The sequence below is a fragment of the Pseudomonas sp. Kh14 genome (genome assembly GCF_900291005.1).
Taxonomy (GTDB): Bacteria; Pseudomonadota; Gammaproteobacteria; order Pseudomonadales; family Pseudomonadaceae; genus Aquipseudomonas; species Aquipseudomonas alloputida.
The window spans coordinates 446145-502445 of record NZ_OLKJ01000034.1 but is presented as its reverse complement, the minus strand read 5'-3'; the positions used below and the strand labels follow the sequence as shown (position 1 = coordinate 502445).

52 protein-coding genes and 1 tRNA gene (2 of these 53 running past the window's edge) are annotated in these 56301 nt (G+C 62.2%); 22 read left to right on the top strand and 31 right to left on the bottom strand.

Annotation, left to right across the window (positions count from 1 at the left end):
• Positions 1-469, bottom strand: the 5' end (the start) of a protein-coding gene (locus FQ668_RS19640) for a TonB-dependent receptor (protein ID WP_019438100.1). 1604 nt of this gene lie to the left of the window's left edge; the window shows 469 of its 2073 coding nt (coding positions 1-469); the start codon lies at positions 467-469; the stop codon falls past the left edge of the window.
• A gap of 220 nt (positions 470-689) precedes the next feature.
• Here FQ668_RS19640 and FQ668_RS19635 point away from each other — a divergent pair, with 220 nt between their 5' ends.
• From FQ668_RS19635 to FQ668_RS19625, 3 genes are read left to right on the top strand one after another with little or no spacing between them, the layout of a single operon-like run.
• Positions 690-938 (top strand): helix-turn-helix domain-containing protein, encoded by a 249-nt coding sequence (locus FQ668_RS19635; protein ID WP_003251454.1) that lies wholly within the window; start codon positions 690-692, stop codon positions 936-938.
• A gap of 11 nt (positions 939-949) precedes the next feature.
• On the top strand, positions 950-1297 hold the full coding sequence (locus tag FQ668_RS19630; protein ID WP_019438099.1) for a head completion/stabilization protein: 348 nt from the start codon (positions 950-952) through the stop codon (positions 1295-1297).
• Complete coding sequence (locus FQ668_RS19625; protein ID WP_014590308.1) at positions 1290-1652, top strand: hypothetical protein; 363 nt, start codon at positions 1290-1292, stop codon at positions 1650-1652. The genes FQ668_RS19630 and FQ668_RS19625 overlap by 8 nt, the downstream gene beginning before the upstream one ends.
• Here the strand turns inward: FQ668_RS19625 and FQ668_RS19620 are convergent.
• Positions 1649-2029, bottom strand: a complete 381-nt coding sequence (locus FQ668_RS19620) for a helix-turn-helix domain-containing protein (protein ID WP_014590309.1) — start codon at positions 2027-2029, stop codon at positions 1649-1651. The two genes, FQ668_RS19625 and FQ668_RS19620, sit on opposite strands and share 4 nt — an antisense overlap.
• 179 nt (positions 2030-2208) lie before the next feature.
• Here FQ668_RS19620 and FQ668_RS19615 point away from each other — a divergent pair, with 179 nt between their 5' ends.
• Complete coding sequence (locus FQ668_RS19615) at positions 2209-2472, top strand: ogr/Delta-like zinc finger family protein (protein WP_004576942.1); 264 nt, start codon at positions 2209-2211, stop codon at positions 2470-2472.
• Between the two features lie 90 nt (positions 2473-2562).
• On the opposite strand, the gene nuoN is transcribed toward FQ668_RS19615, so the two are convergent.
• From nuoN to FQ668_RS19525, 16 genes are all read right to left on the bottom strand, one after another.
• The gene (gene nuoN, locus FQ668_RS19610; protein ID WP_003251449.1) at positions 2563-4032 is read right to left on the bottom strand and encodes an NADH-quinone oxidoreductase subunit NuoN; all 1470 of its coding nucleotides are present in this window, start codon (positions 4030-4032) and stop codon (positions 2563-2565) included.
• A 7-nt stretch (positions 4033-4039) separates the two neighbouring features.
• Positions 4040-5572 carry an NADH-quinone oxidoreductase subunit M gene (nuoM, locus tag FQ668_RS19605; protein WP_014590310.1) on the bottom strand — a complete coding sequence of 511 codons (1533 nt, stop codon included), beginning with the start codon at positions 5570-5572 and terminating at the stop codon, positions 4040-4042.
• Positions 5573-5612: 40 nt separating this feature from the next.
• On the bottom strand, positions 5613-7466 hold the full coding sequence (gene nuoL, locus FQ668_RS19600; protein ID WP_014590311.1) for an NADH-quinone oxidoreductase subunit L: 1854 nt from the start codon (positions 7464-7466) through the stop codon (positions 5613-5615).
• Positions 7463-7771: an NADH-quinone oxidoreductase subunit NuoK gene (gene nuoK, locus FQ668_RS19595; RefSeq protein WP_003251446.1), complete on the bottom strand. Its 309-nt coding sequence runs from the start codon at positions 7769-7771 to the stop codon at positions 7463-7465. The genes nuoL and nuoK overlap by 4 nt, the downstream gene beginning before the upstream one ends.
• Positions 7772-7774: 3 nt before the next feature.
• Positions 7775-8275 (bottom strand): NADH-quinone oxidoreductase subunit J, encoded by a 501-nt coding sequence (gene nuoJ, locus FQ668_RS19590; RefSeq protein WP_019438098.1) that lies wholly within the window; start codon positions 8273-8275, stop codon positions 7775-7777.
• Between the two features lie 10 nt (positions 8276-8285).
• Positions 8286-8834, bottom strand: a complete 549-nt coding sequence (gene nuoI, locus FQ668_RS19585; protein WP_003251442.1) for an NADH-quinone oxidoreductase subunit NuoI — start codon at positions 8832-8834, stop codon at positions 8286-8288.
• Positions 8835-8845: 11 nt separating this feature from the next.
• Positions 8846-9853 carry an NADH-quinone oxidoreductase subunit NuoH gene (nuoH, locus tag FQ668_RS19580; protein WP_003251440.1) on the bottom strand — a complete coding sequence of 336 codons (1008 nt, stop codon included), beginning with the start codon at positions 9851-9853 and terminating at the stop codon, positions 8846-8848.
• The gene (gene nuoG / locus FQ668_RS19575) at positions 9850-12564 is read right to left on the bottom strand and encodes an NADH-quinone oxidoreductase subunit NuoG (RefSeq protein WP_019438097.1); all 2715 of its coding nucleotides are present in this window, start codon (positions 12562-12564) and stop codon (positions 9850-9852) included. The genes nuoH and nuoG overlap by 4 nt, the downstream gene beginning before the upstream one ends.
• A gap of 132 nt (positions 12565-12696) precedes the next feature.
• Entirely contained in the window at positions 12697-14073 is a 1377-nt protein-coding gene (gene nuoF, locus FQ668_RS19570; protein ID WP_144180592.1) for an NADH-quinone oxidoreductase subunit NuoF, read from the bottom strand.
• On the bottom strand, positions 14070-14567 hold the full coding sequence (nuoE, locus tag FQ668_RS19565) for an NADH-quinone oxidoreductase subunit NuoE (protein ID WP_012313767.1): 498 nt from the start codon (positions 14565-14567) through the stop codon (positions 14070-14072). The genes nuoF and nuoE overlap by 4 nt, the downstream gene beginning before the upstream one ends.
• 2 nt (positions 14568-14569) lie before the next feature.
• Positions 14570-16351, bottom strand: coding sequence for an NADH-quinone oxidoreductase subunit C/D (nuoC, locus tag FQ668_RS19560; protein ID WP_010954900.1), 1782 nt, complete (start codon positions 16349-16351; stop codon positions 14570-14572).
• A 79-nt stretch (positions 16352-16430) separates the two neighbouring features.
• Positions 16431-17108, bottom strand: coding sequence for an NADH-quinone oxidoreductase subunit B family protein (locus FQ668_RS19555; RefSeq protein WP_008096180.1), 678 nt, complete (start codon positions 17106-17108; stop codon positions 16431-16433).
• 9 nt (positions 17109-17117) lie between these two features.
• The gene (locus tag FQ668_RS19550) at positions 17118-17531 is read right to left on the bottom strand and encodes an NADH-quinone oxidoreductase subunit A (protein ID WP_003251427.1); all 414 of its coding nucleotides are present in this window, start codon (positions 17529-17531) and stop codon (positions 17118-17120) included.
• A 384-nt stretch (positions 17532-17915) separates the two neighbouring features.
• Positions 17916-18578 (bottom strand): lysoplasmalogenase, encoded by a 663-nt coding sequence (locus tag FQ668_RS19545; RefSeq protein ID WP_019438095.1) that lies wholly within the window; start codon positions 18576-18578, stop codon positions 17916-17918.
• 290 nt (positions 18579-18868) lie between these two features.
• A complete protein-coding gene (gene aceA / locus FQ668_RS19535; RefSeq protein ID WP_014590317.1) occupies positions 18869-20194 on the bottom strand; it encodes an isocitrate lyase in 1326 nt (441 codons plus the stop codon).
• Between the two features lie 490 nt (positions 20195-20684).
• The gene (locus FQ668_RS19525) at positions 20685-21449 is read right to left on the bottom strand and encodes a secretin N-terminal domain-containing protein (RefSeq protein WP_172833546.1); all 765 of its coding nucleotides are present in this window, start codon (positions 21447-21449) and stop codon (positions 20685-20687) included.
• Between the two features lie 125 nt (positions 21450-21574).
• Between FQ668_RS19525 and FQ668_RS19520 the strand changes: the two genes are divergently transcribed.
• From FQ668_RS19520 to FQ668_RS19510, 3 genes are all read left to right on the top strand, one after another.
• Entirely contained in the window at positions 21575-22750 is a 1176-nt protein-coding gene (locus tag FQ668_RS19520; protein WP_019438094.1) for a hypothetical protein, read from the top strand.
• Positions 22751-22803: 53 nt separating this feature from the next.
• The gene (locus FQ668_RS19515) at positions 22804-24513 is read left to right on the top strand and encodes a S8/S53 family peptidase (protein ID WP_019438093.1); all 1710 of its coding nucleotides are present in this window, start codon (positions 22804-22806) and stop codon (positions 24511-24513) included.
• An 83-nt stretch (positions 24514-24596) separates the two neighbouring features.
• Positions 24597-26039, top strand: a complete 1443-nt coding sequence (locus FQ668_RS19510; RefSeq protein ID WP_014590321.1) for a SulP family inorganic anion transporter — start codon at positions 24597-24599, stop codon at positions 26037-26039.
• A gap of 112 nt (positions 26040-26151) precedes the next feature.
• Here the strand turns inward: FQ668_RS19510 and fusA are convergent, their stop codons facing one another.
• The gene (gene fusA, locus FQ668_RS19500; RefSeq protein ID WP_019438091.1) at positions 26152-28263 is read right to left on the bottom strand and encodes an elongation factor G; all 2112 of its coding nucleotides are present in this window, start codon (positions 28261-28263) and stop codon (positions 26152-26154) included.
• 73 nt (positions 28264-28336) lie between these two features.
• The gene (locus FQ668_RS19495) at positions 28337-28762 is read right to left on the bottom strand and encodes a hypothetical protein (RefSeq protein ID WP_014590323.1); all 426 of its coding nucleotides are present in this window, start codon (positions 28760-28762) and stop codon (positions 28337-28339) included.
• 211 nt (positions 28763-28973) lie between these two features.
• On the opposite strand from FQ668_RS19495, the gene FQ668_RS19490 reads away from it, so the two are divergent.
• Complete coding sequence (locus FQ668_RS19490; RefSeq protein ID WP_014590324.1) at positions 28974-29276, top strand: hypothetical protein; 303 nt, start codon at positions 28974-28976, stop codon at positions 29274-29276.
• Between the two features lie 3 nt (positions 29277-29279).
• Here FQ668_RS19490 and FQ668_RS19485 read toward each other — a convergent pair whose 3' ends face one another.
• Positions 29280-30530 carry an aspartate aminotransferase family protein gene (locus FQ668_RS19485; protein WP_014590325.1) on the bottom strand — a complete coding sequence of 417 codons (1251 nt, stop codon included), beginning with the start codon at positions 30528-30530 and terminating at the stop codon, positions 29280-29282.
• A 180-nt stretch (positions 30531-30710) separates the two neighbouring features.
• The gene (gene gcvA / locus FQ668_RS19480) at positions 30711-31607 is read right to left on the bottom strand and encodes a transcriptional regulator GcvA (RefSeq protein WP_003251398.1); all 897 of its coding nucleotides are present in this window, start codon (positions 31605-31607) and stop codon (positions 30711-30713) included.
• A gap of 255 nt (positions 31608-31862) precedes the next feature.
• Here gcvA and FQ668_RS19475 point away from each other — a divergent pair, with 255 nt between their 5' ends.
• The 3 genes from FQ668_RS19475 to FQ668_RS19465 all read left to right on the top strand — a co-directional run bounded on the left by FQ668_RS19475 (position 31863) and on the right by FQ668_RS19465 (position 34583).
• Entirely contained in the window at positions 31863-33245 is a 1383-nt protein-coding gene (locus FQ668_RS19475; protein WP_010954889.1) for an amino acid permease, read from the top strand.
• A 57-nt stretch (positions 33246-33302) separates the two neighbouring features.
• Positions 33303-33800 (top strand): PaaI family thioesterase, encoded by a 498-nt coding sequence (locus tag FQ668_RS19470; RefSeq protein WP_014590326.1) that lies wholly within the window; start codon positions 33303-33305, stop codon positions 33798-33800.
• Between the two features lie 87 nt (positions 33801-33887).
• The gene (locus FQ668_RS19465) at positions 33888-34583 is read left to right on the top strand and encodes a glutathione S-transferase N-terminal domain-containing protein (protein WP_019438090.1); all 696 of its coding nucleotides are present in this window, start codon (positions 33888-33890) and stop codon (positions 34581-34583) included.
• Positions 34584-34915: 332 nt separating this feature from the next.
• Here the strand turns inward: FQ668_RS19465 and FQ668_RS19455 are convergent, their stop codons facing one another.
• The gene (locus tag FQ668_RS19455) at positions 34916-36532 is read right to left on the bottom strand and encodes an inorganic phosphate transporter (protein WP_014590328.1); all 1617 of its coding nucleotides are present in this window, start codon (positions 36530-36532) and stop codon (positions 34916-34918) included.
• Between the two features lie 128 nt (positions 36533-36660).
• On the opposite strand from FQ668_RS19455, the gene FQ668_RS19450 reads away from it, so the two are divergent.
• The 7 genes from FQ668_RS19450 to FQ668_RS19420 all read left to right on the top strand — a co-directional run bounded on the left by FQ668_RS19450 (position 36661) and on the right by FQ668_RS19420 (position 41263).
• Positions 36661-37047, top strand: a complete 387-nt coding sequence (locus FQ668_RS19450) for a DUF488 domain-containing protein (protein ID WP_019438089.1) — start codon at positions 36661-36663, stop codon at positions 37045-37047.
• A 10-nt stretch (positions 37048-37057) separates the two neighbouring features.
• A complete protein-coding gene (locus FQ668_RS19445) occupies positions 37058-37501 on the top strand; it encodes a GNAT family N-acetyltransferase (protein ID WP_014590330.1) in 444 nt (147 codons plus the stop codon).
• 107 nt (positions 37502-37608) lie between these two features.
• Positions 37609-37998, top strand: coding sequence for a helix-turn-helix domain-containing protein (locus FQ668_RS19440; RefSeq protein ID WP_014590331.1), 390 nt, complete (start codon positions 37609-37611; stop codon positions 37996-37998).
• A gap of 63 nt (positions 37999-38061) precedes the next feature.
• Positions 38062-38700: a UvrY/SirA/GacA family response regulator transcription factor gene (uvrY, locus tag FQ668_RS19435; protein WP_003251380.1), complete on the top strand. Its 639-nt coding sequence runs from the start codon at positions 38062-38064 to the stop codon at positions 38698-38700.
• A 6-nt stretch (positions 38701-38706) separates the two neighbouring features.
• Positions 38707-40530, top strand: coding sequence for an excinuclease ABC subunit UvrC (gene uvrC, locus FQ668_RS19430; RefSeq protein ID WP_019438088.1), 1824 nt, complete (start codon positions 38707-38709; stop codon positions 40528-40530).
• A gap of 33 nt (positions 40531-40563) precedes the next feature.
• A complete protein-coding gene (gene pgsA, locus FQ668_RS19425; RefSeq protein ID WP_003251374.1) occupies positions 40564-41124 on the top strand; it encodes a CDP-diacylglycerol--glycerol-3-phosphate 3-phosphatidyltransferase in 561 nt (186 codons plus the stop codon).
• Between the two features lie 63 nt (positions 41125-41187).
• Positions 41188-41263 (top strand) — tRNA-Gly (locus tag FQ668_RS19420).
• 10 nt (positions 41264-41273) lie between these two features.
• Here the strand turns inward: FQ668_RS19420 and FQ668_RS29190 are convergent.
• The 3 genes from FQ668_RS29190 to FQ668_RS19405 form a co-directional block, all read right to left on the bottom strand.
• Positions 41274-41570: an RHS repeat domain-containing protein gene (locus tag FQ668_RS29190; RefSeq protein ID WP_080557777.1), complete on the bottom strand. Its 297-nt coding sequence runs from the start codon at positions 41568-41570 to the stop codon at positions 41274-41276.
• Positions 41571-41622: 52 nt separating this feature from the next.
• Positions 41623-42138 carry a DUF4880 domain-containing protein gene (locus FQ668_RS19410; protein ID WP_014590334.1) on the bottom strand — a complete coding sequence of 172 codons (516 nt, stop codon included), beginning with the start codon at positions 42136-42138 and terminating at the stop codon, positions 41623-41625.
• A 447-nt stretch (positions 42139-42585) separates the two neighbouring features.
• Positions 42586-42885: a hypothetical protein gene (locus tag FQ668_RS19405; protein ID WP_014590335.1), complete on the bottom strand. Its 300-nt coding sequence runs from the start codon at positions 42883-42885 to the stop codon at positions 42586-42588.
• 87 nt (positions 42886-42972) lie between these two features.
• On the opposite strand from FQ668_RS19405, the gene FQ668_RS19400 reads away from it, so the two are divergent.
• Positions 42973-43677, top strand: coding sequence for a LexA family transcriptional regulator (locus tag FQ668_RS19400; protein ID WP_019438086.1), 705 nt, complete (start codon positions 42973-42975; stop codon positions 43675-43677).
• Positions 43678-43975: 298 nt separating this feature from the next.
• On the opposite strand, the gene FQ668_RS19395 is transcribed toward FQ668_RS19400, so the two are convergent.
• The 4 genes from FQ668_RS19395 to FQ668_RS19380 are packed head-to-tail and all read right to left on the bottom strand — an operon-like array spanning position 43976 to position 49534.
• A complete protein-coding gene (locus FQ668_RS19395) occupies positions 43976-45928 on the bottom strand; it encodes an acetyl/propionyl/methylcrotonyl-CoA carboxylase subunit alpha (RefSeq protein ID WP_019438085.1) in 1953 nt (650 codons plus the stop codon).
• A complete protein-coding gene (locus tag FQ668_RS19390) occupies positions 45925-46740 on the bottom strand; it encodes a gamma-carboxygeranoyl-CoA hydratase (RefSeq protein ID WP_003251320.1) in 816 nt (271 codons plus the stop codon). Before FQ668_RS19390 ends, FQ668_RS19395 begins: the two co-directional genes overlap by 4 nt.
• 3 nt (positions 46741-46743) lie before the next feature.
• Positions 46744-48351, bottom strand: coding sequence for a carboxyl transferase domain-containing protein (locus FQ668_RS19385; protein ID WP_019438084.1), 1608 nt, complete (start codon positions 48349-48351; stop codon positions 46744-46746).
• A gap of 19 nt (positions 48352-48370) precedes the next feature.
• Positions 48371-49534: an isovaleryl-CoA dehydrogenase gene (locus FQ668_RS19380; protein WP_003251317.1), complete on the bottom strand. Its 1164-nt coding sequence runs from the start codon at positions 49532-49534 to the stop codon at positions 48371-48373.
• A 320-nt stretch (positions 49535-49854) separates the two neighbouring features.
• Here FQ668_RS19380 and FQ668_RS19375 point away from each other — a divergent pair, with 320 nt between their 5' ends.
• Positions 49855-51537 (top strand): AMP-binding protein, encoded by a 1683-nt coding sequence (locus FQ668_RS19375; RefSeq protein WP_019438083.1) that lies wholly within the window; start codon positions 49855-49857, stop codon positions 51535-51537.
• A gap of 218 nt (positions 51538-51755) precedes the next feature.
• On the opposite strand, the gene FQ668_RS28610 is transcribed toward FQ668_RS19375, so the two are convergent.
• A complete protein-coding gene (locus FQ668_RS28610; protein ID WP_003251307.1) occupies positions 51756-51917 on the bottom strand; it encodes a hypothetical protein in 162 nt (53 codons plus the stop codon).
• Positions 51918-52056: 139 nt separating this feature from the next.
• Here FQ668_RS28610 and FQ668_RS19370 point away from each other — a divergent pair, with 139 nt between their 5' ends.
• Both FQ668_RS19370 and treS read left to right on the top strand, forming a co-directional pair.
• A complete protein-coding gene (locus FQ668_RS19370; RefSeq protein WP_019438082.1) occupies positions 52057-54075 on the top strand; it encodes an alpha-1,4-glucan--maltose-1-phosphate maltosyltransferase in 2019 nt (672 codons plus the stop codon).
• Positions 54076-54240: 165 nt separating this feature from the next.
• Positions 54241-56301, top strand: the 5' portion of a protein-coding gene (gene treS / locus FQ668_RS19365) for a maltose alpha-D-glucosyltransferase (RefSeq protein ID WP_019438081.1). 1269 nt of this gene lie beyond the right edge of the window; 2061 of the gene's 3330 nt are visible here — the first part of the coding sequence; it begins with the start codon at positions 54241-54243; its stop codon lies beyond the right edge, outside the window.

Genomic DNA, 56301 nt, shown 5'->3' with positions numbered 1-56301 from the left:
CCAGGGAGCCTTGGTCAAAGCCATTGGCGCCACGCAGCACTTCGGCACGGCTCAGCCACAGGGGTTCGAACAATTCGTAAGGCGTGCCGCCCGGGCCTGTCAGCGGCAGGCCGTCGAACATCGTGTAAACGCCGGAACCGTGCGCCCCTGGCGCACGGTTGAGGCCCGAGCCGCGTATCGACAGCTTGATGCCGTCGTTGCCTGCCGATTGGGCGAATACCCCAGGCTGGTAGGCCAGCACGTCCTGGTTGCTGGCCACTCGGCCTTGCCCTACGCGCTGCATGTCCACCAGGTTGCTGGCTCCCGGTATTTCACGCAGGCGCTCGCTGGCTGCCGTCAGCTCGTTCTGCTCCTCATCGGTGATCAGCACTCGGCCCAATTCGACCGAGGATGCCCCCAGGGCGGGCTGAGTGGCAGCCAAGGCCGCCAGCAGACCGAGGCAGGACGAGAGGGGTAAATCGGAACGCATTGTACGACTCCAGGCGAAAGGCGAATGGACAACGGCGTTGAGACGAGCGAAATGCGGCTTGGAGCACGCAGAAAGTCAGCAAATCGTGCGTAACCTTCGTCATGCGGTCTTGTACGAAAGTTCTTTACAAACCACGGCGGTGGAGGTGGGTGGCCTGTGCTTCGTAAGGTGACTGCAAGTAGGCAGCAATGCCTCGCTCAATCACCCGTGGAGTTCAAACATGACTGACAACGCTCGACACTCGCAGCAACCCTTGGCGGACGCCCCGGTTCGCCTGACGCCACGTGAACAGCAAGTGCTGTTGTGGTGTGCTTATGGCAAGAGCTCGTGGGAGATCGGCCAGATCCTTGAATGCAAGGAGTCGACGGTGAACTTTCACGTGTCCAACATCCTGCGCAAATTCGAAGTGCCTACCCGGGTGGCTGCTGTGATAAAGGCCATTCGCTACGGCATGCTGGCCGAGCAGTAAGGGGGTAGCGCATGAGCAACGATCCTCGGCTACCGCGCTTTGCCGATTGCCACGACCCGTTCTGGCCGCGGGTGGATCTGGGCAGGTTGCGTGAGCACCTGCAACTGCCGCGGTCTGTCAGTGACGCTGCTTTGGAAGTGGCCGCGCGCTGCGCAGCCATCGAAGCAGCACGGGAATTCGCCCGCTGGCGGTCAGTGCTGCGAGCGCGGGGCTACAAGCGGCTCGAGGATGTGGCCGGGCATGATCATGGGCGTGCCTTGCGGGTGTGCTACGTCCGTTTTGTCGAAGCGGCGGTCATGTATAGCCTGGGTTCAACCGCCTGCCTGCCTGTTCCGCGCGGAGGGCAAGTGCATGCCTGAGCGATCTGTTTTCGACCACCTGGCTCCGGCATTGGTGACGTTCCTGGGGGTGGATGGCGATGTGCTGTTCGCCGCGCTGCTGGGAGCATTGTTGGTGAGCGCGGCACGCGATCGATTGATTACCAGTGAGGCCAGGCGCCTGACGCTGGCCAAGAAACTCCTGCTGCTATTCGTGACCGTGGGTGTGGGCCATTTGTTCGAGCCACTGGTTTCGTCATTGGTGCCATTGCTGACCCGGGGCATGGCGGCATTCGTGGCCGCTGTAGTGGTGATCCCCATCAGCCTCAAGGTCATGGTCTGGCTGGATACACTTGACCCGCGCGAGCTTATCCAGCGCTGGCGCCGTCGGGGTTAGCCATTGGTTGCGCCGCCGAGCTCACTCAGTTGCTGTTCCAACTGCTGGATGCGCTGCTTGTCCTTGATGAACAGCAGGATGGCCTGGCGGTCGCTGTGCGAGAGCGTGCGCAGCCGTTCGAGCATCTCGCACTCCCAGCCCGCATCATCTGGGCCGGCGGGGTTGTGCTCGGCTTGGCCCAGCAATAGCCAGTCCAGTGAGCATGCATGCTTTTTGGCGATGTCTATGCAAAGTGAGTAAGGGATGCTTTCGCGAACCTTCCAGCTACTCAGCGTTTGCGGGCTGACCGACAGTGCACGTGACAGCTCGGCATCAGTGTTTGCGCCAGTGAGAAGCTTAAGGCGCGTGAGCACCTCAGCAAGTATGTGAGTACTCATAACAAATATCCATGACTGGTTTAATGATATTCCATGGGCTTAAACTACTCGTTATGAATACAGCCCTGCGTTTTAAGGAGCACTTCTGCAATGAGAACCATCAAATTGAAGAATACACCCACAGTTGCAGCCAATACTGATACACAGGCTAGCCTGGGCAATGCTAGCAGGTACTTGCCGTGAGTACTTACAAGCTGGTTTGCCCGCATTGCCACAGCCGGATGCGCATACGTACTAGCGAAGGGCGCCATATTTTCCTGCGAATCGCTTATTTGCAATGCACCACCGAGGCGTGTGGCTGGTCAGTGCGCGCCGAATTCGAAATGACCCATGAACTCTCCCCCAGCGGCATGCCCAACCCGGAAGTGTACCTGCCTTCGGCCAATGGTGATTTGCGCAAGGCCGCGTTGCCGGGCGCAGGCCAGGGCTGCCCGAGTGAGTGAGGCACCATTGGGCGCAGGTAGAAAAACGTGTAGATAAAAAAACACCCCGCCTAGGCGGGGTGTTTTCTGTTACCGGGGCTGCCGGGGTGATCAACCGATCAGTTGCAGGCCCGCTTGCTGAACCAGTTCCAGCAGGGGCTGCGGGTACACACCCAGTACGAAAGCGAGAATGGCGATAGCCAGCAGCATGACACCGCCGGTGCGCTGTTCCCACTTGAGCGGGGCGTCGTGACGACGCAGGTTCGGCTCGACCAGGTACAGGGTAACCATGACGCGCAGGTAATAGTACACGCCGATGGCGCTACCGATCACCAGCGCACCGACCAACCACCACAGGTGCGATTCGACGCCGGTAGCGATGATGTAGAACTTGCCGATGAAGCCGGCGGTCAGCGGGATACCCGCCAGCGACAGCATCATCACGGTCAGTACCGCTGTCAGGTACGGGCGGCGCCAGAACAGGCCGCGGTACTCGTACAGGGCATCGGCGTCACGGCCGCCGTATGGCGAGGACATCAGGGTGATGACGCCGAAGGCGCCCAGGCTGGTGATCACGTAGGTGACCAGGTAAACGCCCATGGCTTCCAGGGCCAGGCCCTTGCTGGCGACCAACGCGATGACCAGGTAACCGAAGTGGGCGATGGACGAGTAACCCAGCAGACGCTTGAGGTTGCTCTGGGTCAGCGCCAGCAGGTTACCAATCAGGATCGAGGCTACGGCAATCACCGCCAGTACGGTGCTGAGCACGCCGCTGCTGGCAGCAGGGGAGAGCATGAACAGGCGTACGACAACGGCGAATACTGCTACCTTGCTGGCGGTTGCCAGGAACGCGGCGACCGGCGCCGGAGCGCCTTCGTACACGTCCGGGGTCCACAGATGGAACGGTACCAGCGACAGCTTGAAGGCCAGGCCGACCAGCATCATGCCCAGGCCCAGCTGGGCCACCAGGCTTGGCATGCTGGTGGTAGCCAGGGCCTTGCCGATCTGGTCGAAGCTCAGGCTGCCGGCGTCGGCGTACAGCAGGGCCATGCCGAACAGCAGGAAAGCCGAGCCTGCGGCCGACAGCACCATGTACTTGATGCCGGCTTCCAGTGATCGCTTGTTGAAGAAGGCATACGCCACCAGGCCGTAGACCGGTACCGACAGCAGCTCCAGGCCGATGAACAGGCCGGCCAGGTGGTTGGCGCTGACCAGCACCAGGCCACCGAGGGCCGACATCAGCAGCAACAGGTACAGTTCTTCACGGTTGCCCGGGAAACCCTTGGAGCCCTCGCCGAGGTAAGCGTGGGCGAGGGTGACGCAGGCCAGCGTTGCTATGAGGATGATCGCCATGTACAGGCAGGCGAACTTGTCGATGGTGATCAGCGAGGTGACCGCCAGCGGCGCGACCTTCAGCGCCGGCAGGAGCGACAGCAGGGCCAGGTTCAGGCCCACGGTGGACAGCAGGAAGGTCTGCGAGTGGTTGCGCTTCCAGGCGATCGCCAGCATCACCACCACCGTGGTGATGGTGGTGATCAGCATCGGCGCCAATGCGATGAAGTGTTGAGTGGTGAATTCCATAGCGCTCTTACCGGGCCGAAGCGAGTTGAGTGAAAGCGGATCCGAGCCACTGCTGCACACCACTCATGGTGGCGGCAGAGGTGTCGAGGAACGGCTGCGGATACACGCCCAGCAGGATCAGCAATACCGCCAGACCCAGAACCATGATCAGTTCGCGACCGTCCATGCCGGCCAGCACGGTGTCGGTCTTGGCCGGGCCGAAGTAGGCGCGGTGGATCATGATCAGCGAGTACACCGAACCGAACACCAGGCCGGTGGTGGCAATCACGGTGATCCACGGTACATGCACGAAGCTGCCGATCAGGATCAGGAACTCGCCGACGAAGTTGCCGGTGCCGGGCAGGCCCAGCGATGCCGCTGCGAAGAACAGGCTGATGGCCGGCAGGTAGGCGATGCGGTGCCACAGGCCACCCATCTGGCGCATGTCACGGGTGTGCAGGCGCTCGTACAGCTGGCCGGACAGGATGAACAGTGCCGCAGCCGACAGGCCGTGGGCCAGCATCTGGATCACCGCACCTTGCAGGGCCTGCTGGCTGCCGGAGTAGATGCCGATCAGCACGAAGCCCATGTGCGAGACGCTGGAGAAGGCGATCAGGCGCTTGATGTCGGTTTGGGCGAAGGCCAGGAAGGCACCGTAGAAGATACCGATCAGGCCCAGGGTCATGGCGATCGGCGCGAACTCGGCCGAGGCGTTCGGGAACAGCGGCAGGGCGAAGCGCAGCAGGCCGTAGGCCGCGGTCTTCAGCAAGATACCCGCCAGGTCCACCGAACCTGCGGTCGGTGCCTGGGCGTGAGCGTCAGGCAGCCAGGAGTGGAACGGCACCACCGGCAGCTTCACCGCGAAGGCGATGAAGAAGCCCAGCATCAGCACGTACTCGACACCGGCTGGCAACTCGGCCTTGAGCAGGTCGCTGTAGTTGAAGGTGAGCACGCCAGTGGTGTTGTAGTTGACCAGCACCAGGCCCAGGATCGCCACCAGCATGATCAGGCCGCTGGCCTGGGTGAAGATGAAGAACTTGGTCGCCGCGTAGATCCGGGTCTTCTTGCCGTCTGCCGAGCTATGACCCCAGAGCGCGATGAGGAAGTACATCGGCACCAGCATCATTTCCCAGAAGAAGAAGAACAGGAACAGGTCCAGGGCCAGGAACACACCGACCACGCCGCCGAGGATCCACATCAGGTTGAGGTGGAAGAAGCCGACGTGGCGCTGGATCTCTTTCCAGGAACACAGTACCGACAGCACACCGAGCAGGCCGGTGAGCAGGATCATCAGCAGCGACAGGCCGTCCAGGGCCAGGTGGATGCTGATGCCGAAACGCTTGATCCACTCGACTTTGTATTCGAGTGCCCAGGCCGGTTCGGCACCCGGTGCGGGAGCAAGGGTGTAGTCGCCGGTACCCCACAGCCACAGGCCGATGCCAAGCAGCAGGGACATGGTAAGCAGCGCGATCCAGCGCGGCAGGGTGGCGCCGAAGCGCTCACCCAGCCAGCACAGGAAGCCGCCGATGAAGGGGATCAGGATCAGCCAAGGCAAAATCATGACGGGTTGGTTTCCTTTGGCAAAGTCGCAAGATTCATAGTCATACCGCAGCCACTACCACGGCACCGAGCACCAGCACGGCACCCACGGCGATAGAGGCGGTGTACCAGCGCAGTTGGCCAGTCTCGGTCTTGCTCATGGCAACGTGGCCGCCACGCGCCATCCGAGGAATCAGGCCGATGGTGCGGTCAACCGGGTCCTTGCGCAGGATGTGGCTGATCAGCAGGTACGGTTTGACGAAAAGCTTGTCGTAGATCCAGTCGAAGCCCCAGGCAGCGAACCACCAGGCCGACAGGACGCGACCGATGCCACTGTTGGCGACGGCGCTGACGAAGCGGCGCTTGCCCAGGAACAGCAGGGCGGCCAGCAGGATACCGGCGATGGCGATGGCACCCGAGGTGATCTCCAGTGCGTGCTTGGCTTCGCCACCGGCATGGCCGGCGCTTTCCGGCAGCACACCGGCCAGCGGCGGGGTGATCCAGGCGCCGACGAAGGTCGACAGCACGATCAGCACGCCCAGCGGCAGCCAGTGGCTGATGCCGTGGCCCGCATGGGCTTCGGTCTTGGCTTCGCCGTGGAAGGCGATGAAGATCAGGCGGAAGGTGTACAGCGAGGTCATGAACGCGCCTACCAGGCCGGCATACAGCAGGCCGGTGTTGCCGCTGGCGAAGGCTTCCCAGAGGATCTCGTCCTTGGAGTAGAAGCCTACGGTCACGATCGGCAGGGCCGCCAGTGCCGCGCCACCGACCACGAAGCTGGCGTAGGCCAGCGGCAGTTTCTTCCACAGGCCGCCCATCTTGAAGATGTTCTGCTCGTGGTGGCAGGCAACGATCACCGCACCGGAGGCAAGGAACAGCAGGGCCTTGAAGAAGGCGTGGGTCATCAGGTGGAAGATCGCCGCGTCCCAGGCACCCACGCCCAGGGCCAGGAACATGTAGCCGATCTGGCTCATGGTCGAGTAGGCGAGGATACGCTTGATATCGGTCTGTACCAGCGCAGCGAAGCCTGCCAGTACCAGGGTCACGCCACCGACCACACCTACAAGGTGCAGGATGTCCGGCGCCAGCAGGAACAGGCCGTTGGTACGGGCGATCAGGTACACGCCCGCGGTCACCATGGTTGCGGCGTGGATCAGTGCCGAAACCGGAGTCGGGCCCGCCATGGCGTCGGCCAGCCAGGTCTGCAGTGGCAGCTGTGCCGATTTACCGACCGCACCACCCAGCAGCATCAGCGTGGCCAGCACCATCCAGGTGTCGCCAGCCTGGAACTTCTGCGGTGCCAGCACCAGCAGTTCCTGCACGTTCAGGGTGCCCAGCTGGGCGAACAGGATGAACAGGCCGATGGCCATGAACACGTCGCCGATACGGGTGACGATGAATGCCTTGAGTGCCGCGTTACCGTTGTTGCGGTTGCTGTAGTAGAAACCGATCAACAGGTACGAGCACAGGCCCACGCCTTCCCAGCCGAAGTAGATGAACAGCAGGTTGTCGCCGAGGACCAGGAACAGCATGCTGGCGATGAACAGGTTGGTGTACGAGAAGAAGCGCGAGTAGCCGGCTTCGCCACGCATGTACCAGGATGCGAACAGGTGGATCAGGAAGCCGACACCGGTCACCACGCCGAGCATGGTGACCGACAGGCCGTCCAGGTACAGGGTGAAGTTCGGCGCGAAGCCGTCCACCGACATCCACTGCCACAGCAGCTGGCTGTACGCGCCGCCCTCAGGCGGGGCGACGTTGAACTGCCAGATGACGTAAGCGGCCGTGGCGGCCGACAGGCCTACCGAGCCGACGCCGATCAGGGCGGACAGGTTCTCCGAGAACCGTCCACGCGAGAACGACAGCAGCAGGAAGCCGACGAGGGGAAAGACGAAAGTCAGGAAGAGAAGGTTCATCCGCGCATCTCACTGGCAGCATCGATGTCGAGAGTGTGGAAGCGGCGATACAGCTGCAGCAGGATGGCCAGGCCAATGCTGGCCTCGGCGGCTGCCAGGCTGATCACCAGAATGAACATCACCTGGCCGTCGGGCTGGACCCAACGGGCACCGGCGACGACGAACGCCAGGGCAGAGGCGTTCATCATGACTTCCAGGCTCATGAGCACGAAGAGGATGTTGCGGCGGACCATCAGGCCAACCAGACCTAAGCAGAACAGGATGCCGGCGACCGCCAGACCATGCTCGAGAGGGATAGCACCCATGATTTACTCCTTCGCCTCGTTGCGGCCCAGGTGGAAGGCGGTGACGGCTGCAGCCAGCAGCAGCATCGACGCCAGTTCGACCACCAGCAGGTAAGGGCCGAACAGGCTGATGCCCACGGCTTTCGGGCCCACGGTGGTACCGCTGATGCCGGCCCCACTCGGGGTGACGAACAGCACGTACAGCAGCTCCGCCAGCAGCAGGGCGCCGAGGATCACCGGCCCGGCCCAGATGCCGGGCTTGAGCCAGCCCCGTTCCTGGGCGACCGAAGCCGGCCCGAGGTTGAGCATCATCACCACGAACACGAACAGCACCATGATGGCGCCGGCGTAGGCGATCACTTCCAGGGCGCCGGCAAACGGCGCACCCAGGGCGAAGAAGATCATGGCCACGGAAATCAGCGAAATGATCAGGTAAAGCAAGGCGTGCACGGGGTTGGTGCCGGTTACCACCCGAAGGGTGGAGACCACGGCGATCCCGGATGCGAAGTAGAAAGCGAATTCCATCTTTCTGTCCTTATGGGAGCAAGCTCTTCACGTTGATCGGCTCGGCTTCGTTCTGTGCAGAGCCCTTCGGCTTGCCAGCGATTGCCATACCCGCAACACGGTAGAAGTTGTAGTCAGGGTTCTTGCCGGGGCCGGAGATCAGCAGATCTTCTTTCTCGTACACCAGGTCCTGACGCTTGAACTCGGCCATTTCGAAATCCGGAGTCAGCTGGATCGCGGTGGTCGGGCACGCTTCTTCACACAGGCCGCAGAAAATGCAACGCGAGAAGTTGATGCGGAAGAACTCCGGGTACCAGCGGCCGTCCTCTGTCTCGGCCTTCTGCAGCGAAATGCAGCCAACCGGGCAGGCCACCGCGCAGAGGTTGCACGCTACGCAGCGCTCCTCGCCATCGGGGTCGCGGGTGAGGACGATGCGGCCGCGGTAGCGCGGCGGCAGGTACACGGGTTCTTCGGGGTACTGCAGGGTGTCGCGCTTGCGGAACCCGTGGGAGAACACCATTGCCAGGCTGCGCAGCTGGGTGCCGGTGCCCTTAACGATGTCGCCGATATACTTGAACATGGGTCAAATCCTCACTGGGCCGCGACGGCTGGCGTGTTGTAGAGCACGATCGCAGCGGTCACCAGCAAATTGATCAGGGTCAGCGGCAGGCAGAACTTCCAGCTGAAGTCCATCACCTGGTCATAGCGTGGGCGCGGGATCGAGGCGCGCAGCAGGATGAACAGCATGATGAAGAACGCGGTCTTCAGGGCGAACCACAGGAACGACAGTTGCGGCAGGATGCCGAACGGGCCGTGCCAGCCACCGAAGAACAGGGTTACCAGCAGCGCCGAGATGAGGATGATGCCGATGTACTCACCGACGAAGAACATGCCCCACTTCATGCCGGCATACTCGATGTGGTAGCCGTCGGCCAGTTCCTGTTCTGCTTCCGGCTGGTCGAACGGGTGACGGTGAGTCACGGCGACGCCAGCGATGAAGAAGGTGCAGAAGCCGAAGAACTGCGGAATGATGAACCACAGGTTCTGCGCCTGGTACTCAACGATGTCGCGCATGTTGAACGAGCCCACCTGCACCACCACGCCCATCAGCGCCAGGCCCAGGAACACTTCGTACGACACGGTCTGTGCCGAAGCACGCAAGCTGCCCAGCAGGGCGTACTTGTTGTTCGACGACCAGCCGGCGAACAGCACCGCGTAGACCGACAGACCGGCCATGGCGAAGAAGAACAGCAGGCCGATGTTCAGGTCGGCAACGCCCCAGGTCGGGGTGATCGGGATGACCACGAAGGCGATCAGCAGGGCGCTCATGGCCACTACCGGTGCCAGGGTGAAGATCACGCGGTCGACGAAGGGCGGGTTCCAGTCTTCCTTGAAGAACATCTTCAGCATGTCGGCAGCGATCTGGAACATGCCGAACGGGCCGACGCGGTTAGGGCCGTAACGGTCCTGCCACCAGCCCAGCAGGCGGCGCTCGACGAAGCTGAGCAGGGCGCCGCAGACCACCACCGCCAGCAGGACCACGATGGCCCGCAGCACGGTGAGGATCACATCGATCACTTCGGGGGTGAACCAGCTCATTGTGCTGCCTCCTGCAGACCTTCGACGGATGCACCGAAGATGGCAGGCGGAATGCCAGCCAGGCCTTTCGGCAACGCGACCAGGCCAGCGCCCAGCTCTTCATTGATACGCAGCGGCAGGCGCAGGGCCACACCGGCGACGTTCAGGCTCAGCAGGGCGCCCTCGTTGACGCCCAGGCGGTCGGCTTCGGACTTGGCCAGGGCCACGTAGGCAGCCGGGATGCGTTCTTGGACCGGGGCGGCGCGCGAGGAGCTTTCTTCGCTGCCAAACAGGTGGAAGAACGGCACGGCAGTCCAGGTGCCACGGGCCGGGTTGAAGGCCCCCGGAATGGCATTGAACCAGTTCAGGCGGTCGCCTTGCGACTCGATCAGGCGTACGCCTGGGTCACCGGCACGCAGGTGGCCACCGACCTCGTCCTGAAACTTGTTCCAGGCCTGTGGGGAGTTCCAGCCCGGCGACCAGGCGAACGGCACCTGCTGGCGGGGTTCGGCCGAACCCGAGTAGCCTTCCATGGAGAAGGCGAACGCGGTGTCCTTGTCTTGCGGGGTGCGCGGCTCGTGCACACTGATGTTGGCGCGCATGGCGGTACGGCCGGAGTAGCGCAGCGGCTCACGGGCCAGCTTCATGCCCTTGATGCGGAACGCGGCGCTTGGCGCGGCGTTGACGATGCCGGCCAGTTGCGGGGCGGCTTCGGCACAGGCGCTGGTGACGTGGTCCAGCTGGGTCCAGTCGACCGGCTTGTTCAGCAGGGTGGCACGCAGGGCGTGCATCCAGCGCCAGCCTTCATGGACCAGGATGCTGCTGTCCAGATATTGCGGGTCGAACACCTGGAAGAAGCGCTGGGCACGGCCTTCCTGGCTGACCAGGGTACCGTCACCCTCGGCGAACGAGGCGGCCGGCAGCACCAGGTGGGCGCGGTCGACGGTGGCGGTTTTGGAGTGGTCGGCAACGATCACCACCTTGGCCGCAGCCAGGGCTGCGTCGACCTTGGCGGCCGGTACGCGGGCGTACAGGTCGTTTTCCAGCACCACGATGGCATCGGCCTTGCCGCTGATGACCGCATCCAGCGCGGCATCGACCGACTCGCCACCGAGCATGGCCAGGCCAAGGCTGTTGGCCTCAGGTACCACCAGGCTCAGCGAGCCGTTTTTCTCGCGCAGCTTCAGGGCCTTGGCGATGTTAGCGGCGGCTTCGATCAGCGCTGGGTCGGCCAGCGACGTACCGGCAACGACCAGTGGGCGCTTGGCGGCGACCAGGGCGTCGGCGATGCGCTGGGCCAGGGCCTTGGCTTCGTCGTCCAGGCCGGCGACGGCAGGGGCGCTCGGGTCGATGGCGTGGGCCACGGCGAAACCGATGCGGGCCAGGTCGGCCGGCGCGGCGTGTACGCATTCTTCGGCGACGTCGTCCAGCTTGGTTTCAGCCAGGGACGCGATGAACAGTGGGTACAGCGCGTGCTGGCCAATGTTCTTCACAGCAGCGTCGAGCCAAGGCTGCACTTTCATCGCTTCGGCCATGGCCTCGGCCTTGCCTTTGGTGGCCTGGCGCACGGCCAGGGCAACGCGGGCAGCGGTCTGGGTCAGGTCTTCACCGAGCACGAACACGGCGTCGTGGTCTTCGATGTCGCGCAGGGTCGGTACTGGCAGCGGGCTGTTGTTCAGTATGTTCAGGGCCAGGCGTACGCGGGCCAGTTCGCCCGCTTCCATGCCCGAGTAGAAGTAGTCGGCACCGACCAGCTCACGCAGGCCGTAGTTACTTTCGAGGCTGGCGCGTGGCGAGCCGATACCGACGATGGTACGGCCGCGCAGCAGGTCGGCGGCCTTGTCCAGGGCGGCGTCCAGACCCAGCTTGGTGCCGTCGGCCAGTTGTGGCTGACGTGGGCGGTCCTTGCGGTTGACGTAGCCGTAGCCGAAGCGGCCGCGGTCGCACAGGAAGTACTGGTTGACCGAACCGTTGAAGCGGTTTTCGATACGGCGCAGTTCGCCGTAGCGCTCACCCGGGCTGATGTTGCAGCCGCTGGAGCAGCCATGGCAGATGCTTGGGGCGAACTGCATGTCCCACTTGCGGTTGTAGCGCTCGGAGTGGGTCTTGTCGGTGAACACGCCGGTCGGGCAGACCTCGGTCAGGTTGCCGGAGAACTCGCTTTCCAGCACACCGTCTTCGACGCGGCCGAAGTACACGTTGTCGTGGGCGCCGTATACGCCCAGGTCGGTACCACCTGCGTAGTCCTTGTAATAGCGCACGCAGCGGTAGCAGGCGATGCAGCGGTTCATCTCATGGGCGATGAACGGGCCGAGGTCCTGGTTCTGGTGGGTACGCTTGGTGAAACGGTAGCGGCGCTCGTTGTGGCCGGTCATTACCGTCATGTCCTGCAGGTGGCAGTGACCGCCTTCCTCGCACACCGGGCAGTCGTGCGGGTGGTTGGTCATCAGCCATTCGACGACGCTGGCGCGGAACGCCTTCGACTCTTCGTCGTCAATGGAGATCCAGGTGCCGTCGGAAGCAGGGGTCATGCAGGACATGACGATACGACCACGGGTGTCGTTCTCGTCGGTGTACTGCTTGACTGCGCACTGCCGGCAGGCGCCAACGCTACCAAGCGCCGGGTGCCAGCAGAAATAAGGGATGTCGAGGCCGAGCGACAGACAGGCCTGTAACAGGTTGTCTGCACCGTTGACTTCGAGCGCTTTGCCGTCTACGTGGATAGTGGCCATTGTTCAAAGTTCTTCGTTGGCCCGCGTGAGCGGGCGTGGCTAATGGAAATCGGTGAGCTTGCGACACGCCTCGATTGCTCGGGCCTGCCGGTAAGCTGGCGAGTGGCACGGACCACCCGCCTAATCATCTTGTTATGCGCCGACCACGATCGGCCCGGCCTGGATGGGCTTCGCCAGGTCGGGGCGCAGGGTTGCAGCGCTTTCTGGCGCCACACCGGCCTCGAACTCCGAGCGGAAGTATTTGATGGCACTGCCCAGCGGCTCGACGGCACCCGGTGCGTGAGCACAGAAGGTACGGCCTGGGCCGAGGAAGTTGACCAGCCCCAGCAGCGTCTCGATGTCTTCGGCACGGCCCTGGCCTCTTTCCAGTGCGCGCAGCATCTTCACGCTCCACGGCAGGCCATCACGGCATGGTGTGCACCAGCCGCACGATTCGCGGGCGAAGAACTCTTCCATGTTGCGCAGCAGCGACACCATGTTGATGCTGTCGTCGACCGCCATGGCCAGGCCAGTACCCATACGGGTGCCGACCTTGGCGATGCCACCGGCGTACATTTGCGCATCGAGGTGCTCAGGCAGCAGGAAGCCGGTACCGGCGCCGCCTGGCTGCCAGCACTTGAGCTTGAAGCCATCGCGCATGCCACCGGCGTAGTCTTCGAACAACTCGCGCGCGGTAACGCCAAATGGCAGTTCCCACAGGCCTGGGTTCTTTACCTTGCCGGAGAAGCCCATCAGCTTGGTGCCATGGTCTTCGCTGCCTTCGCGTGCCAGCGACTTGTACCAGTCGTTGCCGTTGGCGACGATGGCCGGGACATTGCACAGGGTTTCGACGTTGTTCACGCACGTCGGCTTGCCCCACACGCCAACGGCGGCAGGGAAGGGCGGCTTGGAGCGCGGGTTGGCGCGGCGGCCTTCCAGCGAGTTGATCAGCGCGGTTTCTTCACCGCAGATGTAGCGGCCGGCGCCGGTGTGCACGAACAGCTCGAAATCGAAACCGCTGCCCAGGATATTCTTGCCCAGCAGGCCGGCGGCCTTGGCTTCATCGATGGCGCGGTTGAGGTTCTTCGCTGCGGTGGTGTATTCGCCACGCAGGAAGATGTAGCCGCGGTAGGCCTTCAGGGCGCGGGCGCTGATCAGCATGCCCTCGACCAGCAGATGGGGCTGTTGCTCCATCAGCATGCGGTCCTTCCAGGTGTTCGGCTCCATTTCGTCCGCGTTGCACAGCAGGTAGCGGATGTTCATGGATTCGTCTTTGGGCATCAGGCCCCACTTCACGCCAGTGGGGAAGCCTGCGCCGCCACGGCCCTTGAGGCCCGAGTCCTTGACCGCCTGTACGATATCGTCCTGCGACATTTGCGCCAGGGCCTTGCGGGCTGCGGCATAGCCGATTTTCGATTCGTACTCGGCCAGCCATACTGGCTCGCCATCGTCACGCAGGCGCCAGGTCAGCGGGTGGGTTTCGGCCGAGCGCGCGATGCGGTTGGCCGGGCCGAAGGAAGTAATGGTCATACGTAACCCTCCAGCAGTTTGGAAACGCCAGCCGGCTGTACGTCGCCAAAGGTGTCATCGTCGATCATCAGTGCCGGTGCCTTGTCGCAGTTGCCCAGGCAGCACACGGGCAGCAGGGTGAAACGACCGTCGGCGGTGGTCTGGCCCAGGCCGATGCCCAACTCGCTCTGGATCTGGCTGACGACCGACTCATGGCCGCCGATGTAGCAGACCATGCTGTCACACACGCGGATGATGTGGCGGCCGACCGGCTGGCGGAAGATCTGACTGTAGAAGGTGGCGACACCCTCGACGTCGCTGGCCGGAATGCCCAGCACTTCGCCAATGGCGTAGATGGCGCCGTCCGGCACCCAGCCACGTTCCTTCTGGACGATCTTCAGGGCTTCGATGGACGCCGCGCGCGGGTCCTCGTAGTGATGCATTTCGTGCTCGATGGCCGAGCGCTCGGTTTCGCTCAGGGCGAAACGGTCTGTCTGGATAAGCGTGCTGTTCATGCTTAGCGGTCCACGTCAGCCATAACGAAGTCGATACTGCCCAGGTACGCAATGAGGTCGGCGACCATGCTGCCTTTGATCACCGAAGGGATCTGCTGCAGGTGCGGGTAGCTCGGGGTGCGGATCCGGGTGCGGTAGCTCATGGTGCCGCCATCGCTCGTCAGGTAGTAACTGTTGATGCCCTTGGTCGCTTCGATCATCTGGAACGACTCGTTGGCCGGCATGACCGGGCCCCACGAGACTTGCAGGAAGTGCGTGATCAGGGTTTCGATGTGCTGCAGGGTGCGCTCTTTCGGCGGCGGCGTGGTCAGCGGGTGATCCGCCTTGTACGGGCCTTCCGGCATGTTGCGCAGGCACTGGTCGATGATGCGGATACTCTGACGCATCTCCTCGACACGGACCATGCAGCGATCGTAGGCATCGCCGTTGTGGGCCAGCGGTACTTCGAACTCGAAGTTTTCGTAGCCGGAGTAAGGGCGGGCTTTACGCAGGTCGAAGTTGCAACCGGTGGCACGCAAGCCGGCACCGGTGGTGCCCCATTCCAGCGCTTCCTTGGTGTTGTACGCGGCAACGCCGATGGTACGGCCCTTGAGGATGCTGTTTTGCAGGGCGGCCTTGGTGTATTCGTCGAGGCGCTTGGGCAGCCATTCGACGAAGTCCTTGACCAGCTTGTCCCAGCCGCGTGGCAGGTCGTGGGCGACGCCACCGATGCGGTACCAGGCCGGGTGCAGGCGGAAACCGGTGATCGCTTCGATCACGGTGTAGGCGCGCTGGCGGTCGGTGAAGGTGAAGAACACCGGGGTCATGGCGCCGACGTCCTGGATGTAGGTACCCAGGAACAGCAGGTGGCTGGTGATGCGGAAGAACTCGGCCAGCATGATGCGAATCACGTCGACCTTCTGCGGCACCTTGATGCCGGCCAGCTTCTCCACCGCAAGCACGTACGGCAGGTTGTTCATCACCCCACCGAGGTAATCGATACGGTCGGTATAGGGGATGAAGCTGTGCCAGGACTGGCGCTCGGCCATTTTTTCGGCGCCACGGTGGTGGTAGCCGATGTCCGGTACGCAGTCGACGATTTCTTCACCGTCCAGCTGCAGGACGATACGGAACGCACCGTGCGCCGAAGGGTGGTTGGGGCCGAGGTTGAGGAACATGTAGTCCTCGTTGGCGCCCTGACGCTTCATGCCCCAGGCTTCCGGGTTGAAGCGAGCCGATTCCTCTTCAAGCTGCTGCTTGGCCAGGGTCAGGCTGTAGGGGTCGAACTCGGTCGCACGGGCAGGGTAGTCCTTGCGCAGCGGGTGACCTTCCCAGGTTGGCGGCATCATGATGCGGCTGAGGTGCGGGTGGCCGGCAAAGTCGATGCCGAACATGTCCCAGACTTCGCGCTCGTACCAGTTGGCGTTTGGCCAGATGCCTGTCACGGTCGGCAGGTTCAGGTCGCCTTCGCTGAGCGACACCTTGATCATCACGTCGCTGTTACGCTCGATCGACAACAGGTGGTAGAACACGCTGAAATCGGCGGCTGGCAGGCCACGGCGCTGGGTGCGCAGGCGCTCGTCGACGCCATGCAGGTCGTACAGCATGCTGTAAGGCTTGGCGACGCCGCGCAGGAAGCTGAGCACCTCTTTGAGCTGGGCGCGTTTTACCCACAGCACGGGCATGCCGGTGCGGGTTTCCTGGGCGACGAATGCGTCGGCGCCAAAACGGTTGTTCAGTTCGACGACCACATCCTGGTCGTCAGCCTTGTAGGGCGGAATGAAAATAGCGTTGTCCGCTGTCATGGTCTCGGTCGCTTTGGGTCAACGTTAAGAATGAAGCCAGGCCGCCGGCTCCTTCGGGAGCGGGCGGCAGGTCGCTGGATCAGACTTCGTCGGGGCTGCGCAGGTTGGTTACTGCAATGCGCTGCTCACGACGCAGGTCTTTCTGGGCTGGCATCTCGGCACGGTAAATACCTTGATCACCAACAACCCAGGAAAGCGGGCGTCGTTCTTGGCCGATCGACTCCTGCAACAGCATCAAGCCTTGCAGGAAAGCCTCAGGGCGTGGCGGGCAGCCAGGCACATAGACGTCCACGGGGAGGAACTTGTCGACCCCCTGAACGACCGAGTAGATGTCGTACATGCCGCCGGAGTTGGCGCACGAACCCATGGAGATGACCCATTTCGGCTCGAGCATCTGCTCGTACAGGCGCTGGATGATCGGCGCCATTTTGACGAAGCAGGTACCGGCAATGACCATGAAGTCGGCCTGACGCGGCGAGGCCCGGATGACTTCGGCGCCGAAGCGGGCGATGTCGTGGGGTGCCGTGAAGGCCGTGGTCATTTCCACGTAGCAGCAGGACAGGCCGAAGTTGTACGGCCAGAGGGAGTTCTTGCGACCCCAGTTGACCGCACCACGCAGCACATCTTCGAGTTTCCCCATGTAGATGTTCTTGTGGACCTGGTCCTCTAGCAGTTGATCGGTGACGGTTTCCCGTTCACCGACCGGGTACTGCTCATTGGGCGCATCCGGATCGATTCTGGTGAGATTGTATTGCATGCCAAAGCCTCATTGTTTCAGCTTCGCTTGCCGCTTGCGGCGACCTTCGGGAGCCCAATCAAGTGCCCCGACGCGCCATAGGTAGACAAGACCTGCCAACAGAATTGCTATGAAAACGAGTGCTTCGACGAATCCGGTCCAGCCGCTTTCGCGGACGGACACAGACCATGCAAAGAGAAAGAGGGCTTCGATATCGAAGATCACGAACAGCATCGCGACCAGATAGAATTTGGCGGACAGGCGCAGGCGGGCGCTGCCGACGGGCAGCATGCCGGATTCGAAGGGTTCGTTCTTGGCGCGGCCCCAAGCCTTGCTACCGAGCAGGCTGGACAGGCCGAGCATGAAGGCGCACAGGCCGACGACACCCAGGAGGAAGATGGCAAAGCCCCAGTTGTGGGCGATGAGTCCTGCCGAATCGGACATGCTAGAAATCCTTATACAGAGACCCAGCTCTGCAGTCTGAAATAAGTGTAGAGCGGCGACTTGGCGTCGCACATGCAGTGACCAAATGTCGCAGCCGAATCAATCCCGCTGATTTTATGGGTAAACCTGGTGCAAGTAAAATTTCTGTCGCAAATTTATTCGTAGGATTAAGTACAAAAACCGTTCGTAACTGGCTGAGGGCCTTGAGATTCGGGCATTACGCGCGGTTTTGTTAATTATGTTTCTTGCAGCGGGTAACGAATTGTAAGTCCTGTAATGATAATTAGTATCATTTGAGTTGCTGCCGTTGAATTTGGCTGTTCTGTGCCTTGTAAAGTTCATCTGGCGACTCCCCCTACTTGCAATTGCAAAAAAACCCTTGTTCTAGCAGCTCTCGGTCCTGCGCGCACCGCTCTGGGTCAATACTTTATCGGTTGAGCGATGACCGACTGATGAAGCGATGGCCCATTGGCCGAGCCAGTAGGCGAGGATGATCAGGTACGGTGCGGCGGCGAACGGGCTGACGAAGCGGTCGATGCCGATCAGGCTGTCGGAGAACACGAACAGGCCGGCACCCAGTGCTGCCACTCCCCCGCAGGCCAGTGCGCGCCAGAGCATGGCGCTGATGGCCAGGGCGTAGAGCGCTACCGGGATCAGCAACGGGCCGAGGCCGTGGCTGGCCAGTACACCGAGCAGCGCGATGCCCGTGATTGCGCTGAAGATCAGTGCGGGCAGGGCGGGGCGCAGGGTAATGCCGCAATAGCCGCGCAGGTAAGCAAGGTGGGCACAAAGGAAAGCAGCCAAGCCGAACACGAACAGGTCGGCGGGGATGGCCAGCAGGATGTCGCCGAGTACCGAGAAGGCCAGGCCGATCGAGATCCATGTGCGATAAGGCGAAACCGGGGTGCTGCGCAGCCAGGCAATCAAGGCCAGCACCGGGATGGGTTTGGTCATGAGGGCGAGCAGGGTGTTGTCGCTGGCCAGTGCATATATATAGAGGGCAGCGGCGGTCAGGGCGAGAATCATCAGGTGGCTTGGACGAGGCATGGGCGGTCCTTGCTGCTGGGCTGCCACAAGCATAGCCCTGATCCGGGGTTTTGCTGCGGCCTGTGCCGGCCCTTTTGCGGGTAAACCCGTTCCTGCAGCGGCCTGCGCCCAATCGCCGATGTGTGTCTCCTTCCGATTAGTGTAGGAGCGGGTTTACCCGCGAATACGATAGCGGCGGCAACGGTGAACGGCTGGTAAAAATTGGCCAGCAGGCCCGGCTCTTTCTCGGGTAAAAACAAAGGCCCGGAGCTTTCACAAGCCCCGGGCCTTTGTTCAACCGCAACCCACTATCAGTGGAACTGCTCTTCCTCGGTCGAACCGGTCAGCGCAGTCACCGACGAAGCGCCACCCTGGATCACGGTGGTCATGTCGTCGAAGTAGCCAGTGCCCACTTCCTGCTGGTGCGCCACGAAGGTGTAGCCCTTGCTGGCGTCAGCGAATTCCTGCTCCTGCAGCTTCACGTAGGCGGTCATGTCGTTGCGGGCGTAGTCGTGCGCCAGGTTGAACATGCCGTGCCACATGTTGTGGATGCCGGCCAGGGTGATGAACTGATGCTTGTAACCCATGGCCGACAATTCGCGCTGGAACTTGGCGATGGTGGCGTCGTCCAGGTTTTTCTTCCAGTTGAAGGAAGGCGAGCAGTTGTACGACAGGATCTGGTCCGGGTACTCCTTCTTGATCGCCTCGGCGAAGCGACGGGCTTCGTCCAGGTCCGGCTTGGCGGTTTCACACCAGATCAGGTCGGCGTACGGGGCGTAGGCCAGGCCGCGGGCAATGGCTTGGTCGAGGCCGGCGCGTACCTTGTAGAAGCCTTCACGGGTGCGCTCGCCAATCACGAACGGCTGGTCGTACGGGTCGCAGTCGCTGGTCAGCAGGTCGGCGGCGTTGGCGTCGGTGCGGGCCAGGATGATGGTCGGCACACCCGACACGTCAGCGGCCAGGCGCGCTGCTACCAGCTTCTGTACGGCTTCCTGGGTCGGTACCAGCACCTTGCCGCCCATGTGGCCGCATTTTTTAACCGAGGCCAGCTGGTCTTCGAAGTGCACGCCGGCGGCGCCTGCTTCGATCATGTTCTTCATCAGCTCGTAGGCATTCAATACGCCGCCAAAACCGGCTTCGGCGTCGGCCACGATGGGCGCGAAGTAGTCGATGTAGCCTTCGTCGCCCGGGTTCTTGCCGGCTTTCCACTGGATCTGGTCGGCACGGCGGAACGCGTTGTTGATGCGCTTGACCACGGTCGGTACCGAATCGACCGGGTACAGCGACTGGTCAGGGTACATCGACTCGGCCGAGTTGTTGTCGGCGGCAACCTGCCAGCCGGACAGGTAGATGGCCTGGATACCGGCCTTGACCTGTTGTACAGCCTGGCCGCCAGTCAGGGCGCCCATGCAGTTGACGAAATCTTTGTCGGGGCGGAAGGACGGGTGAGCACCTTCGGTAACCAGCTTCCACAGTTTTTCTGCACCCTGGCGGGCAAAGGTGTGCTCAGGTTGCACGGAGCCACGCAGGCGAACGACATCAGCGGCGGTGTAGGTACGGGTCACGCCTTTCCAGCGCGGGTTCTCGGCCCAGTCTTTCTCGAGGGCTGCAATTTGCTGTTCGCGTGTCAGTGCCATGGAAATAAACCTCGTCGCATCGATCTTGGGTTAATTGTGCTGATGCTCTGGGCAGATCAGGTGCCTGGCGGCTGTCCTGTTCGCAGGCTTGCGGCGGCGAACGCGAAGGCTCGAAGGGGAAGGTTGGGCAGGCCAGGCGAAGGTGCGCTCCGGCAGGTCGGCTCGTGGTTGCCTTGCTGCGGTGCTACGCGATTGCCAGTACTGCGGTGATGCGCTTCCGTCCCTCGGGACAACTTCTTCGTTGCAGTCGCAATCCCGTCGAACCGCCTTGTGGGCCGTATAGACACGAGGCGCCTCCTGGGGTGGAAGGAGCGCGCCCCGAAGGCCCTTGCCAGGGCCCCTGATTAGCGGGAGCGAGGCCATCATGCCCTTGGGAAAAAGACCCTGTCAAATGTTTTGTAGTGCTTTTTTGTCCTTACTACATCTTTGGTCTAATGCGACTTGGCAGTCAGTTTCAAGGCCTTTGGTCGAAGCCTTGAATTGCCTGGGATCAGTCGACAAGGTCGACTTTGACCCGCAATGTCATGTTTTCACCCCGTTGGGTGCCGTACGTATGGCTTGACGCGCTGCGGTCGGCTTGGCTCTGCTGGTTGAACCCCGCTAGGGTGATCCACTCGCCGAGCTTGCCAGTGACTGTCGTGTCGGTACTTTGTACTTTCACTACATCTGCACGTTCATGGCTGATGCGGTCATTATTGCTGCTTATTTGCAGACGAACCGTTTCGCCGCTCAGGCTCGGGGTTACGTAGAAGCCTTGGGTCACGTTGCGGTATTCGGTGTTGCTCTGAATGCGCCCATAGCCGTCTGTGCTGGTGCTGGTAATGGGGATGCTCTGGCCTACCTGGATCAGTGCCGGTTGCCCTTCGCTGGCTTGTACCTGCTGCATGCCGCCGTCGCGGTTGCTGGTGCCGTAGTGAATGACGCGTGCGTTGCCGCGGTTGTCCTGGAAATTGCTGTCGTTGTTGTCGACGCTGATCAGCAGGCGCTTGGGCGCGGTATCCAGCTGTTGCAGCAGGGCGCGCAGGTCGTCGATGCGCTCGGGGCTGGCGTTGACGATCAGTTTGTTCTCGAAGGCGCTGACCGTTCCGTCCTTGCCGATGAAGGCCTGCAGGGCGGGCAGCAGTTCGGCACTGCTGCGATGCTGAAGTGGCACCACCTCGGTGGCGGCATGGGCGGTGAGGCTGGCGACCAGCAACAGGGAGGCGAAAAGGGGGCGTAGCGGCATGTCCATGATCTCCGCAGGTGGAACCAACATGATGGCAAATTTGCTGACTTTTTGCCGGATCTGGATCACGTCGGCACGGTGGCAGACAGTCGTATTATCCTGATTTATCTTGTAGGCTATAAATTATAGTAGGCAAGATAAATGAGGTTAATTGCATGTCTCCCGTTCGCCCGCTCCTACGCCGTAATCAGTTGGCCAACGCACTGGCCCAAGACTTGGCCGGCGAGTCGTTGGTCGATTACAGCTCGGGCATGTTCCTGGCCGCGCCCCGGCGTACGGGCAAGAGCACCTTCCTCAACAACGACTTCATACCGGAATGCGTACAGCGCGGCTGGCTACCGGTTTACGTCGACCTGTGGTCGGATCGCGACGCCGCCCCTGCGCAGCTCATCAGTGGCGCCATCGGTACTGCGCTGGCCAGATTCGAAGGTGCGCTGGCCAGGACCGCGAAAAAGGCCGGTATCGACAAGATCAACCTGCTGCGCACCCTGAGCTGGGATTTCACCCGCCCGCAATTGCCTGCGGGTACTACCCTGGCCCAGGCGCTTGCCGTGTTGCATCAAGTCTCAGGGCAGTTGGTAGTGCTGATCATCGACGAGGCTCAGCACGCCCTAAACAGCGAAGATGGCCTTAATGCGATGTTCGCGCTGAAAGCCGCGCGTGACCACCTTAACCGTGGCGACCGTCCGGACGGCTTGCGCCTGGTGTTCACGGGCTCTAGTCGCGACAAGCTGGCCAACCTGGTACTCAAGAGCAAGCAGCCATTCTTTGGTGCCAGCATCACACCCTTTCCGTTGCTGGGGCGTGAATATGTCGAATTCATCACCGCCTTGTGGAACCGTCGCCTGGCCGACAGTAACCAGTTCAAGGTAGAGGACCTGGCATACGCGTTCGAATTGGTCGGCCGGCGCCCGGAAATGCTCAACAAACTGTTGGCCGAAGTTAGCGTCGGCCTGGGTGAGGCGGGCAACCTGGGTGAACTGCTGCGCAATGGGGCGCTGAACCATCAAGCCGGGGTGTGGAGTGACTACGAAAGCGCTTGGAACGAACTTACGCCGTTGCAGCAGGCCGTGCTAGAGGTCATGGCCGAGCGCACGCTGGGCCGGCAGCCGTTTTCCCCGTTTACCGAGCAAACCTTGGTTGAGGTCAGCCGCAAGCTGGAGCAGGCCCAGGCGGTAGCCAACGTCAACACGGCAAACGTACAGAAGGCCCTTGATGCCCTGCGCGACAAGGAGCTGGTGTGGAAGGCCAATCGTGGCGAGTACGCGTTGGAGGATACTTCCATGGCCGAATGGCTCGCCCGCGACCAGGCAGTTGCCAGCCACAGGTGAACCTTTGAGGTGCCCCGTAAGTCGCACTCACAGGGAGCGCGTGGGGTGATTGCATGAACGGTGTCCTGATCTTGCTGTTGTGGCTTTGCAGTCTTGGTGCACAGGCTGCAGCGGACACGCTGCGCATCAAGCAGCTACAGCGTTGCGGCGACTTGTTCAGCGATAGCCAGCAGCAGTGGTGCCTGCGTACCGAGGGGCTCGGGGTAAACCTGCCAACGGTATGGTTGGGCGGTGTGCGGCTGTCAGAAGCCAATGTCGGGCGGCAAGGTGACCGGCTGACGCTGAAACTGGCGAGAGAAGCCCAGCGCAGTGCCCCGCTCTGGCTGGCCGATGGCGGCCGCACCAGCAACCCGGTATGGCTGACCCGCCAACGCAGTCATGTGATCGCCGCAGGGCCCGATGAAGTGGCGAAGAACATGGACGGCCTGACCACTTATGTCGATCTGGTCAGCCTGTTGATCGAAGAAAAATACGACGGCCTCGGCGAGGCGCGGCGCATCGCCGGTAAATACGGCGCCCAGGTTGTCGGTGCCATTCCGCCGTTGAATGTCTACCAGCTGCGCTTGCCGGTAGATGACCTGGTGCAGCGCGATGCGATGGTCCTGCGCATGGGCAGTGAAGTCAGCGTGGATGCCGTGATTGTCGAAGAGTCCGGCCCCGAGCGGGGGGAGGAGGGCAAAGGGCGCAGCACCCAAGCCATCGACCAGGCGGACGAATGGGCCGCCAACCGCTTCATGGACGCGCTGTATTTCTACCGGCGCCGGATTGCCGCATCTGGCTTGCCGGTGAAGCCCGTGCGGGTCGGGGTAATCGAACGTGAAGTGGACTTCGACGCCCCAAGGTTCAGCCATTATCGAGGGGGCTGCGAACGAAGCCAGACATGCCTCTACGCTCGCGACGGTAATCGCCAGGCAAGCCACGGCAGCCATGTTGCAGGCATTCTCGCTGCGCAGGGTGAGGGCTTTTTGCAGGGGTTGGGCAAGCACAGCCCTGGCTTCGAGGTGGTGGTAGAGCGCAACTCGGATGCCGGTATCACCGCCAACATCGCTGCCTCGGTGAACCTGGTCGAAGATGGCGTGCGGGTGCTGAACTGGAGCTGGGGCATTCACCGGGTCGGGGCACGCAATGTGAAGGGTGATGAGGTCGACTCGCTGGTGCGCTCCGGGCTGGCAATGAGCGGCTACGAGGAGTTGCTTGAGGAGTTCTTCCTCTGGCTGCGCAAGGCGCACCCTGAGGTGGTGGTGGTGAATTCGGCGGGCAATGGTGCGTCCTGGTCGGGGACCGATGAATATCGCCTGCCTTCGTCGTTCATCACCGAACAATTGCTGGTGGTGGGCGGGCATCAGCGCAGTGACAAGGCTACGGCAGTTGAAGCCCACGATCATGTGCGCAAGCGTCACAGTTCCAATATCGACATGCGCGTGGATGTCAGTGCTGCTGCCTGCATACGCCCGGTTTCTGCCGAGGCTGCGCATTGTGGCACGTCGTACGCGACACCTTTGGTGACTGCCACTGTGGCGACGATGCTGTCAATCAACCCGGCACTTACCCCGGAACAGGTGCGCATGCTGTTGCGGCGCAGTGCCTTGACCCTGGGCGCCGAACAGGATTTCGAAGCGATGGATGCCGAAGACCTGACGGCGCCGATCCTGCCCTCGGAGCGTGGCGGCCGCCTGAACGACCCGGACCTGGGGCGTTCGGCGCGCCTGGACATGCAGCGTGCGCTGGACCTGGCCGTGCAGAGCCTTGAACGTGTGCGTTGAGCAGTGGCCGCTGTCAGACAAATTCCGTAACATCGCGCCCCTCGTTTTTCTAACGTCCGTCAGGACTGCACCACAGGAAGCCCATGAAGCCCGCCCGACTACGCGCCGACTTGCTCGCCGGCCTTACCACCTCGTTCGCCTTGGTCCCCGAGTGCATCGCCTTTGCCCTGGTGGCCCATCTCAACCCGCTGATGGGCCTGTATGGTGCGTTCATCATTTGTACCCTGACGGCGCTGTTCGGCGGGCGGCCGGGGATGATCTCAGGCGCTGCCGGCTCGATGGCGGTGGTGATCGTCGCCTTGGTGGTGCAGCACGGCGTGCAGTACCTGCTGGCCACGGTGTTGCTGGGCGGTGTGGTCATGATTCTGTTCGGCCTGCTGCGCCTGGGCAAACTGGTGCGCCTGGTGCCATACCCGGTCATGCTTGGCTTCGTAAACGGCCTGGCCATCGTCATCGCCATGGCTCAGCTTGAGCATTTCAAGGACGGCGAACACTGGCTCAGTGGCACGCCGCTGTACCTGATGATCGGCCTGGTGGCGCTGACCATGGCGGTGGTTTATGTGCTGCCCAAACTGACCCGTGCGGTGCCGCCGGCCTTGGTGGCGATCCTCGGTGTTGGCCTGCTGGTGTACATGCTCGGGCTACCTACCCGCACCCTGGGCGACATGGCGCACATCGCCGGTGGCCTGCCGGGGCTGGCGCTGCCGGATGTGCCCTGGAATCTGGAAACCCTGAAAATCATCGCGCCTTACGCGGTGCTGATGGCCATGGTCGGCCTGCTGGAAACCCTGCTCACCCTCAACCTGACCGACGAAATCACCGAGAGCCGTGGCTTCCCGGACCGCGAGTGTGTGGCATTGGGCGCTGCGAACATGGTGTCGGGCCTGTGCGGCGGCATGGGCGGCTGCGCGATGATCGGGCAGACGGTGATCAACCTCAGTTCCAATGGCCGGGGCCGGTTGTCGGGGGTAGTGGCCGGGGTGATGATTCTGCTGTTCGTGCTGTTCCTGTCGCCGCTGATCGAGCGTATTCCACTGGCGGCGCTGGTCGGGGTGATGTTCGTGGTGGCTCAGCAGACCTTTGCCTGGGCGTCGTTGCGGGTGTTGCACAAGGTGCCGGTGAATGATGTGCTGGCGATCGTTGCGGTGACCGTGGTCACGGTGCTCACCGACCTGGCCATGGCAGTGCTGTTCGGTATCATCATCGCGGCGCTCAACTTTGCCTGGCAGCATGCGCGGGAGCTGTATGCCGACACCCATGAGGACGCGGAGGGCGGCAAGCGTTATCAACTGCATGGCACGCTGTTCTTTGCCTCGACCACCTCGTTCCTCAACCAGTTCGACACGGCCGGGGACCCGGCCCAGGTCACGCTGGATTGCCAGCATTTGAGCTTTGTCGATTATTCGGCCGTTGCGGCGCTGAAAACCCTGCGCGAGCGCTATGCCAAGGCGGGCAAGCATTTGCGCGTGGTGCATTTGTCGGAGCGGTGCAAGAAGCTGTTGAAGCGGGCGGGCGAGCAGCATTGAAAACTGTTGCTGCCTGTGCCGGCCTCTTCGCGGGTAAACCCGCTCCTACGAGGGGGCGCATACCCCTGTAGGAGCGGGTTTACCCGCGAAGAGGCCGGCACAGGAGAACCGCTTACTCCCCGCGGCTCTTCTTGACGATGCCATCGGCAATGCTCGCCGGGGCCTCGGCATAGCGGGTGAACTCCATCGAGAAGCTGGCCCGGCCCTGTGTCATCGAACGCATCGAGGTGGCGTAGCCGAACATTTCACCCAACGGCACTTCGGCACGTATCACCTTGCCAGCCGGTGTTTCATCACCGTCCTGGATCATACCGCGACGTCTGCTCAAGTCGCCAAGGATGTCACCCTGATATTCCTCGGGCGTCACCACCTCTACCTTCATCACCGGCTCCAGCAGCACTGCGCCGCCTTTCTGCGACAACTGCTTGGTGGCCATTGACGCGGCGATCTTGTAGGCCATCTCGTTGGAGTCGACATCGTGGTACGAGCCGTCGAACACGGCGGCCTTGAGGTTGATCAGGGGGTAGCCGGCAAGCACGCCGTTCTTCATTTGCTCTTCGATACCCTTCTGGATTGCCGGGATGTACTCGCGGGGTACCACGCCGCCGACGATCTCGTTGATGAACTCCAGGCCTTCTTTGCCTTCATCACCGGGGGCGAAACGGATCCAGCAATGGCCGTATTGGCCACGGCCACCGGACTGGCGCACGAAACGCCCCTCGATCTCGCAGGTATTGCGGATTTTTTCCCGGTAGGCCACCTGCGGCTTGCCGATGTTGGCCTCGACGTTGAACTCGCGGCGCATGCGGTCGACGATGATGTCCAGGTGCAGCTCGCCCATGCCCGAGATGATGGTCTGGCCAGTCTCTTCATCGGTACGCACGCGGAATGAGGGGTCTTCCTGGGCCAGCTTGCCCAGCGCGATCCCCATTTTTTCCTGGTCGGCCTTGGTTCTCGGCTCTACCGCGACGGAAATCACCGGGTCGGGGAAGTCCATGCGTTCGAGGATGATCGGTTTGTCCATGTCGCACAGGGTGTCGCCGGTGGTCACGTCCTTCATGCCGATCAGTGCGGCGATGTCGCCTGCGCACACGTCCTTGATTTCGGCACGCTGGTTGGCGTGCATCTGCACCATGCGGCCGATGCGTTCCTTCTTGCCTTTGACCGAGTTGAGTACCGCATTGCCTGAACTGAGGACGCCGGAATAAACGCGGGCGAAGGTGAGGGTGCCGACGAACGGGTCGGTGGCGATCTTGAAAGCCAGTGCCGAGAACGGCTCTTTGTCGTCGGCGTGCCGTTCCAGGTGCTTTTCTTCATCATCCGGGTCGGTGCCGCGGATGGCAGGAATTTCCGAGGGGGCGGGCAGGTAATCGATTACCGCATCGAGCATCAGCGGCACACCCTTGTTCTTGAAAGAGGAGCCGAGGATGGTCGGCACGATTTCGTTAGCGATGGTGCGTTTACGCAATCCGGCCTTGATCTCTTCGACGCTCAGCTCTTCGCCTTCGAGAAACTTGTTGAGCAGTTCGTCATTGGCCTCGGCGGCGGCTTCTATCATGTGCGCGCGCCATTCGTCAGCAAGTTTCTGCAGATCGGCGGGAATATCTTCTTCACGGTAACTGGTGCCCTGGTCGGCATCGTTCCAGTAAATGGCCTTCATCTTCACCAGGTCGATCTGGCCCATGAAGTTTTCTTCGCTGCCGATGGCCAGCTGGATGGGTACCGGGTGGTGCCCCAGGCGCTGATCGATCTGCTTGACCACGCGCAGGAAGTCGGCCCCCTGGCGGTCCATCTTGTTGATGTAGGCCAAGCGTGGCACGTGGTACTTGTTGGCTTGGCGCCAGACTGTCTCTGACTGCGGCTCGACGCCGTCAGCGCCGCTGAATACCACGACCGCGCCATCAAGCACGCGTAGTGAGCGCTCCACCTCGATGGTGAAATCGACGTGGCCTGGGGTGTCGATGATGTTGAAACGGTACTTGTGGGCGAACTGCTTGGTCGAGCCTTGCCAGAACGCTGTGGTCGCCGCCGAGGTGATGGTGATGCCGCGTTCCTGCTCCTGGGCCATCCAGTCCATGGTCGCCGCGCCATCGTGCACTTCGCCCATCTTGTGGTTGACCCCGGTATAGAACAGGATCCGCTCGGTGGTCGTGGTCTTGCCGGCATCAACGTGGGCGACGATGCCGATATTGCGGTACAGCTCGATGGGCGTTGTGCGGGCCATGGCGGACTACCTGTGGGTGGACGGATTCCACCAAGTTAGCAGACCGGTGGAATCCTGCCCTGCCACCGGGCCGTCAGTCGGTCTGGGCTTGCAGCATCCACTGGCCATCCACTTCACGGGCCAGGCCGCTGGCTGGCAGCAAGGCCAGCAGGCGCGTGTGCAGGGCGGCCTCGGTGAAGGTCTTGAGGGTGGTCAGGTCCAGCGCGCCGACCAGGTTGAGATCAGCCTTGGTGTACGACAGCCAGGCTTTTTTCAACACTTGGGCGACGTCGCTGCCAGCGGTGCTGGCGAACCGGCGGTGCCACTGGCGGCCTTCGAAGGTGAAGTTGTGCGCGTGGCTGTAGGTGCTTTGGTCGGCACCTTCTACGCAGCGGTGGCAGCGGCATGGGCCCTCGCCGAAGGCGTTGCGCAGGTAGCTGTTGAAGTCCACGACGGGCTTGAGGGACAGGCGTTTGTCGACTTCGAACAGGTCGGCGATCAGGGGTTCTTCGGCGCTCACTCGGGATCCTCGTGTGGGGTGGCGTGCATCGGCGGGCACCCTAACAGATCGGGGCATTCAGATCACCTGTTGCAGGTGCCTGCATACCCCAAGCAACATGCAATCCCTGGGGGGGGCGGGCATGCCCGCGAACAGGCCAGTAGAGACAACAGAGACGGCCTGCCGTACTCTACGCGCCCGTACGCCTATACACCCACCGAGGTAACCCCGTTTGAGCATCAAGTACCCGTACATCGCCACCGTGACCATCAGCGCCGAAGACCGTGGCGGAGATACCGAAGCCTCGGAAAACCCCAAGATGCGCGTGGGCCTGGAAGCGGTGACCGAAACCCTGAAGAAGGTGCATTTCGTCGGTACGCTCGCGGCCCCAGAGAAACCGGCCACGCACATTTGCGTGACCCTGGAGAACGGCCTGACCTATTACGGCCCGATCGTCAACGGCCATGCCGAACTTGAAGGCGGCTGGATCGCCTTCGAGTCCGACATGCTTACCCCGGAAGAGCTCGGCCTGTAAGCCTCAGTTCAGTTCTGCCAGGCACTGCTCGAGGATATCCAGCCCTTCCTCGAGCACCTCGGCCTCGATGGTCAACGGTGCCAGCAGGCGAATGATGTGCCGCGCCTTGCCGCTCGGCATCAGCAGCAGGCCCTTGGTGCGGGCCGCTTCCATCACCTTGGCCAGTTGTGCCGGTGCCGGACTGCCATCGGCATTGGCGAACTCGATCCCTCGCATGGCGCCCACGCCGGTCAGGCGGCCGATGTACGGGCTCAGGCCCGAAGCCTTCCAGCGCTCATGACGGCTGACGATGGCCTGTTCCTGCCGTTCCCCCCAGGTTGCAACGTTTTCGTCGGTCATCTGCGCCAGGCTGGCCAAGGCCGCCGCACAGGCAATCGGGTTGCCCGAATAGGTGCCACCCAGGCCGCCCTTGGGCAGCGCCGCCATCAATTCCTTGCGTCCGACCACTGCACCCAGCGGCATACCGCCAGCGATGCTTTTGGCCAGCAGCAGCAGGTCGGGCTCGATACCCAGGCGCGGAAACGCGAAGCGCTGGCCGGTGCGGCCGAAGCCCGACTGGATCTCGTCGATGATGATCAGGATGCCACGCTCGTCGCAGAAGCGGCGCAGGGCCTGGGCGAAGACTGGGTCCAAGGCAAGGAAGCCGCCTTCACCCTGCACCGGCTCGAAGATGAACGCCGCGACGTCCTCCACCGCCAGCTCGACGCTGAACAGACGCTCCATGGCCTTGAGCGCCTGCTCGCAGGTAACCCCGGTATCCGCGCTGGGGTAGGGCAGGTGATACACCGGCCCGGGCAGTTCGCCGACCCGCTGCTTGTAGGGGGCAACCTTGCCATTGAGGTTCAGGGTGGCCAGGGTGCGCCCATGGAAGCCGCCGTCGAAAGCGATGATGGCACGTTTGCCGGTGGCGCCACGGGCCACTTTCAGGGCGTTTTCCGCCGCTTCTGCGCCGCTGTTGGTGAGCATGCCGGCCAGTGGGTAGCTGACTGGCACAAACTGGCTCAGTTGCTCCATCAGGGCCAGGTACGGGCCGTGAGGGGCGGCGTTGAAGGCGTAGTGGGTCAGGCGGGTGGCCTGAGCCTGGATGGCCTCGACTACAGCGGGGTTGCAGTGGCCCAGGTTGAGCACGCCGATACCGCCGACGAAGTCGATGTAACGTTTGCCGTCAGTGTCCCAGACTTCGGCATTACGGCCATGGGAAAGTGTGATCGGGTGAACGATGGCAATGGATTGGCTGATACTTTCCTGGTTCATGGGGGCACGCGGACCTTGTTCGAGTTTCTTATTATCCAAGCGTGTCGTCGGGTTATTCCGCAAACGAATTATTCGATTGCGGTCATTCCATGGATTCGTGATCTGGGCGGTTTTTTGGGTTGGCTGTGCCGGCCTCTTCGCGGGCAAGCCCGCTCCTGCCAGAGGCCGGGGCAGGTCAAATCAATCGCCTTCAGCCACCCGTTCCCGGATCCACTGCACGAAGGCCCTGATCTTGGGCACTTCGGCCGCATGCTCGGCATGCGCAATGAAGTGCCTCCCGTTGCTTGCCACAGGGTGGTCCCAGGCCACCACCAGCTTGCCTTCGCTCAGCTCCTCGGCCACCAGATAGCGGGGAATCAGGGCTATGCCGCAGCCGGAGATGGCCGCGCGGATACACAGGTAGAACGTGTCGAAGCGCGGCCCGTGGTAGCTGTTCTGGCTATGTAACCCAAGCCCCAGGAACCACTCATGCCAGGCTTCCGGCCGCGACACGCATTGCAACAGGCGGTGCTCAGTCAATGCCTGGGCGCTGTCGAAACGGTGGCTGGCCAGCAGTTGCGGGCTGCACACCGGCACCACTTCTTCGCTGAACAACTCGATGCAGGTCGCCCCGGGCCAGGTGCCCTGGCCGAAGAAAAAGGCGACGTCCGCCTTGGCCTGTACCAGGTCGAATGGCTCCAGCTCGTTGCGCACATCCAGGTGAATGCGTGGGTAGCGGTCACCAAAACCCTTGAGCCTGGGGACCAGCCAGCGGGCGCCGAAGGTCGGCTGGGTGGCGATGCGCAGCACTTCGGTTTCGTCGCCGTAGCTGAGGATGTAGCGGCTGGATATGTCGATCTGGGTGAGGATCTTGTTCACTTCGGTGAGGTATAGCGCGCCGGCCGGGGTCAGGTGCAGGCGCCGGCGAATGCGCTGGAACAGCGAGTGCGAGAGCATGTCCTCAAGCTGCGCGACCTGCTTGCTGACGGCGCTCTGGGTCAGGTGCAGTTCCTGGGCCGCGCGGGTGAAGCTGAGGTGGCGAGCGGCCGCTTCGAAGCACTGAAGGGCGGTGGTCGAAGGCATCAGGCGTTTGGACATGACGGGCGAATACCGAGCAAAAAAGGAAGGAGTTCATTCCGTAAAGGAATTATGTGGTTCGAAAAGGTCGTTTGTTGACCCCGGCCTATAGATTAATACTGACCTGGATCAACGATTACAACCGGTCATGCGAAGAGGAGGTCAATACCCGCTTCGGTCATCTGCAAAACAACAACAACACACATCAGAAATTTATAAGAATTCTGCTCAGACCTTCAGCCGCTTTGCTGCGGCCGACCCATTCGAGGGTTCTTCATGGCTTCGCAAGACAACAAGAAACAGCGCTCACTGCAGCACGGCCTGACTTCCCGTCAGGTTTCCATGATCTCCATTGCCGGCATCATCGGCGCCGGGCTGTTCATCGGGTCCTCCAACGCCATCGCCACCGCCGGCCCGGCCATCCTCATCTCCTACGCAATGACTGGCCTGCTGGTATTGCTGGTGATGCGCATGCTGGGTGAAATGGCCATCGCAAACCCCAACAGCGGCTCTTTTTCCACCTACGCCTCGGAGGCCATCGGGCCTTGGGCGGGCTTTACCATTGGCTGGCTGTACTGGTGGTTCTGGGTGTTGATCATTCCGGTGGAAGCCATTGCCGGTGCTGACATCCTGCATGCCTACTTCCCTGGCGTGCCGTCCTGGCTGTTCGCCTTCCTGATCATGCTGGTGCTGTCGGGCACCAACCTGGTCAGCGTGAAGAACTTCGGTGCTTTCGAGTACTGGTTCGCGTTGGTCAAGGTGGTCGCGATCATTGGCTTCATCGGGGTGTGCACCTTGGCGGTGTTCGGCTTCTGGCCGCTGGCCGAGGTCTCCGGGGTCAGCCGGCTGTGGGACAGCGGTGGTTTCATGCCCAATGGTTTCGGGACGGTGCTTGGGGGCGTGCTGATCACCATCTTCTCGTTCTTCGGTGCCGAAATTGTCACCATCGCGGCTGACGAAACCGCCAACCCGAAAGACAAGATTCGCCGCGCCACCAACCTGGTGGTGTACCGCATTGCCATTTTCTATCTGGCGTCGATCTTCCTGGTGGTGTCGCTGGTGGCCTGGAACGACCCCGGGCTGAAAGCGGTAGGGTCGTTCCAGCGTGTACTGGAAGTGCTCAACGTGCCGGGCGCCAAGTTGCTGGTTGACCTGGTGGTGCTGGTGGCGGTGACAAGTTGCATGAACTCGGGGCTCTACACGGCGTCTCGCATGCTCTATTCGCTTGGCGCGCGTGGTCAGGCGCTGAGCGTGACCAAGCGCATCTCCGGTTCCGGCGTGCCGACCGTGGCGGTGATCTTCTCCACCCTGGCGGGCTTCGCTGGCTGCTTCGTCAACTATGTGTTCCCGGGCAAGGTGTTTGGCTTCTTGCTGTCGACCACCGGCGCCATCGCTTTGCTGGTGTACCTGGTCATTGCCGTGTCGCAGCTGCGCATGCGTGCCCGTGCCGAGCGTGAAGGGCGCCCGCTGGAACTGAAGATGTGGCTGTTCCCATGGCTGACCTGGTTGGTGATCGGCACCATCGTCATGGTGCTGGGCTACATGCTGTTCAGCGATGCCTACCGCTATGAGACGCTGATGACTGCCGGGGTGACCGCGTTCATCCTGCTGGTTTCGCTGACCCAACGGCGTGCGAAGATGGTTGCCCAGACGGCCTGATGTTTCTGCTTTAATGGGGGCGTTGCGCGCCCCCATTCCAACAAGCACAGGATGCGTATGACTGATCACACACTTTCCCTTCAAGCCCTCGCGGCCCCTGAGGGTACCTGCTATGGCTGCGGCTGTTCCCACCCCAGTGGCCTGCACCTGCAAAGCCACTGGGACGCGGACGGTGTTCACCTGGTGTGCCGGCACTCGCCCGACAGCACCTTCATTGGCTGGCCTGGCCTGGTTTACGGTGGCCTGCTGGCGATGCTGGTCGACTGCCACTCCAACTGGACGGCGATGGCCTACCACTACCGTAACGAAGGCCGAGAACCGGGCAGCCTGCCGCGTATCGACTGCGTTACCGGTACGCTCAACCTGACCTACCTGAAACCTACGCCGATGGGCGTCGAGCTGTTGCTCAAGGCGCGTGTCGAAGGCGACGTGGGGCGCAAGAGCCGTGTCATCTGCGAAGTCTGGGCAGAGGATGTACTGACTGTGACCGCCGACTCCGTGTTTGTCCGCGTCGATACCGAAAAGCTCAAGCTCAAGGCCCACGGCCAGGCCTGAGCTGCCAACGCTGATGAGTGGTCGGTGATGGTCAGTGGCTGGGGATGTCTCTAGAGTGACAGGTTCATTCCCTTGGCAAGGTTGATCATGACCGAACTCAGTGCTTTCCCCATTACCCGCAAATGGCCCGCCAAACATCCCGAACGCCTGCAGTTGTACTCGCTGCCGACGCCCAACGGGGTGAAGGTGTCGATCATGCTTGAAGAGATTGGCTTGGCTTACGAGGCGCACAAGGTCAGCTTCGACAACGATGACCAAATGAGCCCCGAGTTCATCTCGCTCAGCGCGAACAACAAGATCCCCGCCATCCTCGACCCGAACGGCCCGGGCGGTCAGCCGCTGCCGCTGTTCGAGTCGGGGGCGATCTTGCAGTACCTGGCGGAGAAGAGCGGCCAGCTGCTCAGCCAGGACCCCGCCCAGCGCTACCAGACCCTGCAGTGGCTGATGTTCCAGATGGGCGGCATCGGGCCGATGTTCGGCCAGGTCGGGTTCTTCCATTTCTTTGCTGGCAAGGAATATGAAGACAAGCGCCCGCGCGACCGCTATGTCAACGAGTCCAAGCGGCTGCTGGGCGTGCTGGATCGGCATTTGAAAGGTCGGCAGTGGATGGCTGAGGAATACAGCATCGCCGACATCGCCATCTTCCCTTGGGTGCGTAACCTGGTGGAGCGCTACAACGCCCGTGACCTGGTGGGCTTCGACCAGTTCAAGGAAGTGCAGCGCGTGCTGGCGAATTTCCTCGAACGGCCAGCCGTGCAGCGTGGCCTGAAAATCCCGGGCTGATCAACCAGTGCAGGGACAACTGCCTTGCGCAAACTTCGAAAGGCCTGGACGGTCGCCCGTAGGAGCGGGTTTACCCGCGAAAGGGTCGGCCCTGCTGGCCAATTTTCACCCGCCGTTCACCGTTGCCGCCGCTACCGTATTCGCGGGTAAACCCGCTCCTACACCTGATCGGGGGTGGACACATGTCGGTGATTGGGCACAGGCCGTCGTGTAGGAGCGGGTTTACCCGCGAAGAGGCCGGGCCTGCTGGCCAATTACCACCCGCCGTTCACCGTTGCCGCCGCTACCGTATTCGCGGGTAAACCCGCTCCTACAGAAGGCGGCGTACGGGTTCAGAAGATGTGGTTCAGCAACCAGTACAGGCTGCCAGCCAACAGCATTGCCGCTGGCAGGGTCAGCACCCAGGCCATCAGCAGATTGAACAAAGTGCGTTTCTGAATCCCCGACCCATTGGCGACCATGGCGCCGGCCACCCCCGAACTCAGCACATGCGTGGTCGACACCGGCAGCCCGAACATATCCGCCGCGCCAATAGTGCACATCGCCACCACTTCGGCCGATGCGCCTTGGGCATAGCTGAGGTGGGTCTTGCCGATCTTCTCGCCAACGGTGACCACAATACGTCGCCAGCCAACCATGGTCCCCAGCCCCAGCGCGATGGCTACAGCCACCTTCACCCACAGCGGAATATAGCGGGTGGCGTCGTCCAGCTGGGTCTTGAACCGCTGCACATGGCTGCGGGTGTCGGCATCGAATGTCACCAGGTGGTTTTTCTCCATGAGGCGGATGGCTTCACTGGTCAGGTACATGTCATTGCGCACGTTGGCCATGGCTTCAGCCGGTACGCGCTTGAGCGAGCCATAGCCTTTGACCTCTTCGCCGATCATCCCGGTCAGCGCCGCCAATGCCGGTACCAGGTGCGGGCTGGCCTTGGGCTCGGCAATGAACAGGGTCAGTACCTGGCGCGGGTCAGCCGGGGCCGCTTGCGGATCGCTGCGTACCAGTGCCTGGCGGGTCACCTCGGCGACAGCGGAAAACTGCAGGGCCTGCCCGTTGGGCATGGTCTTGTTCAGCGCATAAGCCATCGGCAGGGTGCCGACCAGAATCAGCATGATCAGCCCCATGCCTTTCTGGCCATCGTTGGAGCCGTGGGCAAAAGATACCCCCGTGCAGGTCAGAATCAGTATGCTGCGGATCCACCACGGTGGTGGCGTTTGGCCTTCCGGTGCCTGGTAAAGCGCCTTGCGTTTGACCAGCGCGCGCAGGGCCAGCAGCAGCAGGGCTGCGCAAGCAAAACCAATCAGCGGAGAGAACAGCAGGGCATAACCCACCTTGCTGGCCTGGGCCCAGTCCACGCCGCTGGTGCCGTCACGCCCATGCATCAGCGCATTGGCCACGCCCACGCCGATGATCGAGCCAATCAGGGTGTGCGAGGACGATGCCGGCAGGCCCAGCCACCAGGTGCCAAGGTTCCAGATGATCGCCGCCAGCAGCAGGGCGAAGACCATGGCGAAGCCGGCCGAAGAACCCACCTGTAGAATCAGTTCAACCGGTAGCAAGGCGATGATGCCGAAGGCCACCGCGCCGCTGGAAAAAAGCACGCCCAGGAAGTTGCACAGCCCAGACCACACCACCGCTATCGGCGCCGGCAACGAATGGGTGTATATCACGGTGGCTACCGCGTTGGCGGTGTCGTGGAAGCCGTTGACGAACTCGAAGCCCAGGGCAATCAGCAGCGCCAGGCCCAGCAGAAGGAACGGTGTAGCCGTGGTGATGACCGTACCGCTTGCGGTCACATCCTGCTTGAGGCTCCAGGCGGTGTAGGCGATACCTGCCAGCAGCAGGCTGAAGAACAACGTTAAGGTGGCACGCCCAGGTTTTTGGGAGAGCTGCGGGCGAGCGTCGTGTTTGGCCAGTAGTGGGCTGCTGGCCACTGACGGGGTTGCCATGGGGGCTCCGGTTGGCATTGGGCGAAAGTGCCGAAGGCCTTGAGCATAGAAACAATTCGTAACCCGGCCGTGACCTCGATCAATGAATTATCTAGGCTCAAGACGGACGGTAATGGCAGGAGACGCCCATGATTCGCTGCAAACGTGTCTATGATGCGGTTGAGGATGAAGATGGCCAGCGTGTACTGGTCGACCGCCTTTGGCCGCGCAACAAGCGCAAGGAAGACCTCCATGGGCAGTGGTTGCGCGAAGTGGCACCTTCGAATGAATTGCGTAAGGCGTTCCACCTGGGAGACGTAGATTTCGCCGGTTTTACCCAGCGTTACCAGCAAGCGCTGGCGGCCCACCCCGAGCACTGGTATCCGCTAATGGACATGGCCAGGAAGGGGACGCTGACATTGCTTTATGCCGGCAAGGACACTGAGCACAACAATGCCCGGGTGCTGGCCGATTGGTTGGAAAACGAACTGGACAGGTGTGGCCCTGGCAGTTCGCCAGTGTGCTATGCCCAATGAGTGCGATGCGATGTCCTTACAGTTGATTCCCGCCAAAGACATCCACTGCACCTTTGCCCGCGATCTCACGCGCCGCGCCATGCTGCCTTACTACCGTGAATACGACCTGCTGTGGATCGAGGAAGCCTTCGATGCAGCCTGGGACTGGCGCGAGCAGTGGCTGGTGATCGAAGGCGACGTCTTGTTGGGTTTTTGCAGCCTCAGCCAGGACCGCCAGGCGCTGTTCATCCGCGAGTTGCACCTGTTGCCTGAGCACCGTGGGCGGGGCGTCGGTAGCTGGGTGCTGGAAGAACTGGCGCTGTGGGCCAGGCAGCGGCGCCTTCCCCTGTTGCGGCTGATGGTGTTCCGCAGCAACCCGGCCCGCCTGCTGTACCAGCGTCATGGCTTCGTCGAAATGGGTGAAGACGAATGCTTTGTGCGGATGCAGCGGGATATCAAATTAGTGGCTAAATGATGGCTTGTCGCGACCGCAGCGTATGGGCATAGTGAATCCATACGTTTACGGCTGCCTGCAGGCGGGTAGACCGTGTTTGAGGATATAAGGGAAAAGGAGAAGCCCCTATGAACGGAATCGGTCCACGGCTGCGGGAAGAGCGTGAGCGGTTGGGTATGACCCAGCGTGTATTTGGCGATATCGGTGGCGTCGAGCCCAATGCTCAGGGCAAGTACGAAAGCGGTGAGCGCACGCCGCGGCTAGATTACCTGGCGGCATTGGCGACCCGGGGCGTGGATGCGTTGTATGTCCTCAGCGGCCTGCGCACCCCGGCAGCGCTCGAAGGTTTGAACGCGGATGAGTCCGGTTTGCTGGGGGCTTTTCGGAAATTGCGGTCGGAAGATCAGGCCGCGCTCTTGCACCTTTTGGGGCGGTTGGCCAACGACGCCACGCCCCGGCAAATAGTGAGGCCTCTCACAGTCGAACGTCAGTCGTTTCTGACGGAAGCAATGCGTTAGGCCCACCGTGAAAAATTTTGTTAAGGTGGCGGGATCCAATCGCCCTGCTGACGAGGTGTGTGCTTGATTAGGGTCTTAGTGGTCGATGATCACGATCTGGTACGAACCGGTATTACACGCATGTTGGCCGACATCGACGGCCTGCAGGTGGTGGGTGAGGGAGATTCCGGCGAGTCGGCGCTGAAACTGGCCCGGGAGCTGAAACCGGACGTTGTGCTGATGGATGTGAAAATGCCCGGCATAGGCGGCTTGGAGGCCACCCGCAAGCTGCTGCGCAGCCATCCTGACATCAAGGTAGTGGCGGTGACGGTGTGCGAGGAAGACCCGTTCCCCACACGCTTGTTGCAGGCCGGCGCTGCCGGCTACCTGACCAAGGGTGCAGGCCTTGACGAAATGGTCCAGGCCATTCGACTGGCCTTTGCCGGCCAGCGCTATATCAGCCCGCAGATCGCCCAGCAGTTGGCGCTGAAACCGTTCCAGCCGCAGGGCTCGCCGTTCGACGCGTTGTCCGAGCGGGAAATCCAGATTGCCCTGATGATTGTCGGCTGCCAGAAAGTGCAGATCATCTCCGACAAGTTGTGCCTCTCGCCCAAGACCGTCAATACTTACCGTTATCGGATCTTTGAAAAACTCTCGGTCACCAGCGACGTTGAACTGACGTTGCTGGCCGTTCGCCACGGTATGGTTGACGCAAGCCTGTAAAACCTCATGTCCCAAGTCTTTGATGCCAGCGCATTCCTGGCGACCTGCAGCGGTCGCCCGGGCGTTTACCGGATGTTCGATGGCGAAGCCCGGCTGCTTTACGTGGGCAAGGCCAAGAACCTGAAGAAACGCTTGGCCAGCTATTTCCGCAAGGCTGGCCTTGCGCCCAAGACCACCGCGCTGGTTGCGCGTATCGCCCAGGTTGAAACCACCATCACCGCCAACGAAACCGAGGCGTTGCTGCTGGAGCAGAACCTGATCAAGGAGTGGCGGCCGCCTTACAACATCCTGCTGCGCGACGATAAGTCCTACCCCTACGTGTTTCTGTCCGATGGCGAGTTCCCGCGCCTGGGCATTCACCGTGGGGCGAAAAAGGCCAAGGGCCGTTACTTTGGCCCGTACCCCAGCGCCGGGGCCATTCGCGAAAGCCTTAGCCTGCTGCAAAAGGCTTTTTCTGTGCGTCAGTGCGAAGATAGCTACTACGCCAACCGCACCCGGCCATGCCTGCAGTACCAGATAAAACGCTGCAAAGCGCCCTGCACCGACCTGGTGACTGCCGAGGAATACGCAGAAGACGTGCGTCATTCGGTGATGTTTCTGGAAGGGCGTAGCCAGCAACTGGGCAATGAGTTGAACGCCGAGATGGAAAAGGCCGCCATGGCGCTCGATTTCGAAAAAGCCGCCGAGTTGCGCGACCAGATCGCCTTGTTGCGCCGCGTGCAGGACCAACAGTACATCGAGGGCGGCAGCGGCGATGTCGACGTCATCGCCGCCTTCGTCAACCCAGGTGGTGCCTGTGTGCACCTGATCAGCGTGCGCGGCGGGCGAGTACTGGGCAGCAAGAACTTCTTCCCGCAGGTGGGCATCGAGGAGGAGGTGGCCGAGGTCATGGCCGCATTCCTTTCCCAGTACTATCTGGGCAACGCAGAGCGCGAGCTGCCCGGCGAGTTGATCGTCAATGTTGTTCACGAAGACTTCAACGCCATCACCGAAGCGCTGCACACGCTGCGTGGCCGCGAACTGACCATCAGCCACCGGGTGCGTGGCACCCGCGCCCGCTGGCAGCAACTGGCCGTGACCAATGCCGAGCAGGCGCTGAATGCCCGCCTGGCCAACCGCCAGCACATGGCTGCTCGCTTCGAAGCCCTGGCCGAAGTGCTGGGCCTGGATGAAGTGCCGCAACGCCTGGAATGCTACGACATAAGCCACTCCAGTGGTGAAGCTACCGTGGCCAGTTGCGTGGTATTCGGCCCCGAAGGGCCGATCAAGTCCGACTACCGCCGCTTCAACATCGAAGGCGTCACCGCAGGTGACGATTACGCGGCCATGCATCAGGCCCTGACCCGCCGCTATGGGCGCATCAAGGACGGCGAGGGCAAGCTGCCCGACGTGCTGCTGGTGGACGGCGGCAAGGGCCAGCTGAACATGGCGCGCGATGTGATGCAGGAGCTGGGCTTCACCGACCTGACCCTGCTGGGTGTGGCCAAGGGTGTCACACGCAAGGCGGGTTTCGAAACCCTGTACCTGAACGATGTCCATCACGAATTTACCCTCAAGGGCGATTCATCGGCGTTGCACCTGATCCAGCAGATCCGCGACGAAGCCCACCGCTTCGCTATCACCGGCCACCGCGCCCGCCGTGGCAAGGCCCGTCGAGTTTCCAGCCTTGAAGATGTGGCCGGGGTAGGGCCCAAGCGCCGCCGCGACCTGCTGAAACATTTCGGCGGCCTGCAGGAGCTCAACCGCGCCAGTATCGATGAAATCGCCAAAGCCCCCGGCATCAGTAAAAAGCTTGCCGAGTCGATTTATGCCAGCCTGCATAGCGAGTAGAATGCCGGGCTCAACTTGCAGCCAGTCGTACCGATGAATATTCCAAACCTGCTCACCGTTCTACGCGTCCTGCTCATTCCGTGCTTCATTCTGCTGTTCTACATGCCCTATCAGTGGAGTTACATGGCCGCCAGCAGTGTATTCGCCGTTGCCGCCGCCACCGATTGGCTGGACGGCTACCTGGCGCGTCGACTGCAGCAGAGCACGCCGTTCGGCGCCTTCCTCGACCCGGTGGCTGACAAGCTGATGGTGGCAGTGGCCCTGGTGCTGCTGGTGCAGACCCACGCCAACTTCTGGCTGACCCTGCCAGCCGCGGTGATCATCGGCCGCGAGATCGTGGTGTCTGCGCTGCGTGAGTGGATGGCTGAGCTAGGGGCGCGGGCGCATGTGGCGGTGTCCAACCTCGGTAAGTGGAAGACTGCGGCGCAGATGCTGGCGCTAGTGATCCTGCTGGGCAACCCACCGGCGGTGACCTTCTGGGTGATCCTGGGCTACGGGCTGCTGCTGGTGGCAGCGGGGCTGACGCTGTGGTCGATGGTGCACTACCTGCTGGCCGCCTGGCCGCACCTGCGCGAAGGTTCGGAAAAAAAATAAAAGTTTTTTGAATCAAGGGGTTGACGCTGTTTTAGAAATCGCTAGAATGGCACCCATCACGACGCGGGAATAGCTCAGTTGGTAGAGCACGACCTTGCCAAGGTCGGGGTCGCGAGTTCGAGTCTCGTTTCCCGCTCCAAATTCGATCCTCAGTGCGTCGCTGGGATCAAAAAGAAGAGGCCTTCAGGGCCTCTTTTTTTATGCCTAAATTTTATATCTCGGCTATTTTGCCCGGTTTCGACCAAACGGTCGCTGGTGTCGTAGTGAAATCGCAAGTTTTTCTGTTCAGGGTCGACGTAGCGCGTCAGTTGACCAGCGACATCAATTTCATAGCGGTCGAACAGGCGGATGTGTCTGTCATGTAAGCAGGAGGCGGTGTAAAACGAAGAGCGAGTCCAGGCACTGCATGACTGTACCCAAGCTATCGCGCAACTGAAGTCGGTCATGCGCACGGTGCATGCTCAGGGGCGGGGACGTACAGCCATGCTGAAGCGCTGTTCAAGCCCAGAACCCAACCAGCACCAACGCCGCCACACCCAGCCCGACCGCAACCGAGCAGCCGCCCAGCGACAGCGCCGCCCGACCTTGCCGATACCAGCCGTCATGGCCCAGTTGCCGTGCCGGCGCCAGCAGGCTGCGCCACCGCAGTTCCGTATCGTGAAACGCCTGCAAGTTCGCCGGATCCGCATCCAGCCAGCGGCGGAAGTCGATACGCTCGCACGCCGTCACCTGCGGGCTCTGCAAGCGCACATACCACTGCCCGGCCACGCTCGCCAGCACATCCCGGCGCGAGCGGCCAGCTTGCAGCGCCTGGTCCATGTTGCGCTCGACACTCGCCAGTGGCAGGTCAAGGCGCACAGCAATGCTGGCGAAGTCCAGCTGATCGAGGCGGTTGAGCAGGAATACTTGCTGTACGCGCCGTGGTAACCGCTTCAGTGCATGCAGCAGGGCATCGTCGGCATCATGCTCGGTAGCAGGAGTGGGGTGCTCAAGGGGCAGCAGCAGACGGGTCATGGACAGCTCCTTGCTCTATAAAGGGGGGGAGGGGGCATCTTCCTTGATGCGGAACCAGAGTAGGCGAAACGAGATTGATTCTCAAGTGCTGATTCCGCAAAGTTTTGTAACGAGCGTTCACGCCCTGAAACACCTTTGCTATCATGCGCGCCATCACGATCTTCATTAGCCTGAAGAGCCAAAAAAAAGACCCGGCAAAAAAGCCGGGTCAAAAACCGTGATTAGCCTGATGAGGAGATAATCTGAGAGCGACCTAAGCTTTCAGGTTATCCAGCGGATCTCGCGATCAGCTGAGTGCAATAATAATCGTTATCATTTGCCAGTCAAATGATTTTTTGCTGATCCGGTAAAAAAGTTGTACCGGCGCGCTTCCTTGTCCCGGCAATCGGGGCTTTTGCCGTTACCTGGCCATCACGTCCTCTCCCTTTTTTTTGTCTATGAACCCGCTCACTCGGTGCGTTTGTGCTCCAGCAGTGCGCGGGCCATGTCCATCATGTGCATCAAAGCGAACGTCAGTTCTCGCTGGCTGCCGTGCTGGTGGGTGGCGGTTTCCTGGGCGGTGGCCGCAGCGCAGCGCAGCAGGGCGATGGCGTGTTCCTGGGCCTGGTCGCCGGTTACGCCTTCGTGCAGGGTCCAGATCCTGTTGTCCAGGGTGGGCCGCGGTGGGTTGGGGTTGAGGTAATAGTCGAGCGCGCGGCGTGCGGCTTCGCTGTCGAGATCTGTTTCGTCGTTTTTCGGTAGTTTCATCCTGATACCTGCCGGAGCCAGTAGGGAAGGGGTCAGGTCGATGGTAATACCTACAGTATTTTTATTCTTCCCGATAAATAATACTGAATGTTTATTGAGCGCTTGAAGGCAGTCCGTATCGTGCCAGCGATGAATATGGATAAATGGATTGCCCTCGTCCGTGACCGGATGGAGGAGCTAGGGCTCACTCAAGAGCAGCTTGCCGAGCGCGTTGGTGTGTCTCAAGGCAGTATCGGTCATTGGGTGAACAAGCGGCGTCAGCCGAAAATCGAATCGATGAACCGCACGTTCGTCGAGATTGGCATGCCTCATTACAACGTCAGCCTGCAGCTGCGCATCCAGGGGCAGGTTGGCGAGGAGCGTAGTGTTTACGAGATAGCGGACGATGATGAACTCGACCTCATGCGATACATCGTTTGCTTCCGTTACCCGGTGCTGGGTTGGAGTGAGTTAGATGCTGCAACGGCTGTAGAGCCTGCTGTTTTCGAGCAGACTGACTACCTGGCACAGGGCAAGGCGTTCTGGCTAACCGTGGAAAACGATGCCATGAGCGCTGTCAGTGGCCGCAGTGTGCCGCAGGGCATGCGGATGCTGGTGGACCCAGGTGTAGAGGCTGAGGCGGGGCGTTTGGTTATCGCTCGTCAGCCGGGCAAGCCGGCGATTTTCCGCGAGCTGGCCGAGGAAGGTGGGCAGCGTTATCTGAAGGCATTGAACAGTAACTACCCGGCGCTGTTGTGCGAAGAGGGTTGCGAATTTCTTGGGGTGGTCGTGCGGGTGCATGGGGCCTTTTGAAAGGGTTTGAGTGGTGGCGGCTACGGTGAACGGCGGGTGGAGATTGGCCAGCAGGCACGGCCTCTTCGCGGGTAAACCCGCTCCTACACGACGGCCTGCGCCCAATCACCAATGTGTGTCCACCCCCGATAGGTGTAGGAGCGGGTTTACCCGCGAATACGGTAGCGGCGGTAACGGTGAACGGCGGGTGGAAATTGGCCAGCAGGCCCGGCCCTTTCGCGGGTAAACCCGCTCCTACGGGCTGTTGCAGGGGCGGCCTTGTGTTGCGTTAGGGCCGCAAAGCGGCCCTCCGGCACCGTTATTCCACCAGTTCGACCAGCACAGTCCCTTCGCTGACCATATCCCCCTCCAGGCAGAACAGCGCCTTCACCGTGCCGGCATGCGGCGCACGAATGCTGTGCTCCATCTTCATGGCCTCCAATACCACCAGCGCAGTACCGGCTTCCACCACCTGCCCAGGTTCGACCAGCACACGCACGATACTGCCGTTCATGGGCGCACCCAGCCCGCCCTGGTGGCTGTGGCTGGCTTCGGCCTCGGCAATCGGGTCGAAGGCTTCGATGGCATGCATTTCGCCATCCCAGTGCAGGTACAGCGTGCCACCCCGACGGATTGCCAGATGCTGGCGACGCACGCCGTTCTGATCATGCACCAACTGCTCACCTTGCAGCTGCCAGGTGGAAGCAGCGCTGCGTTCCAGGGCCACTGCCTGGTCTTGGCCAGCGCTCACCAGATGCAAGCTGCTGCGTGCCGGCAGGCCCAAGCGCAGGCCGTTACGCCCGCCCCAAGGTGAATGGTGGTCGTCTTCGCGCTGATGGACCCCCTGGCCCTGCAGCCACGCCTCCGCCGCTGCTTCCCAGAAGGCTGCCGGTAATGCTTGCGGCGCAGGCAGCAGAACCTGCTGATGACGCGGAATGAAGCCGGTATCCAGCTCCGCCGCAGCAAATGCCGGGTGGGCGAGAATGCGCCGCAGGAAGGCAATGTTGGTCTTCAGCCCGCCAATGGCGAACTCATCGAGCATGGCCAGCAAGCGCAAGCGCGCCTGCTCGCGGTCTTCGCCCCAGGCAATCAGCTTGCCCAGCATCGGGTCGTAGAACGGCGACACCACATCGCCTTCGCTGACCCCGCTGTCCACCCGCCGGCCTTCGCCAGGCGCCGATTCACGGTACAGCGCCAATTTGCCGGTCGCGGGTAAAAAATCATTGGCCGGGTCTTCGGCATACAAGCGTACTTCGATGGCATGGCCGATCAGCGGCACCTGTTCCTGTGTGATCGGCAGGGCTTCGCCACAGGCCACGCGAATTTGCCAGGCAACAAGGTCCAGGCCGGTTATGGCCTCAGTGACCGGGTGTTCCACCTGCAGGCGGGTGTTCATCTCCATGAAGAAGAACTCGCCACGTGCATCAAGCAGAAACTCCACGGTGCCGGCACCCACGTAACCGATAGCCTGGGCGGCACGCACCGCCGCTTCGCCCATGGCCCGGCGCAGTTCGGGCGACAGGCCGGGGGCAGGGGCCTCTTCCACCACCTTCTGATGGCGGCGCTGAATGGAACAGTCGCGTTCGTTAAGGTACAGGCAGTTGCCGTGCTGGTCGGCAAACACCTGGATTTCGACATGGCGCGGCTTGAGCACGTACTTTTCCACCAGCATGCGCGCATCGCCGAACGACGACTGTGCCTCACGCTGGGCCGAGGCCAGGGCGTCGGCCAACTGGCTTTCTTCCTCGACCACTTTCATGCCCTTGCCACCGCCGCCAGCGCTGGCCTTGAGCAGCACCGGGTAGCCGATGCGTTCGGCCGCGGCGCGGAACGTGTCCAGGTCCTGGGCCTCGCCATGGTAGCCCGGAACCAACGGCACGCCGGCTGCCTCCATGAGCGCCTTGGCTGCCGATTTGCTGCCCATGGCGTCGATGGCGCTGGCCGGTGGGCCGAGGAATATCAGCCCGGCCTGCTCGATGGCGCGGGCGAAACCTGCGTTCTCGGACAAGAAACCATAACCTGGGTGAATGGCCTGGGCACCGCTGGCCTTGGCTGCTGCCAGCAGCTTGTCGATCAGCAGGTAGCTTTCGGCGGCCTTGGTGCCACCGAGATCCACGCGGATATCAGCTTCGCGGCTATGCCGGGCGTCACGGTCGGTGGCGCTGTGCACGGCAACAGTGGTCAGGCCCATGGCCTTGGCGGTGCGCATCACCCGGCAGGCGATTTCGCCGCGGTTGGCGACCAGCAGGGTGGTCAAAGCGGGGCGGCTCATGGGCGCGGCTCCTTCTTGTCAACGGTTTGCCAGGCGGGGCGGCGTTTTTCCAGGAAAGCGCGCAGACCCTCCTGGCCTTCGGCGCTGACGCGGATACGGGCGATGGTGTTTTCGCAGTAACGGCGCAGGGCCGGGCTGAGTTCGCCGTCGTCCACTTCGCGCAGCAAGTCCTTGGTGGCGCGCAACGCTTGTGGGCTGTTCTGCAGCAGGTTGCTTACCCAGGCTTCGACGTGGTCGTCCAGTTCGCTGGCCGGGTACACCTCGGCCAGCAGGCCCAGCTCGCGGGCGCGCACGCCAGTGAAACGCTCGGCGGTGAGGGCGTAGCGGCGCGCGGCGCGTTCGCCAATGGCCTTGACCACGAACGGGCTGATCACCGCCGGGGCCAGGCCGATGCGTACTTCCGACAGGCACAGCTGGGCGTCTTCGGCGCCGATGGCCATGTCGCAGCAACTGATCAGGCCCAGCGCGCCGCCGAAGGCTGCGCCTTGCACCACGGCCAGGGTCGGGGCCTTGAGGCGGTGCAGGGCGTACATCAGCTCACCCAGTTCGTGGGCGTCATCCAGGTTGGTATTGAAGTCCAGTTGTGCCGACTGCTGCATCCAGGCCAGGTCGGCACCGGCGCTGAAGTGCCGGCCACGGCCGCGCAGCAGCACAAAGCGCAGGCTGGCGTCTTCGGCCAACTGGTCGATGGCCACGATCAGCTCGCGGATCATCTGCGCATTGAAGGCGTTGTTCTTGTCCTCACGGCTTAACCACAGGGTGGCGAAGCCGCGTGGGTCGCGGATCACTTCGAGGGTGCTGAAATCGCTCATGGGTCACATCCGGAAAATGCCGAAGCGGCTCTGTTCGATCGGCGCGTTCAGCGCGACAGACAACGCCAGGCCGAGGACGTCGCGGGTCTGTGCCGGGTCGATGACGCCGTCGTCCCACAGGCGGGCGCTGGAATAATAGGGGTGGCCCTGACGCTCGTACTGGTCGAGGATCGGCTGCTTGAGCCTGGCTTCGTCTTCGGCACTGAATGGTTGGCCGCTGCGTTCGCTCTGCTCGCGCTTGACCTGGGCCAGCACCCCGGCGGCCTGTTCGGCGCCCATCACGCCAATCCGCGCGTTGGGCCACATCCACAGGAAGCGTGGGTCGTAGGCGCGGCCGCACATGCCGTAGTTGCCGGCGCCAAAGCTGCCGCCGATGATCACCGTGAACTTCGGCACCTGGGCGCAGGCCACGGCGGTGACCAGTTTGGCGCCGTGCTTGGCGATGCCGCCTTCTTCGTATTTCTTTCCGACCATGAAACCGGTGATGTTCTGCAGGAACAGCAAAGGGATGCCACGCTGGCAGGCCAGTTCGATGAAGTGCGCGCCTTTTTGCGCGGCTTCGGCGAACAGGATGCCGTTGTTGGCCAGGATGGCCACCGGGTAGCCATGCAGGTGGGCGAAGCCGCACACCAGGGTGGTGCCGAACAGCGCCTTGAATTCATCGAACACCGAGCCATCGACCAGGCGTGCGATCACCTCGCGCACGTCGAACGGTTGCTTGGCATCGGCCGGAACCACGCCGTACAGCTCGTCGGCCGCATAAAGCGGTGCCACTGGTGCAAACCGCTGCAGCTTGCCGAGCTTGTGCCAGTTGAGGTTGGCCACACTGCGTCGCGCGATGGCCAGGGCGTGTTCGTCGTTGTCGGCATAATGGTCGGCGACGCCGCTGGTACGGCAATGCACATCGGCGCCGCCGAGGTCTTCGGCGCTCACCACTTCGCCGGTGGCGGCTTTCACCAGCGGCGGGCCGGCGAGGAAGATGGTCGCCTGCTGGCGCACCATGATCGCTTCGTCAGCCATGGCCGGCACGTACGCGCCGCCAGCGGTGCACGAGCCCATCACCACGGCGATCTGCGGGATGCCTTGCGCGCTCATGTTGGCCTGGTTGAAGAAGATGCGCCCGAAATGCTCGCGGTCGGGGAACACTTCGTCCTGGCGTGGCAAGTTGGCGCCGCCGGAGTCCACCAGATAGATGCATGGCAGGCGGTTCTGCAGGGCGATGGTTTGCGCACGCAGGTGCTTCTTGACCGTCAGCGGGTAGTACGAACCGCCTTTTACCGTGGCGTCGTTGGCCACGATCATGCATTCCACGCCTTCCACGCGGCCGATGCCGGCGATCACGCCCGCCGCTGGCACGTCTTCGCCGTACACCTCATGGGCCGCCAACTGGCCGATTTCGAGGAACGGCGAGCCCGGGTCCAGCAGGCGATCGATACGCTCGCGCGGCAGCAGTTTGCCACGCGAGGTATGCCGTTCCTGGGCCTTGGGCCCGCCGCCCTGGGCAACCTGGGCGAGCAGGCCGCGCAGGGCCTGGACCTGTTCGAGCATGGCCGCGCTGTTGACGGCAAATTCTGCCGAACGCGGGTTGATCTGGGTGTGCAAGGTAGCCATGTGCGCCCGTCCCTTATGTTCAGCGGGTTTCGTTGAACAGTTCGCGGCCGATCAGCATCCGGCGGATTTCGCTGGTGCCGGCACCGATTTCGTACAGCTTGGCGTCGCGCAACAGGCGGCCAGCGGGGAATTCGTTGATATAGCCGTTGCCACCGAGAATCTGGATCGCCTCCAGAGCCATTTGCGTGGCACGCTCGGCGGTGTACAGGATCACGCCAGCAGCGTCCTTGCGGGTGGTCTCGCCACGGTCGCACGCCTGGGCCACGGCATACAGGTAGGCGCGGCTGGCATTGAGCTGGGTGTACATGTCGGCAATCTTGCCCTGGATCAGCTGGAACTCGCCGATGCTCTGGCCGAATTGCTTGCGGTCGTGGATATACGGCACCACCAGGTCCATGCAGCTTTGCATGATGCCGGTCGGGCCGCCGGACAGCACCACACGTTCGTAGTCCAGGCCGCTCATCAGGACGCGCACACCGCCGTTGAGTTGGCCCAGAATGTTCTCTGCCGGCACTTCCACGCCGTCGAAGAACAGCTCGCAGGTGTTGGACCCGCGCATGCCCAGCTTGTCGAACTTGTTGCTGCGGCTGAAGCCTTTCCAGTCACGCTCGACGATGAACGCGGTGATGCCGTGCGCACCCTTGTCCAGGTCGGTCTTGGCGTAGATCACGTAGGTATTGGCGTCGGGACCGTTGGTGATCCAGGTCTTGCTGCCATTGAGCACGTAGTGATCGCCGCGTTTTTCTGCACGCAGTTTCATAGACACCACGTCGGAGCCGGCATTGGGCTCGCTCATGGCCAAGGCGCCGATGTGCTCGCCGCTGATCAGCTTGGGCAGGTACTTGAGCTTCTGCTCATGGGTGCCGTTGCGGTTGATCTGGTTGACGCACAGGTTGGAATGGGCGCCGTAGGACAGTGCCACCGAGGCTGAGCCACGGCTGATTTCTTCCATCGACACCACATGGGCCAGGTAGCCCAGGCCAGCGCCGCCGTACTCTTCCGGTACGGTGATGCCCAGCAGGCCCATGTCACCGAACTTGCGCCACATGTCGGCGGGGAACAGGTTGTCATGATCGATCTGCGCGGCGCGCGGGGCCAGTTCGGCGGCGACGAAGGTGCGCACCTGGTCGCGGAGCATGTCGATGGTTTCGCCCAAGGCGAAGTTCAGGGAGGGGTAATGCATGCTGGGGCACCTTCTTGTTCTTGAAATTGGGTTACACCATAGCTTGGGATCCAGCCCTGCCCCCTGTGGGAGCGGGCATGCCCGCGAATACGTCAGCAGGGTCACCGTCATTACCTGATCGGTCGCATTCGCGGGCAAGCCCGCTCCCACAGAGGGCGGCGTGGCGCCTCAAGTGGGTGTCGTTCATCACCTTTACGTTAACGTAAACCTGCAGGGAGGCACTGTCAATCCACTCGTCACCTTTACGTAAACGTAAATCTGCGCCAGAGTATTCCCGCTTGCTTCAGCCGTGCCCAAAACAACCACAAGAAGGGACACCCATGAGTCAACCGAGCTATACCCGCGGTCGCCAGGACCGACCCTTGCTGACACAGACCATCGGCCAGGCCTTCGATGCCACCGTGGCCCGCTGTTGCGACAGCGAGGCCCTGGTGTCCCGCCACCAGGGCCTGCGTTACAGCTGGCGGCAGCTGGCCGAGCAGGTCGAAATACACGCCCGCGCCCTGATCGCACTGGGCGTGAACACCGGCGACCGTGTTGGCATCTGGTCGCCCAACTGCGCCCAGTGGTGCATCTTGCAGCTGGCCAGTGCCAAGGTCGGCGCCATCCTGGTCAACATAAACCCGGCCTACCGTGTGGGTGAGCTGGAATACGTGTTGCGCCAGTCCGGCTGCCGCTGGCTGGTCTGCGCTGAAGCCTTCAAGACATCTGATTACCACGCCATGCTGCAGGAGCTGGTGCCTGAGCTGGCCAGCGCCCGGCCTGGTGAGCTGGCCAGTGAATGCCTGCCCCAGTTGCGTGGCGTCATCAGCCTGGCCGCCAACCCGCCTGCCGGTTTCCTGCCCTGGCACGCACTGGCCGAGCGGGCAGGGCAGACGTCTGCCGAAGCCTGCACAGCCCGTCAGCAAAGCCTGCAATTCGACCAGCCGGTAAACATCCAGTACACCTCCGGCACCACCGGTGCGCCCAAAGGTGCCACGCTCAGTCACTACAACATCCTCAACAACGGTTTCATGGTGGGAGAAAGCCTTGGCCTGACAGCCTGCGACCGCATGGTGATCCCGGTGCCGCTGTACCACTGTTTCGGCATGGTCATGGCCAACCTCGGTTGCATCACCCACGGCAGCACCATGATCTACCCCAACGACGCCTTCGACGCCGAGCTCACCCTGCGCGCCGTGGCCGAGGAGCGTGCCAGCATCCTGTACGGCGTGCCGACCATGTTCATCGCGATGCTTGATCACCCCTCGCGTGCGCAGATGGACCTGTCGACCCTGCGCAGCGGCATCATGGCCGGCGCTACCTGCCCGATCGAAGTGATGCGCCGGGTCATCGACCAGATGCACATGGCAGAAGTGCAGATCGCCTACGGCATGACCGAAACCAGCCCGGTGTCACTGCAGACTGGCCCGGACGACGACCTGGAGCTGCGCGTGACCACCGTCGGGCGCACCCAGCCGCAGCTGGAAAACAAACTGGTGGACGCCGATGGCTGCATCGTCCCGCGCGGTGAGATTGGCGAGCTGTGCACCCGCGGCTACAGCGTGATGCTGGGCTACTGGGACAACCCCCAGGCCACGTCGGATGCCATCGACCCGGCTGGCTGGATGCATTCGGGTGACCTGGCGGTGATGGACGAGCAGGGCTATGTGCGCATCGTCGGGCGCAACAAGGACATGATCATTCGCGGCGGCGAGAACATTTATCCGCGTGAGCTGGAAGAGTTTTTCTACACCCACCCGGCGGTGGCCGATGCGCAGGTGATCGGCATTCCGTGTAGCCGCTATGGCGAAGAGATCGTCGCCTGGATCAAGCTGCACCCGGGGCACAGCGCCACGGTCGAGGAGCTGCAGGGCTGGTGCAAGGCACGCATTGCCCACTTCAAGGTGCCGCGGTATATCCGCTTCGTCGACGAGTACCCGATGACAGTGACGGGGAAGGTGCAAAAGTTCCGGATGCGTGAGATCAGTGTGGCGGAGATTGCAGCTGCATCTGCGGGTTGATGTGCTGGCGCGGCCGGCCTCTTCGCGGGTAAACCCGCTCCTACACAGGGACAGCGCCGCATTCAAGGCCGGCACGGTCCCTGTGTAGGAGCGGGTTTACCCGCGAAGAGGCCGGCCCGATCAATGCAAGATCTTCACCTTGCCAAGCACCCGGTCATCCTCAACCTTTCAATGGAGCAGCGGACATTAGCTGTTCACGCCGATGGCGTGGTCTACCCTTAAGCCTTCACCGGTGGCTCCTGGCTCGGCGGGTCGCCCACTGTCGGCGGTACGGTCGGCTTGATCGGCAGCTCGTCCGGGTCTTCTTCCGGTACGGGTGGTGGCAAGCTGGGGTCGTCGATATTGGGATCGGGTGTCTCCGGTGGAATGGGAATGTTCATGGCCTGACCTCGCGTGGGTGGGTGAAGAGGTGCTGTAGGCTCTGACCGCTGGCAGCTGCCGTTCGCTCAATTATTTTGAACCCCGCGCCTGTGCCCGGCTCTGAACCCTTACCGCCACCAGCCTGAGGGAGCAAGGTCGATGTCACGAAACGAGCCCTTTGAAAGCGTGCCCATGGCGAACGATCACCCGGACCAGGCCATTAGCCTTGCCCAGGCGCTGTTGGCGCCACGCATCGTGATCGAAGACACCCAACCCGTGCTCGACGCCGGCAGCTTCGCCGCCAAGGCCGTCAGCGGCCAGCCCGTGACAGTCAGCACCAAGGCGTACAGCGACGGCCACGAACGCCTGGCGGTGATGCTCAACTGGCGCCAGGCCCACAGCAGGCGCTGGCATTGTGTGCCGATGCAGTCGGCGGGCAACGACCTGTGGCAGGCCGAATTCACCCCCACCGAGCTGGGCCCGCACCGGTTCAGTATCGAGGCCTGGATCGACCCGTTTGCCACCTATTGCCACGATCTGGAGAAGAAGTACCACGCCGGCGTCGAGGTCAAACTGGAGCTGGAAGAAGGCCGTTTGATGCTGGGCAAAGGCATCGAGCTGTGCAGCGGCGCCCTGCGCGAGGAGCTCGAGGCAGTGCAGAACCGCCTGGCCACCCTCAGTACCGATGATCAGGTGGCCGTGTTTCTCGACCCGACCACCGCCCGCCTGATGGGCGAAGCCGAACACCGCAGCTACCTGACCCGCAGCCCTGATTTCCCCCTTGATGTCGACCGCCCGGCCGCCCTGTTCGCCAGCTGGTACGAGCTGTTCCCGCGCTCGATTACCGACGACCCGCAGCGTCACGGCACCTTCAACGACGTGCACGAACGGCTGCCGATGATCCGCGACATGGGCTTCGACGTACTGTACTTCCCGCCCATCCACCCCATCGGCATGCAGCATCGCAAGGGCCGCAACAACGCCCTCAAGGCCGAGCCGGGCGACCCGGGCAGCCCTTATGCCATCGGCAGCCCGGAGGGTGGCCACGATGCCATTCACCCGCAACTGGGCAGCCGCGATGACTTCCGTCGACTGGTGGCTGCGGCGGCGGAACACGGCCTGGAAATTGCCCTCGATTTCGCCATCCAGTGCTCTCAGGACCACCCCTGGCTCAAGGAGCACCCGGGCTGGTTCAGCTGGCGCCCGGACGGCACCATCCGCTACGCCGAAAACCCGCCGAAAAAGTACCAGGACATCGTCAACGTCGATTTCTATGCGCCAGAGGCCGTGCCTTCGTTGTGGCTCGCCCTGCGCGATGTGGTGGTCGGCTGGGTCGAGGAGGGCGTCAAGACCTTCCGCGTCGACAACCCGCACACCAAGCCGTTGCCGTTCTGGCAATGGCTGATCGCCAATGTGCGCAGCCAGCACCCCGACGTCATCTTCCTCGCCGAAGCCTTTACCAAACCGGCGATGATGGCGCGCCTGGGCAAGGTCGGCTACGCACAGAGCTATACCTATTTCACCTGGCGTAACCACAAGCAGGAGCTGCGCGAATATTTCGAGCAGCTCAACCAGCCGCCGTGGAGCCAGTGCTACCGGCCCAACTTCTTCGTCAATACACCGGACATCAACCCGTTTTTCCTGCACACCTCAGGCCGCGCAGGTTTCCTTATCCGTGCCGCGCTGGCGACCATGGGCTCAGGCTTGTGGGGCATGTATTCGGGCTTCGAGCTGTGCGAGGGCACGCCGTTGCCGGGCAAGGAGGAGTACCTGGATTCGGAGAAGTACGAAATCCGTCCACGCGATTTCACCCAGCCCGGCAACATCATCGCCGAGATCGCCCAGCTCAACCGTATTCGCCGGCAGAACCGCGCCTTGCAAACCCACCTGGGCGTGGCCTTCTTCAATTGCTGGAACGACAACATTCTGTACTTCGCCAAGCGTACGCCCGAGCGTGACAACTACATCCTGGTGGCCGTCAGCCTCGACCCGCACAACGCCCAGGAGGCGCACTTCGAATTGCCACTGTGGGAGTTGGGGCTGGACGACAACGCCGAAACCCAGGGTGAAGACCTGATGAACGGCCACCGCTGGTCCTGGTACGGCAAGACCCAATGGATGCGCATAGAGCCCTGGCACCTGCCGTTCGGCATCTGGCGCATCGAGAAAGCCCGTTAACAAGGCTCAGACTGTGCCCCCCGTAGGAGCGGGTTTACCCGCGAACACCGGCGAAGCCGGTGCCATGCACCTCGGCACCGCGCTGTCATCTTCGCGGGTAAACCCGCTCCTACGGGGGATCGAGCAAGCTCGGATGTCTGTGCATGCAATTGAAAGGAGTCGCACATGGCCAAGCGTTCCCGCCCGGCAGCCTTCATCGACGACCCGCTGTGGTACAAGGACGCCGTCATCTACCAACTGCACATCAAGTCGTTCTTCGACTCGAACAATGACGGCATCGGCGACTTCGCCGGGCTGATCAGCAAGCTCGACTATATCGCCGAGCTGGGCGTCAACACCCTGTGGCTGCTGCCGTTCTATCCCTCGCCACGCCGTGACGACGGCTACGACATTGCCGAATACAAGGCCGTGCACCCCGACTACGGCAGCATGGCCGACGCCCGCCGTTTCATCGCCGAGGCCCACAAGCGCGGCCTGCGGGTGATCACCGAGCTGGTCATCAACCACACCAGCGACCAGCACCCGTGGTTCCAGCGCGCCCGCCACGCCAAGCGCGGCAGCAAGGCGCGCGAGTTCTACGTGTGGTCGGACGACGACCAGAAGTACGACGGCACGCGCATCATCTTCCTCGACACCGAAAAGTCCAACTGGACCTGGGACCCGGTCGCCGGCCAGTACTTCTGGCACCGGTTCTACTCCCACCAGCCGGACCTCAACTTCGACAACCCGCAGGTGCTCAAGGCGGTGATCGGCGTCATGCGCTTCTGGCTGGACCTGGGTGTAGATGGCCTGCGGCTGGACGCGATCCCTTACCTGATCGAGCGCGACGGCACCAACAACGAAAACCTTGTCGAAACCCACGACGTGCTCAAGGCGATCCGCGCCGAGATCGATGCCAACTACCCCGATCGCATGCTGCTGGCCGAAGCCAACCAGTGGCCGGAAGACACGCGCCCGTACTTCGGCGAGGGCGACGGCGACGAATGCCATATGGCCTTCCACTTTCCGTTGATGCCGCGCATGTACATGGCCTTGGCCATGGAAGACCGCTTCCCTATCACCGACATCCTGCGCCAGACCCCGGAAATCCCGGCCAACTGCCAGTGGGCGATCTTTTTGCGCAACCATGATGAACTGACCTTGGAAATGGTCACCGACCGCGAGCGTGATTACCTGTGGAACTATTACGCCGAAGACCGCCGAGCGCGCATCAACCTAGGCATTCGCCGGCGCCTGGCGCCCCTGCTGCAGCGTGACCGTCGGCGCATAGAGCTGCTGACCAGCCTGCTGTTGTCGATGCCCGGCACGCCAACCCTGTATTACGGCGACGAACTGGGTATGGGCGACAATATCTATCTGGGTGACCGCGATGGCGTTCGCACACCCATGCAGTGGTCGCCAGACCGCAACGGCGGTTTTTCCCGCGCCGACCCGCAGCGCCTGGTGCTGCCGCCGATCATGGACCCGCTCTACGGTTACCAGACCGTCAACGTCGAGGCGCAAAGCCACGATCCGCATTCGCTGCTGAACTGGACCCGGCGCATGCTGGCGGTGCGCAAGCAGCAGAAGGCCTTTGGTCGCGGCAGCCTGCGCACCCTCACACCCAGCAACCGGCGCATCCTTGCCTATATCCGCGAGTACACCGACGCCGACGGCAATACCGAGGTCATCCTCTGCGTGGCCAACGTGTCCCGCGCCGCCCAGGCTGCCGAACTCGAATTGTCACAATACGCCGACAAAGTACCGGTGGAGATGCTGGGTGGCAGCGCGTTCCCGCCAATCGGCCAACTGCCGTTTCTGCTGACCTTGCCACCTTATGCGTTCTACTGGTTCCTGCTGGCCAGCCGCGATCGCATGCCCAGCTGGCACATCCAGCCCACCGAGGGGTTACCCGAATTGACCACATTGGTACTGCGCAAGCGCATGGAAGAACTGCTGCAAGCCCCCGCAAGCGATACGCTGCAAAGCACCATCCTGCCGCAGTACCTGCCCAAGCGCCGCTGGTTCGCCGGCAAGGAAGGGCCGATCGATGCCGTGCGCCTGTGTTACGGCGTGCGTTTCGGCACCGCCACCACGCCGGTGTTGCTCAGCGAAATCGAGGTGCTCAGTGACGGCACGGCCACCCGCTACCAGCTGCCGTTCGGCCTGCTGCGTGAGGAACAGATTCATACCGCGCTGCCGCAGCAGCTGGCGTTGTCGCGGGTGCGCCGTGCCCACCAGGTTGGC

What these genes read in the sequence shown, in the direction of transcription:
- FQ668_RS19635 (WP_003251454.1), top strand. Translation starts at nt 690, where the DNA reads ATGACTGACAACGCTCGACACTCGCAGCAACCCTTGGCGGACGCCCCG.
- FQ668_RS19630 (WP_019438099.1), top strand. Translation starts at nt 950, where the DNA reads ATGAGCAACGATCCTCGGCTACCGCGCTTTGCCGATTGCCACGACCCG.
- FQ668_RS19625 (WP_014590308.1), top strand. Translation starts at nt 1,290, where the DNA reads ATGCCTGAGCGATCTGTTTTCGACCACCTGGCTCCGGCATTGGTGACG.
- FQ668_RS19620 (WP_014590309.1), bottom strand. Translation starts at nt 2,029, where the DNA reads ATGAGTACTCACATACTTGCTGAGGTGCTCACGCGCCTTAAGCTTCTC.
- nuoN (WP_003251449.1), bottom strand. Translation starts at nt 4,032, where the DNA reads ATGGAATTCACCACTCAACACTTCATCGCATTGGCGCCGATGCTGATC.
- nuoM (WP_014590310.1), bottom strand. Translation starts at nt 5,572, where the DNA reads ATGATTTTGCCTTGGCTGATCCTGATCCCCTTCATCGGCGGCTTCCTG.
- nuoL (WP_014590311.1), bottom strand. Translation starts at nt 7,466, where the DNA reads ATGAACCTTCTCTTCCTGACTTTCGTCTTTCCCCTCGTCGGCTTCCTG.
- nuoK (WP_003251446.1), bottom strand. Translation starts at nt 7,771, where the DNA reads ATGGGTGCTATCCCTCTCGAGCATGGTCTGGCGGTCGCCGGCATCCTG.
- nuoJ (WP_019438098.1), bottom strand. Translation starts at nt 8,275, where the DNA reads ATGGAATTCGCTTTCTACTTCGCATCCGGGATCGCCGTGGTCTCCACC.
- nuoI (WP_003251442.1), bottom strand. Translation starts at nt 8,834, where the DNA reads ATGTTCAAGTATATCGGCGACATCGTTAAGGGCACCGGCACCCAGCTG.
- nuoH (WP_003251440.1), bottom strand. Translation starts at nt 9,853, where the DNA reads ATGAGCTGGTTCACCCCCGAAGTGATCGATGTGATCCTCACCGTGCTG.
- nuoG (WP_019438097.1), bottom strand. Translation starts at nt 12,564, where the DNA reads ATGGCCACTATCCACGTAGACGGCAAAGCGCTCGAAGTCAACGGTGCA.
- nuoF (WP_144180592.1), bottom strand. Translation starts at nt 14,073, where the DNA reads ATGACCATTACTTCCTTCGGCCCGGCCAACCGCATCGCGCGCTCGGCC.
- nuoE (WP_012313767.1), bottom strand. Translation starts at nt 14,567, where the DNA reads ATGAACAGCACGCTTATCCAGACAGACCGTTTCGCCCTGAGCGAAACC.
- nuoC (WP_010954900.1), bottom strand. Translation starts at nt 16,351, where the DNA reads ATGACAGCGGACAACGCTATTTTCATTCCGCCCTACAAGGCTGACGAC.
- FQ668_RS19555 (WP_008096180.1), bottom strand. Translation starts at nt 17,108, where the DNA reads ATGCAATACAATCTCACCAGAATCGATCCGGATGCGCCCAATGAGCAG.
- FQ668_RS19550 (WP_003251427.1), bottom strand. Translation starts at nt 17,531, where the DNA reads ATGTCCGATTCGGCAGGACTCATCGCCCACAACTGGGGCTTTGCCATC.
- FQ668_RS19545 (WP_019438095.1), bottom strand. Translation starts at nt 18,578, where the DNA reads ATGCCTCGTCCAAGCCACCTGATGATTCTCGCCCTGACCGCCGCTGCC.
- aceA (WP_014590317.1), bottom strand. Translation starts at nt 20,194, where the DNA reads ATGGCACTGACACGCGAACAGCAAATTGCAGCCCTCGAGAAAGACTGG.
- FQ668_RS19525 (WP_172833546.1), bottom strand. Translation starts at nt 21,449, where the DNA reads ATGTTGGTTCCACCTGCGGAGATCATGGACATGCCGCTACGCCCCCTT.
- FQ668_RS19520 (WP_019438094.1), top strand. Translation starts at nt 21,575, where the DNA reads ATGTCTCCCGTTCGCCCGCTCCTACGCCGTAATCAGTTGGCCAACGCA.
- FQ668_RS19515 (WP_019438093.1), top strand. Translation starts at nt 22,804, where the DNA reads ATGAACGGTGTCCTGATCTTGCTGTTGTGGCTTTGCAGTCTTGGTGCA.
- FQ668_RS19510 (WP_014590321.1), top strand. Translation starts at nt 24,597, where the DNA reads ATGAAGCCCGCCCGACTACGCGCCGACTTGCTCGCCGGCCTTACCACC.
- fusA (WP_019438091.1), bottom strand. Translation starts at nt 28,263, where the DNA reads ATGGCCCGCACAACGCCCATCGAGCTGTACCGCAATATCGGCATCGTC.
- FQ668_RS19485 (WP_014590325.1), bottom strand. Translation starts at nt 30,530, where the DNA reads ATGAACCAGGAAAGTATCAGCCAATCCATTGCCATCGTTCACCCGATC.
- gcvA (WP_003251398.1), bottom strand. Translation starts at nt 31,607, where the DNA reads ATGTCCAAACGCCTGATGCCTTCGACCACCGCCCTTCAGTGCTTCGAA.
- FQ668_RS19475 (WP_010954889.1), top strand. Translation starts at nt 31,863, where the DNA reads ATGGCTTCGCAAGACAACAAGAAACAGCGCTCACTGCAGCACGGCCTG.
- FQ668_RS19470 (WP_014590326.1), top strand. Translation starts at nt 33,303, where the DNA reads ATGACTGATCACACACTTTCCCTTCAAGCCCTCGCGGCCCCTGAGGGT.
- FQ668_RS19465 (WP_019438090.1), top strand. Translation starts at nt 33,888, where the DNA reads ATGACCGAACTCAGTGCTTTCCCCATTACCCGCAAATGGCCCGCCAAA.
- FQ668_RS19455 (WP_014590328.1), bottom strand. Translation starts at nt 36,532, where the DNA reads ATGGCAACCCCGTCAGTGGCCAGCAGCCCACTACTGGCCAAACACGAC.
- FQ668_RS19450 (WP_019438089.1), top strand. Translation starts at nt 36,661, where the DNA reads ATGATTCGCTGCAAACGTGTCTATGATGCGGTTGAGGATGAAGATGGC.
- FQ668_RS19445 (WP_014590330.1), top strand. Translation starts at nt 37,058, where the DNA reads ATGTCCTTACAGTTGATTCCCGCCAAAGACATCCACTGCACCTTTGCC.
- FQ668_RS19440 (WP_014590331.1), top strand. Translation starts at nt 37,609, where the DNA reads ATGAACGGAATCGGTCCACGGCTGCGGGAAGAGCGTGAGCGGTTGGGT.
- uvrC (WP_019438088.1), top strand. Translation starts at nt 38,707, where the DNA reads ATGTCCCAAGTCTTTGATGCCAGCGCATTCCTGGCGACCTGCAGCGGT.
- pgsA (WP_003251374.1), top strand. Translation starts at nt 40,564, where the DNA reads ATGAATATTCCAAACCTGCTCACCGTTCTACGCGTCCTGCTCATTCCG.
- FQ668_RS29190 (WP_080557777.1), bottom strand. Translation starts at nt 41,570, where the DNA reads ATGACCGACTTCAGTTGCGCGATAGCTTGGGTACAGTCATGCAGTGCC.
- FQ668_RS19410 (WP_014590334.1), bottom strand. Translation starts at nt 42,138, where the DNA reads ATGACCCGTCTGCTGCTGCCCCTTGAGCACCCCACTCCTGCTACCGAG.
- FQ668_RS19405 (WP_014590335.1), bottom strand. Translation starts at nt 42,885, where the DNA reads ATGAAACTACCGAAAAACGACGAAACAGATCTCGACAGCGAAGCCGCA.
- FQ668_RS19400 (WP_019438086.1), top strand. Translation starts at nt 42,973, where the DNA reads ATGTTTATTGAGCGCTTGAAGGCAGTCCGTATCGTGCCAGCGATGAAT.
- FQ668_RS19395 (WP_019438085.1), bottom strand. Translation starts at nt 45,928, where the DNA reads ATGAGCCGCCCCGCTTTGACCACCCTGCTGGTCGCCAACCGCGGCGAA.
- FQ668_RS19390 (WP_003251320.1), bottom strand. Translation starts at nt 46,740, where the DNA reads ATGAGCGATTTCAGCACCCTCGAAGTGATCCGCGACCCACGCGGCTTC.
- FQ668_RS19385 (WP_019438084.1), bottom strand. Translation starts at nt 48,351, where the DNA reads ATGGCTACCTTGCACACCCAGATCAACCCGCGTTCGGCAGAATTTGCC.
- FQ668_RS19380 (WP_003251317.1), bottom strand. Translation starts at nt 49,534, where the DNA reads ATGCATTACCCCTCCCTGAACTTCGCCTTGGGCGAAACCATCGACATG.
- FQ668_RS19375 (WP_019438083.1), top strand. Translation starts at nt 49,855, where the DNA reads ATGAGTCAACCGAGCTATACCCGCGGTCGCCAGGACCGACCCTTGCTG.
- FQ668_RS28610 (WP_003251307.1), bottom strand. Translation starts at nt 51,917, where the DNA reads ATGAACATTCCCATTCCACCGGAGACACCCGATCCCAATATCGACGAC.
- FQ668_RS19370 (WP_019438082.1), top strand. Translation starts at nt 52,057, where the DNA reads ATGTCACGAAACGAGCCCTTTGAAAGCGTGCCCATGGCGAACGATCAC.